At 77.9% G+C, this 49,767-nt stretch carries 45 protein-coding genes, 2 tRNA genes and 1 pseudogene; 34 read left to right on the top strand and 14 right to left on the bottom strand.

Going from position 1 to position 49,767, the window contains the following annotated elements; translation table 11 throughout:
- Nucleotides 1–62: 62 nt before the first annotated feature.
- Nucleotides 63–992, bottom strand: coding sequence for a 3-methyladenine DNA glycosylase (locus tag WDZ17_RS08890; protein ID WP_339574791.1), 930 nt, complete (start codon nucleotides 990–992; stop codon nucleotides 63–65).
- Nucleotides 993–1,110: 118 nt separating this feature from the next.
- On the opposite strand from WDZ17_RS08890, the gene WDZ17_RS08885 reads away from it, so the two are divergent.
- From WDZ17_RS08885 to WDZ17_RS08865, 5 genes are all read left to right on the top strand, one after another.
- Nucleotides 1,111–1,887, top strand: a complete 777-nt coding sequence (locus tag WDZ17_RS08885; RefSeq protein ID WP_339574790.1) for a fumarylacetoacetate hydrolase family protein — start codon at nucleotides 1,111–1,113, stop codon at nucleotides 1,885–1,887.
- 65 nt (nucleotides 1,888–1,952) lie between these two features.
- Nucleotides 1,953–3,440: a glutamate--tRNA ligase gene (gltX, locus tag WDZ17_RS08880; RefSeq protein ID WP_422631915.1), complete on the top strand. Its 1,488-nt coding sequence runs from the start codon at nucleotides 1,953–1,955 to the stop codon at nucleotides 3,438–3,440.
- 110 nt (nucleotides 3,441–3,550) lie between these two features.
- Nucleotides 3,551–4,429, top strand: a complete 879-nt coding sequence (locus WDZ17_RS08875; RefSeq protein WP_339574788.1) for a VOC family protein — start codon at nucleotides 3,551–3,553, stop codon at nucleotides 4,427–4,429.
- A 106-nt stretch (nucleotides 4,430–4,535) separates the two neighbouring features.
- Nucleotides 4,536–4,607 (top strand) — tRNA-Gln (locus WDZ17_RS08870).
- 44 nt (nucleotides 4,608–4,651) lie between these two features.
- Nucleotides 4,652–4,724, top strand: a tRNA-Glu gene (locus WDZ17_RS08865).
- A 264-nt stretch (nucleotides 4,725–4,988) separates the two neighbouring features.
- On the opposite strand, the gene WDZ17_RS08860 is transcribed toward WDZ17_RS08865, so the two are convergent.
- Nucleotides 4,989–5,711: an IclR family transcriptional regulator gene (locus WDZ17_RS08860; protein WP_339574787.1), complete on the bottom strand. Its 723-nt coding sequence runs from the start codon at nucleotides 5,709–5,711 to the stop codon at nucleotides 4,989–4,991.
- 151 nt (nucleotides 5,712–5,862) lie between these two features.
- On the opposite strand from WDZ17_RS08860, the gene leuC reads away from it, so the two are divergent.
- The 5 genes from leuC (at nucleotide 5,863) to murA (ending at nucleotide 12,017) form a co-directional block, all read left to right on the top strand.
- Entirely contained in the window at nucleotides 5,863–7,302 is a 1,440-nt protein-coding gene (gene leuC, locus WDZ17_RS08855) for a 3-isopropylmalate dehydratase large subunit (RefSeq protein WP_339574786.1), read from the top strand.
- Between the two features lie 84 nt (nucleotides 7,303–7,386).
- Complete coding sequence (leuD, locus tag WDZ17_RS08850; protein WP_339574785.1) at nucleotides 7,387–7,977, top strand: 3-isopropylmalate dehydratase small subunit; 591 nt, start codon at nucleotides 7,387–7,389, stop codon at nucleotides 7,975–7,977.
- Nucleotides 7,978–8,131: 154 nt separating this feature from the next.
- Complete coding sequence (locus WDZ17_RS08845) at nucleotides 8,132–9,715, top strand: glucoamylase family protein (RefSeq protein WP_339574784.1); 1,584 nt, start codon at nucleotides 8,132–8,134, stop codon at nucleotides 9,713–9,715.
- Nucleotides 9,716–9,905: 190 nt separating this feature from the next.
- Entirely contained in the window at nucleotides 9,906–10,457 is a 552-nt protein-coding gene (locus tag WDZ17_RS08840; RefSeq protein WP_339574783.1) for an HU family DNA-binding protein, read from the top strand.
- Nucleotides 10,458–10,655: 198 nt separating this feature from the next.
- Nucleotides 10,656–12,017: a UDP-N-acetylglucosamine 1-carboxyvinyltransferase gene (gene murA, locus WDZ17_RS08835; RefSeq protein ID WP_422631914.1), complete on the top strand. Its 1,362-nt coding sequence runs from the start codon at nucleotides 10,656–10,658 to the stop codon at nucleotides 12,015–12,017.
- Between the two features lie 52 nt (nucleotides 12,018–12,069).
- On the opposite strand, the gene cofC is transcribed toward murA, so the two are convergent.
- Nucleotides 12,070–12,798, bottom strand: a complete 729-nt coding sequence (cofC, locus tag WDZ17_RS08830; RefSeq protein WP_339574781.1) for a 2-phospho-L-lactate guanylyltransferase — start codon at nucleotides 12,796–12,798, stop codon at nucleotides 12,070–12,072.
- Between the two features lie 86 nt (nucleotides 12,799–12,884).
- Here cofC and WDZ17_RS08825 point away from each other — a divergent pair, with 86 nt between their 5' ends.
- Complete coding sequence (locus tag WDZ17_RS08825; RefSeq protein WP_339574780.1) at nucleotides 12,885–13,889, top strand: NAD(P)H-dependent glycerol-3-phosphate dehydrogenase; 1,005 nt, start codon at nucleotides 12,885–12,887, stop codon at nucleotides 13,887–13,889.
- Between the two features lie 6 nt (nucleotides 13,890–13,895).
- Nucleotides 13,896–14,561 carry a pentapeptide repeat-containing protein gene (locus WDZ17_RS08820; protein ID WP_339574779.1) on the top strand — a complete coding sequence of 222 codons (666 nt, stop codon included), beginning with the start codon at nucleotides 13,896–13,898 and terminating at the stop codon, nucleotides 14,559–14,561.
- Between the two features lie 17 nt (nucleotides 14,562–14,578).
- Here WDZ17_RS08820 and WDZ17_RS08815 read toward each other — a convergent pair.
- Both WDZ17_RS08815 and WDZ17_RS08810 read right to left on the bottom strand, forming a co-directional pair.
- Nucleotides 14,579–15,844, bottom strand: a pseudogene (locus WDZ17_RS08815) (trans-sulfuration enzyme family protein); the annotation flags it as partial.
- A 133-nt stretch (nucleotides 15,845–15,977) separates the two neighbouring features.
- The gene (locus WDZ17_RS08810; RefSeq protein WP_339574777.1) at nucleotides 15,978–16,850 is read right to left on the bottom strand and encodes a DUF2071 domain-containing protein; all 873 of its coding nucleotides are present in this window, start codon (nucleotides 16,848–16,850) and stop codon (nucleotides 15,978–15,980) included.
- Between the two features lie 305 nt (nucleotides 16,851–17,155).
- Here WDZ17_RS08810 and WDZ17_RS08805 point away from each other — a divergent pair, with 305 nt between their 5' ends.
- Nucleotides 17,156–18,346, top strand: a complete 1,191-nt coding sequence (locus tag WDZ17_RS08805) for a D-alanine--D-alanine ligase family protein (RefSeq protein WP_422631913.1) — start codon at nucleotides 17,156–17,158, stop codon at nucleotides 18,344–18,346.
- 7 nt (nucleotides 18,347–18,353) lie between these two features.
- Here the strand turns inward: WDZ17_RS08805 and WDZ17_RS08800 are convergent, their stop codons facing one another.
- Both WDZ17_RS08800 and WDZ17_RS08795 read right to left on the bottom strand, forming a co-directional pair.
- The gene (locus WDZ17_RS08800; protein ID WP_339574775.1) at nucleotides 18,354–18,980 is read right to left on the bottom strand and encodes a DUF3515 family protein; all 627 of its coding nucleotides are present in this window, start codon (nucleotides 18,978–18,980) and stop codon (nucleotides 18,354–18,356) included.
- Nucleotides 18,977–19,207 carry an Lrp/AsnC family transcriptional regulator gene (locus tag WDZ17_RS08795; protein ID WP_339574774.1) on the bottom strand — a complete coding sequence of 77 codons (231 nt, stop codon included), beginning with the start codon at nucleotides 19,205–19,207 and terminating at the stop codon, nucleotides 18,977–18,979. The genes WDZ17_RS08800 and WDZ17_RS08795 overlap by 4 nt, the downstream gene beginning before the upstream one ends.
- Nucleotides 19,208–19,619: 412 nt before the next feature.
- Here WDZ17_RS08795 and WDZ17_RS08790 point away from each other — a divergent pair, with 412 nt between their 5' ends.
- Nucleotides 19,620–20,591 (top strand): thiamine-phosphate kinase, encoded by a 972-nt coding sequence (locus tag WDZ17_RS08790; protein ID WP_422631901.1) that lies wholly within the window; start codon nucleotides 19,620–19,622, stop codon nucleotides 20,589–20,591.
- 167 nt (nucleotides 20,592–20,758) lie between these two features.
- Here WDZ17_RS08790 and rpmB read toward each other — a convergent pair whose 3' ends face one another.
- Nucleotides 20,759–20,944, bottom strand: coding sequence for a 50S ribosomal protein L28 (gene rpmB / locus WDZ17_RS08785; protein ID WP_339574772.1), 186 nt, complete (start codon nucleotides 20,942–20,944; stop codon nucleotides 20,759–20,761).
- Between the two features lie 373 nt (nucleotides 20,945–21,317).
- On the opposite strand from rpmB, the gene WDZ17_RS08780 reads away from it, so the two are divergent.
- Genes WDZ17_RS08780 through rsmD form a run of 4 tightly spaced genes read left to right on the top strand, consistent with a single transcriptional unit; the run spans nucleotide 21,318 to nucleotide 26,662 of the window.
- The gene (locus WDZ17_RS08780) at nucleotides 21,318–23,540 is read left to right on the top strand and encodes an ATP-dependent DNA helicase RecG (RefSeq protein WP_422631912.1); all 2,223 of its coding nucleotides are present in this window, start codon (nucleotides 21,318–21,320) and stop codon (nucleotides 23,538–23,540) included.
- Nucleotides 23,541–23,553: 13 nt separating this feature from the next.
- Nucleotides 23,554–24,258, top strand: a complete 705-nt coding sequence (locus WDZ17_RS08775) for an ABC transporter ATP-binding protein (protein ID WP_339574770.1) — start codon at nucleotides 23,554–23,556, stop codon at nucleotides 24,256–24,258.
- Entirely contained in the window at nucleotides 24,255–26,042 is a 1,788-nt protein-coding gene (locus WDZ17_RS08770; protein WP_339574769.1) for a DUF6297 family protein, read from the top strand. Before WDZ17_RS08775 ends, WDZ17_RS08770 begins: the two co-directional genes overlap by 4 nt.
- On the top strand, nucleotides 26,039–26,662 hold the full coding sequence (gene rsmD / locus WDZ17_RS08765) for a 16S rRNA (guanine(966)-N(2))-methyltransferase RsmD (RefSeq protein ID WP_339574768.1): 624 nt from the start codon (nucleotides 26,039–26,041) through the stop codon (nucleotides 26,660–26,662). The genes WDZ17_RS08770 and rsmD overlap by 4 nt, the downstream gene beginning before the upstream one ends.
- Here the strand turns inward: rsmD and WDZ17_RS08760 are convergent.
- The 3 genes from WDZ17_RS08760 to WDZ17_RS08750 are packed head-to-tail and all read right to left on the bottom strand — an operon-like array spanning nucleotide 26,659 to nucleotide 30,403.
- A complete protein-coding gene (locus WDZ17_RS08760; protein ID WP_339574767.1) occupies nucleotides 26,659–27,315 on the bottom strand; it encodes an HAD family hydrolase in 657 nt (218 codons plus the stop codon). The genes rsmD and WDZ17_RS08760 overlap by 4 nt on opposite strands.
- 35 nt (nucleotides 27,316–27,350) lie before the next feature.
- Nucleotides 27,351–29,012, bottom strand: coding sequence for an AbgT family transporter (locus WDZ17_RS08755; RefSeq protein WP_339574766.1), 1,662 nt, complete (start codon nucleotides 29,010–29,012; stop codon nucleotides 27,351–27,353).
- Nucleotides 29,009–30,403, bottom strand: a complete 1,395-nt coding sequence (locus WDZ17_RS08750; RefSeq protein WP_339574765.1) for a M20 family metallopeptidase — start codon at nucleotides 30,401–30,403, stop codon at nucleotides 29,009–29,011. The genes WDZ17_RS08755 and WDZ17_RS08750 overlap by 4 nt, the downstream gene beginning before the upstream one ends.
- A 117-nt stretch (nucleotides 30,404–30,520) precedes the next feature.
- Between WDZ17_RS08750 and coaD the strand changes: the two genes are divergently transcribed.
- The 7 genes from coaD to WDZ17_RS08715 all read left to right on the top strand — a co-directional run bounded on the left by coaD (nucleotide 30,521) and on the right by WDZ17_RS08715 (nucleotide 34,625).
- The gene (coaD, locus tag WDZ17_RS08745; protein ID WP_339574764.1) at nucleotides 30,521–31,021 is read left to right on the top strand and encodes a pantetheine-phosphate adenylyltransferase; all 501 of its coding nucleotides are present in this window, start codon (nucleotides 30,521–30,523) and stop codon (nucleotides 31,019–31,021) included.
- Nucleotides 31,022–31,122: 101 nt separating this feature from the next.
- Nucleotides 31,123–31,710, top strand: a complete 588-nt coding sequence (locus WDZ17_RS08740) for a hypothetical protein (protein ID WP_339574763.1) — start codon at nucleotides 31,123–31,125, stop codon at nucleotides 31,708–31,710.
- A 201-nt stretch (nucleotides 31,711–31,911) separates the two neighbouring features.
- On the top strand, nucleotides 31,912–32,418 hold the full coding sequence (locus tag WDZ17_RS08735) for a YceD family protein (RefSeq protein ID WP_422631911.1): 507 nt from the start codon (nucleotides 31,912–31,914) through the stop codon (nucleotides 32,416–32,418).
- Nucleotides 32,419–32,421: 3 nt separating this feature from the next.
- On the top strand, nucleotides 32,422–32,625 hold the full coding sequence (gene rpmF / locus WDZ17_RS08730) for a 50S ribosomal protein L32 (RefSeq protein ID WP_339574761.1): 204 nt from the start codon (nucleotides 32,422–32,424) through the stop codon (nucleotides 32,623–32,625).
- Nucleotides 32,622–33,395, top strand: a complete 774-nt coding sequence (gene rnc / locus WDZ17_RS08725) for a ribonuclease III (protein ID WP_339574792.1) — start codon at nucleotides 32,622–32,624, stop codon at nucleotides 33,393–33,395. The genes rpmF and rnc overlap by 4 nt, the downstream gene beginning before the upstream one ends.
- 13 nt (nucleotides 33,396–33,408) lie before the next feature.
- A complete protein-coding gene (mutM, locus tag WDZ17_RS08720) occupies nucleotides 33,409–34,311 on the top strand; it encodes a bifunctional DNA-formamidopyrimidine glycosylase/DNA-(apurinic or apyrimidinic site) lyase (RefSeq protein ID WP_339574760.1) in 903 nt (300 codons plus the stop codon).
- Complete coding sequence (locus tag WDZ17_RS08715) at nucleotides 34,308–34,625, top strand: acylphosphatase (RefSeq protein WP_339574759.1); 318 nt, start codon at nucleotides 34,308–34,310, stop codon at nucleotides 34,623–34,625. The genes mutM and WDZ17_RS08715 overlap by 4 nt, the downstream gene beginning before the upstream one ends.
- Before the next feature lie 110 nt (nucleotides 34,626–34,735).
- On the opposite strand, the gene WDZ17_RS08710 is transcribed toward WDZ17_RS08715, so the two are convergent.
- Entirely contained in the window at nucleotides 34,736–35,497 is a 762-nt protein-coding gene (locus WDZ17_RS08710; protein ID WP_339574758.1) for a hypothetical protein, read from the bottom strand.
- Complete coding sequence (locus WDZ17_RS08705; RefSeq protein WP_339574757.1) at nucleotides 35,494–36,219, bottom strand: hypothetical protein; 726 nt, start codon at nucleotides 36,217–36,219, stop codon at nucleotides 35,494–35,496. Before WDZ17_RS08705 ends, WDZ17_RS08710 begins: the two co-directional genes overlap by 4 nt.
- 290 nt (nucleotides 36,220–36,509) lie before the next feature.
- Between WDZ17_RS08705 and smc the strand changes: the two genes are divergently transcribed.
- From smc to WDZ17_RS08670, 7 genes are all read left to right on the top strand, one after another.
- On the top strand, nucleotides 36,510–40,265 hold the full coding sequence (gene smc, locus WDZ17_RS08700) for a chromosome segregation protein SMC (RefSeq protein WP_339574756.1): 3,756 nt from the start codon (nucleotides 36,510–36,512) through the stop codon (nucleotides 40,263–40,265).
- Between the two features lie 180 nt (nucleotides 40,266–40,445).
- A complete protein-coding gene (locus WDZ17_RS08695; protein WP_339574755.1) occupies nucleotides 40,446–40,916 on the top strand; it encodes a hypothetical protein in 471 nt (156 codons plus the stop codon).
- Between the two features lie 107 nt (nucleotides 40,917–41,023).
- Complete coding sequence (gene ftsY / locus WDZ17_RS08690; protein WP_422631910.1) at nucleotides 41,024–42,247, top strand: signal recognition particle-docking protein FtsY; 1,224 nt, start codon at nucleotides 41,024–41,026, stop codon at nucleotides 42,245–42,247.
- Between the two features lie 72 nt (nucleotides 42,248–42,319).
- Nucleotides 42,320–43,816, top strand: coding sequence for a sensor histidine kinase (locus WDZ17_RS08685; protein ID WP_339574753.1), 1,497 nt, complete (start codon nucleotides 42,320–42,322; stop codon nucleotides 43,814–43,816).
- Between the two features lie 16 nt (nucleotides 43,817–43,832).
- Entirely contained in the window at nucleotides 43,833–44,537 is a 705-nt protein-coding gene (locus tag WDZ17_RS08680; RefSeq protein WP_339574752.1) for a response regulator, read from the top strand.
- A gap of 150 nt (nucleotides 44,538–44,687) precedes the next feature.
- Nucleotides 44,688–45,596 carry an ABC transporter ATP-binding protein gene (locus WDZ17_RS08675; RefSeq protein WP_422631909.1) on the top strand — a complete coding sequence of 303 codons (909 nt, stop codon included), beginning with the start codon at nucleotides 44,688–44,690 and terminating at the stop codon, nucleotides 45,594–45,596.
- The gene (locus WDZ17_RS08670) at nucleotides 45,593–46,777 is read left to right on the top strand and encodes an ABC transporter permease (protein ID WP_339574750.1); all 1,185 of its coding nucleotides are present in this window, start codon (nucleotides 45,593–45,595) and stop codon (nucleotides 46,775–46,777) included. Before WDZ17_RS08675 ends, WDZ17_RS08670 begins: the two co-directional genes overlap by 4 nt.
- An 88-nt stretch (nucleotides 46,778–46,865) precedes the next feature.
- Here the strand turns inward: WDZ17_RS08670 and WDZ17_RS08665 are convergent, their stop codons facing one another.
- On the bottom strand, nucleotides 46,866–47,849 hold the full coding sequence (locus WDZ17_RS08665; protein ID WP_339574749.1) for an acetamidase/formamidase family protein: 984 nt from the start codon (nucleotides 47,847–47,849) through the stop codon (nucleotides 46,866–46,868).
- A gap of 191 nt (nucleotides 47,850–48,040) precedes the next feature.
- Here WDZ17_RS08665 and WDZ17_RS08660 point away from each other — a divergent pair, with 191 nt between their 5' ends.
- Nucleotides 48,041–49,357, top strand: coding sequence for an ammonium transporter (locus WDZ17_RS08660; protein WP_339574748.1), 1,317 nt, complete (start codon nucleotides 48,041–48,043; stop codon nucleotides 49,355–49,357).
- Nucleotides 49,354–49,692, top strand: coding sequence for a P-II family nitrogen regulator (locus tag WDZ17_RS08655; protein ID WP_339574747.1), 339 nt, complete (start codon nucleotides 49,354–49,356; stop codon nucleotides 49,690–49,692). Before WDZ17_RS08660 ends, WDZ17_RS08655 begins: the two co-directional genes overlap by 4 nt.
- Nucleotides 49,693–49,767 lie beyond the last annotated feature (75 nt).

Genomic DNA, 49,767 nt, shown 5'->3' with positions numbered 1-49,767 from the left:
CGACCGCACTCAAGGCGGCTTGACGGACCATAGGAGCGTCGGCAGGGGTGGCCGGGCGCGCGTCACCCGGCGGGCACGACCGTCGGGTCGACGAGGGCGTCGAGCAGCGGCAGCAGGCGGTCGCGCAGCTCCTGCCCACGGACGGCGAGCGCCCGCTGCGCGGACGCGTACCGCGCGCGACCCTGCGCCGTCTCCACGCGCACCGGCGCGCGGCCGTAGGACGACAGGTCGTACGGCGAGGCCCGCATGTCGAGCTCACGGACGTCCCGCGCGAGGCGGAACGCCTCGAGGACGAGGGAGCTCGGCGCCAGCGGCACGAGGAGGAAGGCGGCGCGGTAGAGGTCCATCCCCGCGTGCAGGCAGCCCGGCTGCTCCAGCGCCGGCTGGGTCTCGCGGGTCGGCTGCAGCGGGCTCAGCGCGAGCGCGCTCGGCGGGTAGAAGCGGACGGCGTCGACGTGCGTGCACCGCAGCCACCCGCGGCGCGCCCCCTCCTCGACGACGGCGTCGGTGCCGGCGGCGCCCAGGCGCAGCGGCTGGCGCTCGTGCCGCAGCACCGACGGGTCGGTCGCCGAGCCGTGGACCATCGCCCACTCGTGCAGCCCGAAGCAGCCCAGCTCCGCCGGGCGCCCGCGGGTCGCGGCGACGACGTCGCGCACGTGCGCCAGGCGGCGGCCCTGGGTGGCCGTGAGCGCCGCGACGTCGACGACGACGCCCTCGCGCCCGCCGCCCGACCAGGGGGCGTACCCGCGCCAGGCGAGGCGCTCGCGGGCGGCGTCCCCCAGCAGCACGACGCCGTCGCCCGGGTGCCAGCGGGCGAGCTGGCCGGGCCGGTACCGGTAGTAGGTGAAGAGGAAGTCCTCGACGGGGTGCGGCCGACCGGCGAGCGCGCGCTCCCGGTGGCCCGCAGTCAGGGCCTCGACCTCCCGCCGGTGCTCCTCGGCGACGGGGAGCCACTCCTCCTGCGCGAGGACGGTCGTCGCGGCGGGAGGCACGTCTCCACGGTAGGTCGGCCCGTCGACCGCCCCTCGACGGCCCCACGACGGCCCCACGACGGCCCGGGGACGGCCCGGGGACGGGGACGTGGCCGGTCGCGCCGATAGCCTCCGGTGCGTGCGCATCGCGAGGTTCACCCGGGACGACGACATCAGCTACGGGTTCGTGGAGGGGGAGCCGGGGGACGAGCGCCTGCACGTCGTCACGGGTGACCCGCTGTACACGCCGCTCAAGCCGACGGGCGTCGTCGTCGGCATGGACGAGGTCCGCCTGCTGTCGCCGGTCATCCCGCGCAGCAAGGTCGTCGGCGTCGGGCGCAACTACCGCGACCACGCCCGCGAGATGGGCAACGACGTCCCGAGCGCCCCGCTGCTGTTCCTCGTGCCCAACACGGCCGTCGTCGGCCCGGACGACCCGATCGTGCTCCCGTCCTTCTCGGAGGAGGTCGACTACGAGGGCGAGCTCGCCGTCGTCATCGGCCGGATCTGCAAGGACGTGCCGCGCGAGCGCGTCTCCGAGGTCGTCTACGGCTACACGTGCGCCAACGACGTGACGGCGCGCGACGCCCAGCGCGGCGACGGCCAGTGGGCCCGCGCCAAGGGCTTCGACTCCTCCTGCCCGCTCGGGCCGTGGATCGCGACCGACCTGGACACCGCCGACCTCGCGCTGCGCACGCGGCTGGACGGCGGGCTCGTCCAGGACGGGCGCACGTCCGACATGGTCTTCGACGTCCCCGACCTCGTCGCTGCCGTCTCGGCGGCCTTCACGCTCCTGCCGGGCGACGTCATCCTCACCGGCACCCCCGCGGGCGTCGGCCGCGTGGAGGCCGGCCAGCGCGTCGAGGTCGACATCGAGGGCATCGGCGTCCTGGGCAACCCGGTGGTGGCGCGGTGAGCACCTCGACCGGCAGCGCGACCACCGGGACCGGTGAGCTCCCGCACGCCGCGACGGCGGAGGGCCTGCCCGAGGCCACGGGCGCCGACGTGCGGGTCCGCTTCTGCCCGTCCCCCACCGGGACGCCGCACGTGGGACTGGTGCGCACCGCCCTGTTCAACTGGGCGTGGGCCCGGCACTGCGGCGGGTCGGTCGTGTTCCGCGTCGAGGACACCGACGCCGCGCGCGACAGCCAGGAGTCGATGGACGCGATCGTCGAGGCGCTGGCCTGGGTCGGCATCGACTACGACGAGGGCCCCGGCGTCGGCGGCCCGCACGCGCCCTACCGGCAGAGCGAGCGGGGCGACCTCTACGCCGAGGTCGCCCGCCGCCTCCTCGACGAGGGCCACGCCTACGCGTCCTACTCCACGCCCGAGGAGGTCGAGGAGCGGCACCGCGCCGCCGGGCGCGACCCGAAGCTCGGCTACGACGGCTTCGACCGCGACCTCACGCCCGGCCAGGTCCGGGCCTTCCGCGACCAGGGCCGCGAGCCGGTGCTGCGGGTGCGGATGCCGGACGAGGACGTCGTCGTCGACGACCTCGTCCGGGGCGAGGTGGTCTTCCCCGCCGGGTCCGTGCCCGACTTCGTCGTCGTCCGCGCCAACGGCCAGCCGCTGTACCCGCTGGTCAACCCCGTGGACGACGCCGTCATGGGCATCACCCACGTCCTGCGCGGGGAGGACCTGCTGTCGTCGACCCCGCGGCAGGTCGTCCTGCACCGCGCCCTCGTCGAGATGGGGTACTCCCGCCGGGTGCCGCGGTTCGGCCACCTGCCGCTCGTCCTGGGGGAGGGCAACCGCAAGCTGAGCAAGCGCGACCCCGAGTCCGACCTCTTCCGGCACCGCGAGCGCGGCCTGCTGCCCGAGGGGATGGTCAACTACCTCGGTCTGCTCGGCTGGTCCATCGGCCCCGACCGGGACGTCTTCACGCCCGCCGAGATGGTCGCCGCCTTCGACGCGCGCGACATCGGGGCGAACCCGGCGCGGTGGGACCAGAAGAAGGCCGAGGCCATCAACGGCGACCACGTGCGGATGCTGGCGCCGGAGGTGCTGCTCGAGCGGCTGCTGCCGTACCTGCGTGCCGGGGGGGTGCTGGAGGGCGAGCCGACCGAGGAGCAGCGCCGTCTGCTGGCGGCGGCCGTGCCGCTCGTCCAGACGCGCATGGCCGTGCTCTCGGAGGGCCCGGGCATGCTCGGCTTCCTCCTCGTCGGCGACGACGCGCTCGTCGTCGAGGACGACGCCGTCGCCTCCCTGCGCGCCGAGGCCGCCGAGGTGCTCGACGTCTCCGCGGCGGCCCTCGTCGACCTCGCCGAGTGGGACGCCGTGGCGCTCGAGGCGACGCTGCGGGCGGCCGTCGTCGACGGGCTGGGCGTCAAGCCCAAGCTCGCCTTCGGCCCGCTGCGGGTCGCGGTGACGGGGCGGCGGGTCTCGCCGCCGCTCTTCGAGTCGATGGAGCTGCTGGGCCGGGCGAGCACGCTCCACCGTCTCGCGGCGCTGCGGCAGCGCGTGTCCTGACGCCCGTCCCCGCGGCACCCGCGAGCGGGTGGCGGGTGGCCCCGGGGCCCTGGACCGCGGCGACCGAGGCTGCTTCACTGCCGCCACCAGGTCGACGACAGGGGGCCGCGATGAGCACCCAGGGGACGGCGGACGCACCGGTGCCGAGGAGCTACCCCCAGGGCGTGCCCTGCTGGGTCGACCTCGAGGTCGACGACGTCGGTGCCGCCGCCGACTTCTACGCCGGGCTCCTGGGGTGGGAGCTGACGGACGCCGTCCCGCCCGCGGTCCCCGGGAGCTACCTCGTCGCCACCGTCGGTGGTCTCGACGTCGCGGCCCTCGGGACGCCCGACCCGCAGGCCCCGCCCCTGCCGCCCGCGTGGTCCACGTACGTCGCCGTCGACGACGCCGACGCGGCGGCGGACGCCGTCCGCGCCGCAGGAGGCCGGGTCCTGCACGGCCCGAGCGACGTGGGACCCGGCGGTGCCGCCGGCCGTGCCGTCCTGTGCCGGGACCCGCAGGGGCTGGACATCCGCCTCTGGCAGGCCGGGCGGCGGCTCGGCGCCCAGCACGTCAACGCCCCCGGCGGCTGGGGCTTCAGCCACCTCCGGGCGGAGGACCCCGACGCCGCGCTCGCCTTCTACGGGCCGCTGCTCGGGTGGCGCGTCCGCGAGCTGTGGCCGGGCAGCCCGCCCTGGATCACCCTGCCCGGTTACGGCGACCACCTCGCCGCCACGAGCAGGCCCGGCATCCACGAGGAGCAGTCCTTCGCGCCGGAGGGCTTCGCCGACGTCGTCGCCGCCGTCCAGCCGGTGCCGCCGGGGGACCGGCCGCGCTGGGAGGTCTCCTTCGGCGTCGCGGACCGGGACGCCGCCGCGGCGCGCGTCGAGGTCCTCGGCGGGGAGGTGCTGCGGACGGCCGACGACGGCTGGACCCGCAGCGTGGAGGTCCGGGACCCGGTCGGCGCCGACGTCACGCTCACCCAGCTCACCCCGCCGGACGACGCCTGAGGGCCCCGCGGCCGCCGGGTGGCCGGTGATTTGGGGTCCGCCCCGGGCGGCAGGTACTGTTCCGCGTCGGGGACAGCGCGGGCCGGCGGCCGGCGGAGTACCCCGGTGGGGTATGGTGTAATTGGCAGCACGACTGGTTCTGGTCCAGTTAGTCTAGGTTCGAGTCCTGGTACCCCAGCGTTCCACCCGGTCACGCCGACACGGCGGACCAACACACAGCACGGCCCCGTTGTGTAGCGGCCTAGCACGCCGCCCTCTCAAGGCGGTAGCGCCGGTTCGAATCCGGTCGGGGCTACAGGCACGGCCCGGTCCCCGCGGGGACCGGGCCGTTCGTGCGTCCGGGGCCGTAGGTCGGCGTGGTGACGCCCGCACCGACGTCGCCGACACGGTGCAGGCCCTTCTCCTCCGCCCCGACGTGGCCACGGGTCGAGGCCTGGGCGGGGCTGCGGGCCGATGTGGCCACAGGTCGGGGTCGGGGGCGGGACTGCGGGGCCGACGTGGCCACAGATCGGGGTGCGTCGACAGGTCGGGGTGCGCCGAGGACCGCGGCGACCCAGGGTCAGTCGGACTCCGCGCGCTTGAGGGCCTCGGACAGGCGCTGGGCGGTGGTCACGACCGCGGCGGCGTGCATCCGTCCCGGCTGGCGCGTGAGGCGCTGCAGCGGGCCGGAGATCGAGACGGCGGCGACGACGCGCCCCGCCGGCCCGCGCACGGGGGCGGAGACCGACGCGACGCCGGCCTCGCGCTCGCCGACGCTCTGCGCCCACCCGCGGCGGCGGACGCCGGACAGCACCGTGGCCGTGAAGCGCGCCCCCTGGAGCCCGCGGTGCAGGCGGTCGGGCTCCTCCCACGCCAGCAGGACCTGGGCCGCCGACCCGGCGAGCATGGACAGGCTCGCGCCGACCGGGACGGAGTCGCGCAGGCCCATGGGCAGCTCGGCCGCCGCCACGCAGACGCGGGCGTCGCCCTGGCGGCGGAAGAGCGAGGCGCTCTCGCCCGTGTGGTCGCGCAGGGTCGTCAGCGCCGGGCCCGCGGCGGCGAGGAGGCGGTCCTCCCCGGCGGCCGAGGCGAGCTCGGGCAGCCGGGGCCCGAGCACGAAGCGCCCCTGCATGTCTCGACCGACGAGCCGGTGGTGCTCCAGGGCCACGGCCAGGCGGTGCGCCGTCGGCCGGGCGAGCCCCGTCGCGGCGACGAGCTGGGCCAGGCTGGCGGGCCCGGCCTCGAGCGCGGCGAGCACGGCGGCGGCCTTGTCGAGGACGCCGACCCCGCTAGACTTGTCCATAGAGCGATATTGCAGTCTCTCACTGTGAGACCGCAAGTCCCCCGCGCGACGCTGCCGGACCGTGCCCCCCACCGGGGTCCCACGGTCCCGGGGCGACGTGGGACGACGAGCTGACGAGCGGCGCGGCACAGCGCCCGGGGCGGAGGACGAGATGGGTCGTGCACCAGGTCGGACGCTGGCCGAGAAGGTGTGGGACGAGCACGTGGTGCGCCGCGGCGGCGACGGCGAGCCGGACCTGCTCTACGTCGACCTCCACCTGCTCCACGAGGTGACCTCCCCGCAGGCCTTCGAGGGGCTGCGGCTCGAGGGGCGGGAGCTGCGCCGCCGCGACCTCACCATCGCCACCGAGGACCACAACACGCCGACGCTCGACATCGACAAGCCGATCGCCGACCCCACGAGCCGCACGCAGATCGAGACGCTGCGCCGCAACTGCGCGGAGTTCGGCGTGCGGCTGCACCCGCTGGGCGACGCCGAGCAGGGCATCGTCCACGTCGTCGGGCCGCAGCTGGGGCTCACGCAGCCGGGCATGACGGTCGTCTGCGGGGACTCCCACACCTCGACGCACGGCGCCTTCGGCGCGCTGGCCATGGGCATCGGCACCAGCGAGGTCGAGCACGTCCTCGCGACGCAGACCCTGCCGCTCACCCGCCCCCGCACGATGGCGGTCACGGTCGAGGGCGAGCTGCCCGAGGGGGCCACGGCGAAGGACGTCATCCTGGCCGTCATCGCCCGGATCGGGACCGGCGGCGGCCAGGGGTACGTGCTCGAGTACCGCGGCTCCGCGATCCGCGCCCTGTCGATGGAGGCGCGGATGACCGTCTGCAACATGTCGATCGAGGCGGGCGCCCGCGCGGGGATGGTCGCTCCGGACGAGACGACCTTCGCCTACCTGCGGGGCCGCGACCACGCCCCGACCGGGGCCGACTGGGACGCCGCCGTCGAGCACTGGCGCTCGCTGGCCACCGACGACGACGCCGTCTTCGACGCCGAGGTCGTCCTCGACGCCGCCGACCTCGAGCCCTTCGTCACCTGGGGGACCAACCCCGGGCAGGGCCTCCCGCTGTCCGGCGCGGTGCCCGACCCCGAGGCGATGGCCGACCAGGGGCAGGCGAGCGCCGCCCGCCGCGCCCTGGAGTACATGGACCTCGTCCCGGGCACGCCCCTGCGCGAGGTCGCCGTCGACGCCGTCTTCCTCGGCTCGTGCACGAACGGGCGGCTCGAGGACCTGCGGGCGGCCGCGGAGGTCGTCCGGGGACGTCGCAAGGCCGACGGCGTCCGCGTCCTCGTCGTCCCCGGCTCGGCCCGCGTGCGCCTGCAGGCGGAGGCCGAGGGCCTCGACCGGGTCTTCACCGACTTCGGCGCCGAGTGGCGCTTTGCCGGCTGCTCGATGTGCCTGGGGATGAACCCCGACCAGCTGGCGCCGGGGGAGCGGGCGGCGTCGACGTCGAACCGCAACTTCGAGGGGCGGCAGGGCAAGGGCGGGCGGACGCACCTCGTCTCGCCGCTCGTCGCGGCCGCGACGGCCGTGCGGGGCACGCTCTCCTCGCCGTCCGACCTGGACGCCCCCGTGCCGCTCGTCCCGGCCTGAGCGTCCCCCTCGCCGACGCCCCCCCGAGCCGTCCTCACCCGACCCGTCCCGACCTCGCCCGACCCCGCCCAGGAGGCGACCACCGTGGAGCCCGTGACCCGCCACACCGGCGTCGGCGTGCCGCTGCGCCGCAGCGACGTCGACACCGACCAGATCATCCCCGCCGTCTACCTCAAGCGCGTGGCCCGCACCGGCTTCGAGGACGGGCTGTTCTCGGGCTGGCGGCAGGACCCGTCCTTCGTCCTCAACCAGCCCGCGTACTCCTCCGGGAGCGTGCTCGTCGCCGGGCCGGACTTCGGCACCGGGTCCTCGCGCGAGCACGCCGTCTGGGCGCTGAAGGACTACGGGTTCCGCGCCGTCCTGTCCTCCCGCTTCGCGGACATCTTCCGCGGCAACGCCGGCAAGCAGGGGCTCGTCGCCGGCCAGCTGGCCCAGGAGGACGTCGAGCTGATCTGGAAGCAGCTGGAGGCGCGGCCCGGGACGGAGGTCACCGTGGACCTGCGCGAGCGGGTGGTCCTGTGCGACGCGCTCGTGGCGCCGATGCAGGTCGACGACTACACCCGCTGGCGCCTGCTCGAGGGCCTGGACGACGTGGGCCTCACGCTCCGGGACGTCGACGCGATCGACGCCTACGAGCGCACGCGGCACGCCTGGCTGCCGCGCACGCTCGCCTGACCCCCGCGCCGCCGGCACCTCGCTCCGGACGCCGCACCCCTTGCGCGCGCCGACGGGCAGGTGCACGGTAGGGCCGTCCGTGTATGCGCATACACGGCGGTACGGCCCGCACCGCGGCGGGAGGTCCCGCTGCGCCCAGCGCCCGGAGGACGTCATGGCCACCGACGGACAGCCCGCACCCGCACGCCGCCAGGTCCTGCTCGGGGGAGGTGCGGCCGCCGCGGCGGCCGTCCTGGCGCCGCCCGCCTCCTCGTCGGCGGCCTCGTCCGCCCGCCGCGCCGGCCTGCCCCGGCTGGACGGCGACAGGCTGCGGCGGTGGGCGCGCGACACCTGGACCTCGCTGGTGGCCATGACCGACGAGGAGACCGGGCTGCCCGCCGACGGCGTGGAGGCCTCCCTGGCGGCGCGGACGCGCAGCGGGTACACGTCCCCGACGAACATCGGCGGCTACCTGTGGAGCGCCGTGGCCGCCCGGGAGATCGGGGTGCTCGGCGCCGACGAGTGCACCGCGCGGGTGCGCCGCACGCTGACGACGGTGATGGACCTGCCCCACCACGTGCCCAGCGGCATGCTCTACAACTGGTACGACGAGGCCGACGGCACGGTGGTGACGACGTGGCCGGACTCCGGGGAGAGGGTCGTCCCCTTCCTGTCCAGCGTCGACAACGGGTGGTTCGGCGCCGCCCTGCACGTCGTGCGCACCGCCGTCCCGGACGTCCGCGACCTGGCCGACCCCCTCGTCCGGCGGCTGCGCTGGGACGCCTTCTACGACCCCGGCGCCTCGCGCCCCGGGGGTCTGCTCCACGGCGGCTTCTACGACTCGCCACCGCCGGAGGGGGCCGCCGTCAGCCGCGGCAACCACCTCGGCACCGGGGACGACGTCTGGCTGACCGACCACCACTACGACACCCACGTCTCGGAGTCACGCATCGCCGGCTACCTCGGGCTGGTCCGGGGTCAGGTGCCGAGCGACTGGTACTTCGCCCCGTGGCGCACCTTCCCCGCCGGCTGCGACTGGTCCTGGCAGCAGGCGGAGCCGCTCGGACGCACCCGGACCTACGACGGCGCCGAGGTCTTCGAGGGGGCCTACGCCTACCGGGGGATGCGCGTCGTCCCGGGGTGGGGCGGGTCGATGTTCGAGGAGCTCATGCCCGACGTCTTCGTCCCGGAGGCACGCTGGGGCCGACGCTCCTGGGGGGTCAACCACCCCGCGCACGTCCGTGCCCAGCGCGAGCACGGCCTCGAGGAGGCGGGGTACGGCTACTGGGGGTTCTCCCCGGCCAGCAACCCCTTCGGCGGCTACCGCGAGTACGGCGTCGACGCGATCGGCATGAACCCCGGTGGATACTTCTCGGACGTCGAGGGCACCGACGTCGACCCCGGCGTGGCCGGGTGCCGGGCGGCCACGGCACCGGCACCGACCTTCGGGGACGGCGTCGTGACGCCGCACGCCTCCTTCCTGGCCATGGCCTACGAGCCCCGGGAGGCCCAGGCCAACCTCGTCGGGCTCGAGGACGAGCTCGGCGCCTACGGCGACGGGGGCTTCCTCGACGCCGTCGCGGTGCGCTCCGGGACGCTCGCGCGGCGCCACCTGTCCCTGGACCAGTCCATGTGCCTCGGGGCCCTGGGGAACGTGCTCGGCGACGACGTCCTGCGACGCGCCTTCGGCACCCCGGACGTGCAGCGGGCGCTGCGCCCGGTCATGGGGCAGGAGGTCTTCGGCGCCCGCCTCTCCTGAGGGCCCCCTGGCGGGACGGTCGGTGAGGCCGTTGACGCAGCGTCACCGCAGGGCGGGCGTGGGAGGGGGAGGCGCGAGAGCACCCCCCGGACAACCCCTTTGGGACCTGGCGCGGCGGACCCCGGGGGCCTACGGTTCGGCGCCAGGTGAGCGCGCCCGACGGTCGGGCCCGCGGCCCGCGGAGGCGTGCATGAACAAGGGCGAGCTCGTGGACGTCCTGGAGGAGCGGCTCGGCAGCCGGCGAGCCGCCAGCGACGCCATGGAGGCGGTGCTGGACGCCGTCGTGCGGGCCGTCGCCCGCGGGGAGCGCGTGGCCATCAGCGGCTTCGGGACCTTCGAGCGGGCCGACCGGGCGCCCCGCACCGGTCGCAACCCCCGCACCGGCGAGACCGTGCCGATCGCGGGCACGTCCGTCCCGCGCTTCAAGCCCGGCACGGCGTTCCGGGCGCTCGTCGCGGACCCGGGGGCGATGCCGGAGGCCGTCCAGGTCGACCCGTCGTCCGGGGGTGCCCTGCGCGCGGTCACGACCCGCCGCGGCGGGGTCGAGGCGGGGACGGGGGCGCGGCGACCGAGCCGTGCGTCCACCCCCACCGCGCCGGCGATCGAGCCGCCTCCCACCTCGGCCGACGCCGAGCCTGCGTCGGCGCCGGCCGGCAAGGACGCCAAGAGCGGCAAGAAGGGCGGCGGCGGCAAGAAGGACGCGAAGAAGAAGGACGGCAAGAAGGGCAAGAAGAAGTCCTGAGTCGACGCCTCGGCCGACGTCCCGGGCCCAGGACCGGGCCGGCCTCCGCCCGAGCGGGTCACGGTCCGGGCAGGTCTCGGTCCGGGCACGACGGCGCGCCCGTCCGGGCGGGTGCGGAGGAGCACGGCCCCCGCGGGGGCATGATGGGCGGCCGTGGCGGCGCCGGCCGGGTGCTGCGGTCTGGAGGTCCACGTGCCCATGGGCGAGGTGCTGACCGTGCAGGGCGGGCGGCCGGTGGACGGCACCGTCGCCGTCCGCGGCGCCAAGAACTTCGTGTCGAAGGCGATGGTGGCGGCGCTGCTGGGGGAGACCCCGAGCGTGCTGCGCAACGTCCCGGAGATCCGGGACGTGACCGTCGTGACCGGGCTGCTGGGACTGCACGGCGTCGACGTCACCCAGCCCGACGACGGCGTCCTCGTCATGGACCCCACGGACGTCGAGTCGGCGCACGTCGCCGACATCGACGCCCACGCCGGGGCCAGCCGCATCCCGATCCTGTTCTGCGGGCCGCTCGTGCACCGCCTCGGCGAGGCCTTCATCCCCGACCTCGGCGGGTGCCGCATCGGGGACCGGCCGATCAACTACCACCTCGACGTGCTGCGGCAGTTCGGTGCGGTCGTGGACAAGCGCGAGGGCGGGATCCGCATCACCGCGCCGGACGGGCTGCGCGGCACGCGCATCGACCTGCCCTACCCGAGCGTGGGCGCCACCGAGCAGGTCCTGCTCACGGCCGTGCGGGCCGAGGGGTTCACCGAGCTGCGGGGCGCGGCCACCGAGCCGGAGATCCTCGACCTCGTCGCGGTGCTGCAGAAGATGGGAGCGATCATCGGCGTCGACACCGACCGCACCATCCGGGTCGAGGGCGTCGAGCGGCTGCGCGGCTACGACCACCGGGCGCTGACCGACCGGATCGAGACGGCGTCGTGGGCGTGCGCGGCGCTGGCGACGCGGGGGCAGGTCTTCGTCCGGGGGGCGACGCAGCCCGAGATGATGACCTTCCTCAACGTGTTCCGGAAGGTCGGCGGGGAGTTCGACGTCACGGACGAGGGCATCCGCTTCCGCAGCCCGGGGAGCCGGCTGCGCCCCCTCGCCCTCGAGACGGACGTGCACCCGGGCTTCATGACGGACTGGCAGCAGCCGCTCGTCGTCGCGCTCACGCAGGCCGACGGCCTGTCCATCGTCCACGAGACGGTGTACGAGAACCGTTTCGGCTTCACCAAGGCGCTCGGTGGCATGGGCGCGCGCATCCAGGTGTACCGGGAGTGCCTCGGGTCGACGCCGTGCCGCTTCGGCGGCGCGCAGTTCCGGCACTCCGCGGCGATCTCGGGGCCGACGGCGCTGCGGGGGGACGACATCGTCGTCCCCGACCTGCGCGGCGGGTTCAGCTACCTCGTGGCCGCCCTGGCGGCCACGGGGGTGTCGCGCGTGCAGGGCATCGAGCTCATCGACCGCGGCTACGAGCGCTTCGCCGAGAAGCTCGAGGCGCTCGGCGCGGACGTCGACTGGACGTCGACGTCGTCGGTCCCCCCGGCCCGCGGGCGCGTGCCCGCGCACGTCTGAGGTGCCGAGGGTCCGCCCCTCCTGCGGCGGGCGTCCGCCCGGCGGCGACCGCTCACCCGACCGCGGCGAGGGCGTCGGCCGGTCCGTCGAGCACCGCTCGTGTGCGTCGGCCCAGGCCGAGCGCCTGCGCCGTCACGAGGTCCGCGGGCGTGTCCACGTCCCGGCGCAGCCCGGGCAGGTCGAGCTCCAGGCGCCGGGCGCCGAGCGCCTCGTGCCGGGCGGCGGACCCCTCGCCGTAGGCCGTGCGCAGGTCGCGGGCCCGTCGCGCCGCGAGCAGCGCGGTCCCCGTGCCCCCGGCGTCCGGGACGAGCGCCGAGCGCGCTCCGTCGGCCAGCGCGGAGCCGACCGCCGACAGGGCCGACGCGAGCTCACCGGGTCGCAGCGCGGGGACGTCCGCCAGCAGGACGGCGACGCCGTCGTGGCCCCCGCACTCCTCGCACCCCCGGGCTCCGTCGGCGACGGCGGCGTCCAGCGGGGGGCGCGAGCCGGCCGGTCCCGGCAGCAGGACCCGAGCGCCCGCCGCGGCGGCGAGCCCGGTCACCTCGGGGTCCTGCGTGACGACGAGCGCGCGGCGGACGCCGGGCGCCGCGAGGACGGCCTCGAGGCAGTCGAGCGCCATGGCGAGGGCGAGGCCGCGGCGTCGCGCCGCGTCCCCCCCGAGCCGGCTCTTGGCGGCCGGGCCGCCCTTGACGGGCAGGACGACCGACCACTGCTGCGGAGCGGCGGCCCACGGCACGCGGGCGGCGGCCGGGGCTGCTCCGGGCGAAGGGGGAGGGACCACGTGGCGATGCTCGCACCCCGGGGCCCCGTCGCCGCCGTCCCCGCCGTCCCCCTCGTCTCCGCTGTCCCCGCCGGGGCGGTCGCGCGGTGAGCCGGCGCGCCGCCGTCCTCGGGACGGGGAGCTGGGGCACCGCCTTCGGGCTCGTGCTCGCGGACGCCGGGGCCGACGTCGTCCTGTGGGGCCGCCGTGCGCAGGTGTGCGCCGACGTCGCGGCCGGTCGCGGCAACCCGGCCTACCTGCCGGGCGCCCCGCTGCCCGCGTCGATGACCGCGACCACGGACGCGGCGGTCGCGCTCGCGGGCGCCGACCTCGTCGTCCTCGCGCTGCCCTCGCAGGTCCTGCGCCCCGTGCTCGAGGGCGTCGCGGACCGGCTGCCGCCCGGCGTCCCCCTCGTCAGCCTGGCGAAGGGGCTCGAGAGCGGGACGCGGCTGCGGATGAGCCAGGTGGTGGCCGAGGCGGCGGCCGTGCCGGCCGAGCGCGTGGCCGTCCTGTCCGGTCCCAACCTGGCCCGGGAGGTCGCCGAGCGGCAGCCGACGGCCGCCGTCGTGGCCGCGAGCGACGTGGCGGTGGCCGACCTCGTCGCGACCGCCTGCGCGACGTCGGCGTTCCGGCCCTACACCCACCACGACGTGCTGGGCGTCGAGCTCGGGGGCGTCGTCAAGAACGTGGTCGGGCTCGCCGTCGGCATGGCCGAGGGCCTCGGCTACGGGGACAACGCCAAGGCGTCGATCATCACGCGCGGGCTCGCCCAGACGTCACGGCTGGCGGTCGCGCTCGGCGCGGAGGCGGCCACGCTGGCCGGGCTGGCCGGCATGGGCGACCTCGTCGCCACGTGCGCCTCGCCGCTGTCGCGCAACCACCAGACCGGCGTCCAGCTCGGCCGCGGTCTCGACGTGGCCGCCGCGGCGGCGGTCGTGCGGCAGACGGCGGAGGGCGTGCGGTCGGCCCCCTCGGTGCTCGCCCTGGCCCGGGAGGTCGGCGTGGAGATGCCGATCGTGGAGCAGGTCGTCGACGTCGTCGAGGGACGCACCCCCGTGCGCGAGGCGGCGCGGCTGCTGCTGGCCCGCACGCTTAAGCACGAGGGGGCCTGAGGGGTCGTGGCGCGGGCGGCGCGTGCCCGGGTCGAGGTGGTGCTCCCGGGGCTGCAGGAGAGGCGGACGCCGCCCGCACCGGGCGAGGACCTCGACGGCGTCCGGCTCGCCGACCTGGACCTGGGAGGGCTGGTGCTGCCGGACCCGCGGCTGCTCGAGTGCGCGCTCGTCGGCTGCCGGCTCGACGGGGCGTCCCTGCCGGGCGCGCGGCTCGTGTCGTGCCTGCTGGAGGATCTCGGGGCCACGGACCTGGACCTGCGGGACTCGGCCTGGCGCGACGTCGTGGTCACGGGGAGCCGGACCGGCGTCCTGCGCCTGGAGGGGGCCTCGCTCACCCGGGTACGCCTGTCCGGCAGCCGGCTCCACCACGTCGACCTGCGTGGGGCCGGCGCGGAGGACGTCCTGCTGGAGGACTGCGTGGTCGGCGAGCTGGACCTCACCGACGCGACGGCGTCCTCGGTGCGGCTGGAGCGCTGCCGGGTGGGACGGCTGGTGCTCACCGGCTCCCGGCTGGACGGGCTCGACGTCTCCGGGGCGGACGTCGCGCGGCTGACCGGGCCGGGCGACCTGGCCGGCGTGGTCCTGGCGCAGGCGCAGGCGCAGGGCTTCGCCACGGTGCTCGCCGAGCACCTCGGGGCCCGGGTCCTCCCGGACGACCTCGCGGGGCGGTGACCCGGCGGACGCCGGGCTCAGCCGAGGACGGCGAGCGCCTGCTCGAGGTCGTCCCACAGGTCTCCGGCGTCCTCCAGCCCCACCGAGAGGCGGAGCAGCCCCGCGGGCGTCGTCGCCGGCTCGTTGGCGTGCCGGCGACGACGCTCCACGAGGGACTCGACGCCGCCGAGGCTCGTCGCCGGGGTCCACAGCCGCAGGGCCGCGACGACGGCGTCGGCGCGTCGCGCGGCCTCCTCGTCGCCGANGTTGGCCTCCCCCCCCCCCTCCACGAGGGACTCGACGCCGCCGAGGCTCGTCGCCGGGGTCCACAGCCGCAGGGCCGCGACGACGGCGTCGGCGCGTCGCGCGGCCTCCTCGTCGCCGAGCGCTCCCGCGGGCTCGAAGGAGAGCACGCTGCCGAAGCCCCGCATCTGGGCGCGCGCGCGCTCGTGACCGGGGTCCGACGGCAGGGACGGGTGCCGCACACGGCCGACGGCCGGGTGGTCCTCGAGGCGCCGGGCGAGGTGGGCGGCCGTGGCCTGGGTGCGGTCGACGCGCAGGGCGAGGGTGCGCAGGCCGCGCAGCGCCAGCCAGGCCTCCATCGGGCCGGCGATCGCCCCGTGGACCCGTCGGTGCACCGAGAGCCGCTCCAGCAGGGCGGGGTCCGTGGTGGCGACCGCCCCCAGGAGGACGTCGGAGTGGCCGGACAGCAGCTTGGTCACCGAGTGGACGACGAGGTGGGCGCCGAGCGAGAGGGGCTGCTGCACCAGCGGTGTCGCGAAGGTCCCGTCGACCGCGACGACCGCGCCGGCCGCGGAGCCCGCTGCGGCGCAGGCGCGCACGTCGGCGACCTCCAGGAGCGGGTTGGTCGGGGACTCCAGCCAGAGGAGGTCGCACCCCGGGGCCACCGCGGCCTCGACCGCCGCCGTGCGGGCGACGTCGACGAAGGTGACGCGCAGGCGGCCGTCCGCGTCGGCGCGCTCGAGGAGCTCGACGGTCGTGTTGTAGGAGGACGCGGGCGCGACGACGCGGCCGCCGACGGGCACCAGCGAGAGCGCGGCCGAGACCGCCGCCATGCCGGAGCCGAAGACGAGGGCCCCGCCGTCCGCCCCGGTGCCCTCGAGGGCGGCGAGGACCTCCTCCAGCGGCTCCCAGCTCGCGTTGGCGGAGCGTGCGTAGGTGCGCGTGCCCGCCGCCGGGGCGCCGGCGCCGACGAAGGTCGACGACATCGCCACCGGGTGGTTGACGGGCGCGTCGTGCTCGCGCGGGGGCCGGCCGGCCGCGACGACCGTCGTCGCGGGCGACCACGGGGTCCCGTCGCCCCGCCGGCCGTGCCCGCCCCCGGCGGACGCCGGGCCGTCGTCCGGGCGCTCCTCCGGGCGCTCGTCCGGGGGTCCGTCCTGGTGCGCGTCCTCGGGCTCCGGCATGGCGGTGAGGCTAGGGGCCGGCCGGCGAGGTCGGCGCGGCCGTGCGCCGCACGGGCGGGCGGGGCCCCGCGGACGAGGCGGCTCCCGCCGGCAGGGGGCGCAGCGCCGTCCACGTGACCGGCACCCGCCGCATGAGGAGGGCGTCGTCGAGCACGACGGTGCCGGGCGGGAAGAGCACCGGGTCGTCGTAGAGGCTGGAGCGCACCTCGAGGACGCGGCAGGCGTCGACGTGCCAGGCGTCGGTGTCCAGGCGCATCCCCTCGTGCGCCCGCCCGTCACCCGCCACGCCGGCCGCCGACCACCCCGTGGAGCCGGTCCGGAAGAAGTCCGAGGCCTCCGCCAGGTCGGCGAACAGAGTGCTGCCGGAGAGCTCGGGGACGACCTCGACGTCGGCGGCGAGGCGGGTGCCGTCGTCCGCGGACACCGCCACCCGGACGCGCTCGTCCGACTCGTCGACGTCGAAGCGGGCGCGCCCCTGCCGTCCGGGGAAGAGCCTCCCGCCCGCGAGCGCCACGAGCCGGCTGCCCGTGTGCCGCCGCGCGACCCAGACGCCCGTGCGCTCGCCGTCGGGGCCGTCCCACGCGACGGCGACGCGGTGGGCGGCGTTCTCGGCGCGCAGGCCGACGGCCGCGGGCAGCCCGCGGGGCCGCACCGAGCCGAGGCGGATGCAGCAGACCCCGACGACGGCCGCCCCGCCGACGAGCTGCGGCCGGAACGGCGCCGGCAGCAGGCGGGCGACGACCTCGGGGTCCGCGCGCCACGTCAGCAGCAGCCGGCGCTCCACCTCGGCGTCCAGCCGGAGACCCCGGCGCACGGGGGAGCTGGCGCCGAAGGGCGTGCGCCCCTGCGCCGCCGGGGCCCGGTCCTGCTCCGCACCGGGCACCTACTCCGCACCGGGTACCTGCTCGGTACCGGACGCCTGCTCGGTACCGGACTCCCGCTCCATGCCGGTCTCCTGCCCCTCGGACCACCGCGGCGGCGGTGGGTGCGCCGATGGTCCCCCCGGGGGCCGCCGTGCGCCCCGCCTGCGGCCGGACGTCCCCCGGACGGCGGGTCCGCGCCGCGGCCACGACCTCCCCGCCGGCTGCGGACGCCGCCGGTAGCGTCCCGGCGGTGGACGACGAGCAGGCCCGGCCCGGCGACGTGAGACCCGGTGACGTGGGGTCCGGCGGCGGGCAGCCCGGCGACGTGCCTGCCTCGGAGGACGCGGCGCCGCGCGGGGCCCTCGGACGGCGACGCGTCGCCGTCGTCTTCGGGGGACGGTCCAGCGAGCACGCCATCAGCTGCGTGACGGCCGCAGGGGTCCTGCGCGCGCTGGACCGCGAGCGCTGGGACGTCGTGCCCGTCGGCATCGCGCCCGACGGGCGCTGGGTCCTCGCCGCCGACGACCCGGGGCGGTGGGAGCTGCACGACGGCGTGCTGCCGGCGGTGGACGCGGCCGAGGGCCCGGCCGTGCTGGCACCGCGGTCCCCGGTCGAGCGCGGGCTGGTGGCCGTCGGCGCGGGGGACGTGCCCCGCGCGCTCGGGGAGGTGGACGTCGTCCTGCCGCTGCTGCACGGCCCCTACGGGGAGGACGGCACGCTGCAGGGGCTGCTGGAGATGTCGGACACCCGCTACGTGGGCTCGGGCGTGCTGGCCTCGGCCCTGGCGATGGACAAGCACTACGCCAAGACGGTCCTGCAGGCGGCGGGCGTCGACGTCGGGCCGTGGGTGCTCGTGACCGACCGGACGTGGCGGACCGCGCGCGAGGAGCGGCTCGACGCCGGGCTGGCGCTCGCCGGGGCCACCGGGGCCGACGCCGTCTTCGTCAAGCCCAGCCGGGCGGGGTCCTCGATGGGCGTCTCCCGCGTCGTCGTCCGGCAGGACGGGCAGGACCGCCCCGGTGCGCGGGAGGCGCTCGCCGCGGCCGTCGAGGCCGCGCGCGAGCACGACCCGAAGGTCCTCGTCGAGGTCGGCGTGCGCGGGCGCGAGCTCGAGTGCGGCGTCCTCGACCGGCTCGCCGGTGGGCCGCCGCAGGCGTCGGCGGTCGGGGAGGTCGCCGTCGTCGACGGCCGGGACTTCTACGACTTCGAGGCCAAGTACCTCGACGCCGCCGCCGTCCGCCTCACCTGCCCGGCCGACGTCCCCGACGGCGTGGCCGACGCCGTCCGCGCCACGGCGCTGCGGGCCTTCGAGGCCCTGGGCTGCGAGGGCCTCGCCCGGGTCGACGTCTTCGCGGGCGAGGACGGCCGGGTGGTCGTCAACGAGGTCAACACGATGCCGGGCTTCACGCCGAGCTCGATGTTCCCCCGGCTGTGGGCGGCGTCGGGCCTCGACTACCCGGCGCTCGTGGAACGGCTGCTCGCCCTCGCCCTGGAGCGGGCCACGGGGCTGCGCTGAGCCGTCCTCAGGCGCAGGCGCGCTGCTGCTCGAGCCCGGAGACCGCCCCGCCGACGGTGGGGAGGACGTCGGCCGCCAGGAGGTCGCCGCTCGCGTCGACCTCCGTGGCCGGGACGCGGCCGTAGGTGGTCCACGGGGGGGAGGCCTCCTCGTCGGAGGCGACCCAGTCGACCCCGTCGACGGCCAGGCACGCGTCCGTCGTCGGCCCGGGCAGCGCCACACCGCAGCGCAGGACGACCTCGGCCGAGCCGTCCTCGGCGGCCCAGGCCGCCGTCGACTGCCCGGTCGTCGGGACGCGGGGCAGGCCGGCGACCTCGTCGACGTCGCGCAGCAGGACGAGGACCTGCGCGCAGCCCGGGTCGGCGGCCTGGTCCGCGGGGGGCACCTCCCGGACCGAGGCCGTGCAGCCCGAGGTGAGGCCGACGGCGGTGAGCACCGCGGCGACGGCACGGAGGCGGGCCGGGCGGTGGGCCCGGCGGTGGGCCCGGCGGTGGGCGGGGCGGTGGGCCCGGCGGTGGGCGGGGCGGTGGGCCCGGCGGTGGGCGGGGCGGTGGGCCCGGCGGTGGGCGGGGCGGTGGGCCCGGCGGTGGGCGGGGCGGTGGGCCCGGCGGTGGGCGGGGTGTCGCAGGCTCACGCCACCACGGTGCACGTGACGGTGCGCGTGATGCCCTCCACCCCCTGGACCCGGCCCGACACGAGGCGCCCGAGCTCGGACGTCGTCACCGCCTCGACCCGCGCGATGACGTCGTAGGGGCCGGTGACGTCCTCGGCCAGCACGACGCCCGGGACGGCGGCGAGCGCGGCGGCGACCTCGGACGAGCGGCCGACCTGGGTCTGGACGAGCACGTACGCCTGCTCCACGCGGGCCTCCTGGTGGTCGGCCGCCCCGCCGGGGCGGCTGTCGTCGTCGTCCCCGTCCGCGGCGGCGGGACGGCGGCCTCGAGCACCGGGGGCACCCGGTGCCCGCGTCGTCGGGGCGGTCCGGGGGACCGAGGCGGGCGCCGGGGCCGGCGACCGCCGGGACGGGCGCGCGCGACGCTACCGTGGCCCCGCCCCCGCGCCGACACGGGCGGCGGGCGCCCCCGTCCCCCGGGGCGGCGTCACCCGTGGCCCCGTCCACCCGCACCCGCGGCGACCCGCCCGACCGCGCCCGACCCCGGAGGCGAGAGCCCTGCCAGGACCCCCTCCCGCCCCGGAGGACCCCCCGGCCGTCGGTGCCGGCGCGCCGCGGGGGGCCACCGGTGAGGACGCCCTCCTCGACGGGCTCCTGCCGGTGCTGCCGGTCGGGAGCTGGACCGACCTCGGCCCCGGGGACGACGCCGCCGTCGTGCGGGCCGACGACGGCCGCGTGGTGGTGAGCACCGACGCGCTGGTCGCCGACCGGCACTTCCGGCCCCGCACGGCGTCGCCGGAGGACGTCGGCTGGCGCGCGGCCGCGCAGAACCTCGCCGACGTCGCGGCGATGGGGGCCGTCCCCACCGCGCTCGTCGTCGCGCTCGTCGTGCCGTCGCGCCCGCCGGCGCCCTGGACGGACGGGTGGACCACCGGCCTGGCGCGCGGGCTCGCCGCGGCCTGCGCGGGCCTGCCCGGTGCCCGGGGGTGCGGCGTCGTCGGCGGCGACCTCACCGGCGGGGAGCAGGTCGTCGTGGCCGTCACCGCGCTCGGGGACCTGCGCGGGCTCCCGCCGGTGCGCCGGGACGGGGCGCGCCCGGGTGACGTCGTCGCGCTCGCCGGGGTGCAGGGACGGTCGGCGGCGGGTCTCGCCGTGCTGGAGCGCCGCGCCCGTCCCGGGGCCGCCGCGTGGGCCGGTGCCGGGGTCGAGTCCGCGGCGGACGAGGAGGTCGCCGGCCTCGTGCGGGCGCACCGTCGACCGCGCCCGCCGTGCGACGCGGGGCCGGCCGCCGCCGAGGCGGGCGCGACCGCGATGCTCGACGTCTCGGACGGGCTCGTCCGCGACGCCGGACGGGTCGCCCGCGCCTCCGTCGTCGTCCTCGACCTGTCCACCGAGCTGCTGCGGCCCCACCGGGACGCCGTCGCCCCGGTGGCGGACCTGCTCGGCGTCGACGCGTGGCGGCTCGTGCTCGAGGGGGGCGAGGACCACGGGCTCCTCGCCACCTTCCCCGAGGGCGCCGTCCTGCCCGAGGGCTTCGCGCCCGTCGGGGTCGTGCGCGCCGGGGCGGCGCCCGGCGTCCTCGTCGACGGCGCGCCGCACGCCGGTGGCGGGGGCTGGGACCACTTCGGCTGAGCGCCGACCCCCGGCGCCACGGGGACGCACGCACGGGACGCAGGGCGCAGAGGCTGCGGGGGCGCGCAGGGCCCCCGGGCGCAGCGAGGGCCCGGACGCAGCGAGGGCCGGCACCCGTCGTGGGTGCCGGCCTCTCGAGGACGGCGGTGCCGTCCGGGTCGGTCAGGTCAGCGCGTGACCTTGCCCGCCTTGATGCACGAGGTGCAGACGTTCTTGCGCATCGGCGTCCCGCCCTGCACGACCCGCACGCGCTGGATGTTCGGCACCCAGCGGCGCTTCGTGCGGCGGTGGGAGTGCGAGATGGAGTGGCCGAAGCCCGGCCCCTTGGCGCAGATGTCGCAGGTGGCAGCCACGGTCTTCTCCTACGGTCGGCTCGTGCTCGGGCGGCGCCCGGGCCCGGGAGGGGCGCGAGCCCGCTCCCGCTCGGGTGCGGTGGGTCCTACGGTGCGGCGCCTCGTCGTCCCGGGTGCGGGCAGCACGAGTCGCGCTCGGCCCCGAGAGTAGCCGAGGCGGGGCGCCAGGCCCAAAGCAGCGGCCCGCGACCGGCGAGGGCGGCCGGCGGGAGGGCTGGGGACACGCTCCGCCGCCGTCGGTCCTCGGCCCTACTGTGCGGGCATGGCAGGGGGACCCGCGGCCGGGCGGCCCGCGCCCGGGCGACCCGGGCCGGCGCTCCCGACCCCGCGGGGCCCCGAGGACGCGGGCGGCGCGCCGGTCGCGACGGGCCGGATGGCCGAGCCGCTGGCCCGCTCGGTCGGCGCCCCCACGGCCGAGGCGCTCGGCGGGCACCTCGGCCTCGAGACGGTCGGCGACCTGCTGCGCCACTACCCCCGCGACTACCGGCGCCGGGGGCAGCTCACCGACCTGAGCGGCCTCGAGGTGGGCGAGCACGTGACGGTGCTCGCGCGGGTCGCCTCGGTCCGGCACCGACCGATGAAGCAGCGTCACGGCTTCGTCGTCGACGTCGTGGTGACCGACGGCGCCACGAAGGTCCCGCTGACCTTCTTCCCCCGGCACAAGGGGGCCCTCGCCCACCTGCAGCGGGAGATGGTGGTCGGCCGTCCCGGCCTCTTCTCGGGGAAGGTCGGCGCGTACCGCGGCGTCCTGCAGCTCGTCCACCCCGAGCACCACATGAGCGGATCGCGCGACGGCGACCCCGGCGCCGACGGCACGGACGACCTCGCGGCCGAGGGCGCCGCGATGGACGACTTCCTGACCGGCGTCCTGCCCATCTACCCCGCCACGCAGGGCATGCAGAGCTGGACCGTGGCCAAGGCCGTGCACCTCGTGCTCGACACCCTGCGCGAGGAGGACGTGCCCGAGCCGCTGCCCGACATGGTCCTGGCCCGGCACGGCTTCCCCGGCCTCCTCGACGCCCTGCGCGCCGCCCACCGTCCGGGGCACCCGGGCCAGGAGGAGCAGGCGCTGGAGCGGCTGCGGTACGAGGAGGCCTTCGTCCTGCAGGCGGAGCTGGCGCGCCGGCGCCTGCGCACCGGCACGCAGACCGCGGTGCCGCGCCGCCCCGTCGACGGCGGGCTGCTCGCCGCCTTCGACCAGCAACTCCCCTTCGCCCTGACGGACGGCCAGCGGGAGGTGGGGCAGGAGATCGCCGCCGACCTCGCGCGCACCGCGCCGATGCACCGCCTCCTTCAGGGCGAGGTGGGCTCCGGCAAGACCGTCGTCGCGCTGCGCGCGATGCTCGCCGTCGTGGACGCCGGCGGGCAGGCGGCGCTGCTGGCGCCCACCGAGGTCCTCGCCGTCCAGCACCACCGCTCGCTGACCGCGATGCTCGGGGACCTCGCCGGCGCCGGGACGCTGGGCGGCGCCGACGTCGCCACGAGGGTGGCCCTGCTGACGGGGAGCCAAGGGGCGCGCGCACGCCGCGAGGCCCTGCTGCAGGCGGCGAGCGGGGAGGCGGGCATCGTCGTCGGCACCCACGCGCTGCTGCAGGACGCCGTCCAGCTCGCCGACCTCGGCCTCGTCGTCGTCGACGAGCAGCACCGCTTCGGCGTCGAGCAGCGCGACGCCCTGCGGGCGAAGGCGTCCGCCGTCCCGCACCTGCTCGTCATGACCGCCACGCCCATCCCCCGCACCGTCGCCATGACGTCCTTCGGCGACCTCGAGACCTCGGTGCTGCGAGGACTGCCGGCGGGGCGCTCGCCCATCGCCTCGCACGCCGTCAACGCGGGCAACGCGGCCTGGGTCGCACGGATGTGGCAGCGGGTGCGCGAGGAGGTGGAGGCAGGGCGCCAGGCCTACGTCGTCTGCCCGACCATCGGCGACGAGGCCCCGGGGGACGGGGGCGGCGACCGGGGGGCCGACGGGCCGGACGACCGGGTGCTGGTCTCCACCGTCGCGGTCGAGGCCCTGCTCGCCGAGGAGCCCTCCCTCGCCGGGGTGCGTCGGGCGGTCCTGCACGGGCGGATGCCGCCGGAGGCGAAGGACGCCGTCATGCGGGCGTTCGCGGCCGGGGAGGTGGACGTCCTCGTCGCGACGACGGTCGTGGAGGTGGGCGTCGACGTCCCCAACGCCACGTGCATGGTCGTCATGGACGCCGACCGCTTCGGCATCTCCCAGCTGCACCAGCTGCGCGGGCGCGTCGGGCGCGGGCGCCACCCCGGCACGTGCTTCCTGCTCACCCCGCTCCCGGGCGACGCGCCGGCCGTCACCCGCCTGATGTCCGTCGCGGCCACCACCGACGGGTTCGCGCTCGCCGAGCTGGACCTCGAGACGCGCGGCGAGGGGGACGTGCTCGGCGCCCGCCAGTCCGGGGCGCGCTCGTCGTTGCGCCTGCTCCGGGTGGTGCGGGACGGGCACGTCATCGCCGACGCCCGGGAGGACGCCGCCGAGGTGCTCGCCGTCGACCCCGAGCTGCGGCGCCACCCCGCGCTCGCGGGCGCCGTCACCGAGCTGCTGCGCCCGCAGCACGGGCAGTTCCTGGAGCGCGGATGAGCAGGGAGCGAGCATGACGCCGCCGGAGCCCCGCCGCCGGGCGGACGCCCTCGTGCGCGCCGACAAGCTGCTCGTCGGCTACACGGGCGAGCCCGTCTCCCCGCCGACGAGCTTCCGCCTGGACGCGGGGCGGTCGCTGGCGCTGGTGGGCCTCAACGGTGCGGGCAAGACGACCGTGCTCAAGGCGGTGCTGGGCCAGCTCGCGCCGATCGGGGGGACGCTGCAGGTGCTCGGCCGACCGGTGGACGAGCGGTCGGTCGCCTTCCGGCGTGACGTGGCGAGCGTGCTGGACGTCGACGCGCAGTTCCCGGGCCTGACGGTGCGCGAGCACCTGGACCTCGTCGCCCGCGGCCACGGCGTCCGCGACGCCGACGACGTCGTCGACCAGGTGGTCGCCGACCTCGGCCTGGAGGCCGTGGCGGAGAACCTGCCGACGGCGCTGTCCTCGGGCCAGCGGCGGCGGATGCTGCTGGCGGCGGCCCTGGTGCGGCCGCGGCGGCTGCTCGTGCTGGACGAGCCCGAGCAACGTCTGGACCTCGCCGGGCGCGAGGACGTCGTCGACCGGCTGCTGGAGGAGAAGGAGGCCGGCGTCGGCGTGCTGCTCGCCACGCACGACCCCCTCCTGCTGGAGGAGGTCGCCGACCGGGTGCTGCTGCTGGCCGAGGACGGCGCGCGGCGGGTCAGCGTCGCCGAGGCGACCCGGGAGCTCGGGCGGTGACCGGTGGCCTCACCCCCGGCGCCGGTCGGCGGGACGCCGGTCAGCAGGACGCCGGTCAGCAGGACGCCGGTCGGCACGGCGACGAGGCGCAGGCGCCCGCGCACGTCCTGCGCCCGGTCGCGCAGGGGCCGGGCCTCGCCGCCCGCGAGCTGCGGGCCACCGTGCGGCGGGCCTCGCGGCGAGCCAGCGGCGCGAGCCTCGGCGACCTGCTGTCCGACGTCTACACGGGCGTCTTCGCCGTGGCGCTGGCCCTGCTCGTGCTGTCCGGCTCGCGCGGCCGGCTCGGCGCGCTCGGCGGCGTCACGGCGCTCGGCGAGCCGATCGAGGGCGCGGCCGTCCCGGGCGCGGTGCTGACCGGTGCGGCGCTGCTCCTCGTCCTCGGCGGCGCCGTCGGGCTGCTGGGCCGGCTCGGCCCGCTGTCGCTGCCGCCCCCGCAGGCGGCGTGGTGGCTCCCGCTGCCCGTCGCACGCGCGTCGCTGCTGCGTCCGGTCGTGGTGCGGCGGGCGGTCGTGGCCGCCGCCGCGGTCGGCGCCGGCGCCCTCGTCGCCCTCCTCCTGCTCCTGCCCGCCACCACGGGCGTCGGCCGGCTGCTCGGGCTCGTCGTCGCGGTCGCGGCCCTCGGCGTCGCCCTCGTCGCCGCCGGCGGTCTCGTGCAGGCGGCGCGGGGGAGCGCGCGACCGCTCGTCGCGGTCGGCGACGCCCTCGTGCTCCTCGCGCCCGTCGTCGTCGTCGCGGCGGCCGCCGCGGACGCCCTGGCGGGGCGGGACGCACCGGCCCCGGGGGACGCGCCCGCCCCGTCCGCCGCGGCCGGGACCGGCGCCTGGTCGGCGCTCGTCCCGGCGACGGTCGCCGCGGTGGTGCTGGCCGCGCTCGCCGTCGCCGTGCTGCTGCGTCGCGCCGGTGGCACGCCCAGCGCCTCGCTGTCCTCGGCCGGCGCCCTGTCCGCCCAGGTCGCCGGCTCGGGCGTGACGCTGGACACCCGGGCCCTGGGCCGGGCGCTGGCGGACCCGCCGCGCGCCCGTCGGCGCCGCCGCGCCCGGGCGACCCGCAGCCGGCTCGTCCGCGGTCCGGGCACCGCCCTCGTCCTGGCGGACCTCCTCGCGGTGGTGCGCACCCGTCGCCGCGTCGTCACGGCCGTGGTGCTGACCCTCGTGCCCGCCGGCGCGGCCGCGGCGGCGGGGGACTCCCGGGCCGTCGTGCTGGTCGCGCTGCTCGCCTGCGGCTACGCCGCGGCGACGACGCTCGCCGAGCCCGTGCGCGAGCGCGTCCTCGTGCCGTCGCTCGACGCCGTCCTGCCGCTGGCGCCGGGCACGGCCGCGGCCGCGCACCTCGCCGCCCTCGCCGTGACGACGACCGCCGCGGCCGGCGTCGCCGCGCTCGCGCTGGGCCTGCTCGCCCCGGGGGCGGTGCCGCTGGGGCTCGTGCTGGCGAGCGGGCCCGGGCTGGCGGCAGCGGCGCTGCGCGGGGCGTCCCGCCCCGAGCTCGACCCCGCCTCCTCGGTGATCACCACGCAGGCGGGGCCCCTGCCGGTCGGCATCGTCACGAGCCTCACGCGCGGCCCGGACCTCGCGGTCGTCGCGGTCCTGCCCCTGGCCGTCGGCACCCTCGCGCTCGCCGGCGGCGGCCGGCTGCTGCCGGGCGCCGAGGTCGCGCTGGCGCTGGTCGCCCTGCTGCTCGCCGCCGGGCTCGGCGCCGCGGCGGCGGCCGGGTCGCGCCCGAGGCCCCCGGAGCCGCCGGAGGCGCCCGGTGCCGGCCCGCGCGCCACCGCGGGGGCCCGCCCGTGACGCGGCTCGTCGCCGGGACCGCGGGCGGGAGGACGCTCCTCGTGCCGCGCGGGAGCGCGACGCGCCCGACGTCGGAGCGGGTGCGCGAGGCGCTCTTCAGCCGCCTGGAGCACGCGGGGCTGCTCGAGCGGACCCGCGTCCTCGACCTCTACGCCGGCTCCGGCGCCCTCGGCCTCGAGGCCGCCAGCCGGGGCGCGGCCGCGGTGGTGCTCGTGGAGTCCGGCCGCGAGGCGGCGCGCGCGTGCCGGCGCAACGCGGTCGGCACCGGGCTGCCCGGCGTGGAGGTGCGCGAGGCACCGGTCGAGCGTGTCCTCGCCGTCCCGCCGACGCCGCCGCTGGCGGGCGGCGCGGACCTCGTGCTCCTGGACCCGCCGTACGACCTCGCCGAGCCCGAGCTCGCCGGCGTCCTCGGCGCGCTGGTCGCGCGCGGCTGGCTCGCGCCCGCCGCCGTCGTCGTCGTCGAGCGCTCGAGCCGTGCGCCGGAGCCGGGGTGGCCGGACGGGCTCGCGCGGTCGGCCTCGAAGCGGTACGGGGAGACCGTCGTCTGGTTCGCCGACGCCGACGCCGACGCCGACGGGACCGCCGACCCGGGGCGCGCCGCGGGGGACGGGGCGGGCTAGCCGCCGGTGGCCGCGACGGGCAGCCCCATCCCCGCCAGGTCCCGGCGCAGCGCGCCGGCTCCCGTGAACAGCACCGCCCGCAGGCCGAGCCCGGCGGCGGCGTCGACGTTGGCGGGGGAGTCGTCGACGAAGGCGGTCGCCGCGGGCTCGAGGCCGAAGCGCTCGAGCACCCGGGCGAAGAGCGCCGGGTCGGGCTTGGCGAGGCGCTCGCGACCGGAGACGACGACGTCCTCGAAGGTCGAGAGACCGACCACCTCCTCGAGGACGTCGCCGGCGCGGTCGAAGAGCTCGGCCGACCAGTTCGTCAGCGCCAGCAGCCGCACGCCGGCGGCCGAGAGCTCCTCGAGCACGGCCCGGGTCCCCGGGACGGGGCCGGCCAGCGTGTCGAGGAACCGCTCGACGTACGCCCGGCCGACGTGCGCGTGCGCCGGCGCCTCCCGCTCCAGCCGGGACACCGCGTCGGCCGACGACCGGCCCGCGTCCATGGCGAGGTTCCACGTCCGGAAGTCGACCTCGGTGCGGAAGGCGTCGACCTCGGCGGCGTCCAGGTGCGCCCACGCGCGCTCGGGCTCCCACCGGACGAGGACGTTCCCGAGGTCGAAGACGACCGTCGTGGGTGCCGGGCCGGGAGGAGAGGGCGGGTCGGTGCTCACGCGGGCGAGGCTAGAGACCCGCCCGTCGACCCCGCTCAGCCCGCGAGGCGGGGCCCGGGGGCGCCCGGCCCGAGCGGCAGGCCGGTGAGGTAGAAGACGGTCAGGACCACCACCCACGCCAGCCAGAAGGTCACGGTGAAGGGCAGCATCCTCGAGATGATGCTGCCGAGCCCGGCCTGCGGCTCGTACCGCCGCAGCATGGTCAGCAGCACGATCATGTAGGGGTTCAGCGGGGTGAGGACCTGGGTGGCGGAGTCGCCGACGCGGAACGCGGCCTGGGTGAACGCCGGCTCGAAGCCGAGCAGCGCGAACAGCGGCACGAAGACGGCCGCCATGAGGGTCCACAGCGACGACCCCGAGATGATGAAGAGGTTGAGCACCGAGGCGAGCAGCACGAAGCAGAGCACGGCCGGGTAGCCGGTGAGACCGATGGACTCCAGCCCCGCCGCTCCCTCGACCGCGAGCCAGGTGCCGACGCCCGACCACGTGAAGAGGGCGATGAAGTTGCCGAGCACGAACGCCAGCGCGATGAAGGGCGCGAGGTCGGTGATCGCGCCCTGCATGAACCGCGGCACGTCGGCGCCCGTCCGCAGCGAGCCGGCGACCCGTCCGTAGACGAGGCCGGGGACGGCGAACATCACGAAGACGATGAAGACGATGCTGTCCAGCAGCGGAGACTCCGGCAGGTAGCCGCCGCCCTCGCCGCGCCACGGCGAGCCGGGCACGACCACCGCGACGAGCATGACGAGCGCCGCCACCACGCCGGCGAGCACCGCGGCGCGCACCGCCCGCCGCTCGCGGTCGGTCAGCGCGGCCATCCCGTCGCCGTCGCCCGGCCCGTCCGCCGGCGCGGCGGCGCCGGCCCCGCCCGTGCGCTCCTGCGGCGCAGGGGCCGCCCCGGGGGCCGACCCCGCCCCGGCGGCCGGGGCGTCGGCGTCCTGCCCGGACACCTCGTGCCGCGGCACGTCGAGGCGCTCCAGGCGGGGCTCGAGCACCTTCGTGATGACGAGCCCGGTGACGACCGTGAGCAGCGTCGCGGAGGCGACGTTGTAGAAGTAGTTCGAGACGGGGGTGACCGTCGTCCCCGGGTCGGGGAGCACCTCGGTGACGGCGTCCGTGATGCCGGCGAACAGCGCGTCGAGGCTGGTGACGACGAAGGACGTCGAGTACCCGGCGCCCGCGGCGGCGAACCCGCCGAGCAGACCCGCGACGGGGTGCCGACCGGCGGCGCGGAAGACCAGGGCCGCCAGCGGCGGGACGATGACGAACGCCGTGTCCGACATCACCGAGGCCGTGACGCCGACCGCGCCGACGACGTAGGGCAGCGCCCACGGGGGCGCCGCGTGGAACACCTGCCGGATGACCGCCTGCAGCAGGCCCGAGCGCTCGGCGACGCCGACGGCGAGCAGGATCGTCAGCACGGTCAGCAGGGGCGGGAAGCCGATGAAGTTGGCGCCGAGGTTCGTCGTCAGCCAGGTGAGGCCCTCCGCCGTGAAGAGACCCCGAACCGGCGTGGCGTCGTCCGAGCCCGGGACGGTGACGCTGACGTCGAGCACCGCGCCCAGCGTCGAGACGAGCCCGACGAGCACGAAGAGGCCGAGGAACAGCAGGAAGGGCTCGGGCAGCCGGTTGCCGGTCCGCTCGACCCACCCGAGCACCCGGTCCGTGCGCGTGGTGACCGCCGTCGGCGCGCTCACGCCGCACCGTCCGCGGCCGGCGCGTCGAAGTACGACGGGACGTCGACGGGCCCGCCCGCGGCCGCGAAGTCGGCGTGCACGGCGGCGCGCAGGTCGGAGTCCGCGAGGTGGTCCAGCACGACGAGCGCGAGGCCCACCGCGCCGTCCACGACCGCACGGTCGCCCGCGGGGCCGGCGGCGGCGGTCGCGAAGTCGCGCGTGTGCAGCGACGTGCCCGGGTCGGAGACCGCGATCATCGGGTGCAGCGAGGGCAGGCGGTAGCTGACGTTGCCGAAGTCGGTGGACGCGGCGAGCAGGGACGGCACGACGCCGGCCGGCAGCACCTCGCGCCCGCGCTCGAGCATCCGGGCGCCCCAGCGGCCGGCGAGCGGGCCGTTGGAGCGCAGCGGCAGCGTCGCCGGGCTCTCGTCCCACGCCGTCTCCAGGCCGCAGCCGGTCATGAGCGCGGCGCCGCGGCAGATGTCGTGCAGACGCCCCGAGAGCACCCGCAGCGTCTCGGGGTGCTCGGAGCGCAGGTAGAAGAGCATCTGCGCCCGGCCGGGCAGGACGTTCGGCCGGTCCCCGCCCTCGGTGACGACGCAGTGCAGCCGGTCCGACGGCGGCATCTGCTGCCGGTGCAGCCCCACGCCCTGGTAGGCCAGGGCGACGGCGTCGAGCGCGTTGCGCCCCATGAACGGCTGGGCGGAGGCGTGCGCCGTGCGGCCGTGGAAGGTCACCCGCAGCTGGCGGCGCCCGAGGAAGACGTGCTCGGCGACGTCGTAGCCGAAGGGGTGGACCATCACGGCCGCGTCCAGGCCGTCGAGGGCCCCGTGCCGCGCCATCGTCTCCTTGCCGGCGCCCCCCTCCTCGGCCGGCGTGCCCAGCCACCGGACGCCGCCGGGCAGACGGTCGCCCAGCGAGGCGAGGCCGAGGACGGCGCCCAGCCCCGCCGCCCCGATGACGTTGTGCCCGCACGCGTGGCCGATGCCGGGAAGGGCGTCGTACTCGCTCATCACCGCGACGACGGGGGCGTCCCCGCCGACGTCCCCGGCCCCGCCGCTGACGTCGGCCCGCAGCGCGGTGGGCAGCCCGTGGGCGCCCCGCTCGACCGCCAGGCCGTGGCGCTCGGCGAGCTCGGCGAGCACGCCCGCGCTGCGGTGCTCCTCGAAGGCGGTCTCGGGGTGCTCGGCGAGGTCGTGGGACACCGCGACGAGCTCGGGGGCGAGGGCCTCGACCGCGCCGACGACCTCCCGGACGAGGTCGTCCGGCGCCCCGGCGGCGTCCGAGGACAGCGGCCGGGCGGCGCGGGCCGCCGCGTCCACCTGGGCCTGGAGCGCGGCGAGGTAGGCGCCGTCCGGCGGCTGCGCCTGCGTGCCCGGGCGGTCGGGGCGGTGCGGGTCGGTGCTCGGCACGGGGTCTCCTGACGTGGGCCGGCGGGTGCGGGGGCCACCGTCCCCCGGCCGGCCGCCGGGGGCAACGGGGCCGGGCGAGGTCGGTGGGGCCGCGCGCGGTGCGGGCAGACTCGGGGCATGACGACGGCGGCGTGCCCCGGCTCCTTCGACCCCGTGACGCACGGGCACCTGGACGTCGTCGCCCGCGCGGCGGCGCTCTTCGACGAGGTCGTCGTCCTCGTCGTGCCCAACCCGGGCAAGCAGGCGCTGCTGGCGCCGCAGCGGCGCGTCGCCCTGCTCGAGGAGACGCTGCCCGAGGCGCTCGGCGAGCTCGCGGGCCGGGTCCGCGTGGAGCTCGTGCCGGGGGGCCTCCTCGTCGACGCGTGCCGGCGCGTCGGCGCCGTCTGCGTCGTCAAGGGCGTCCGCGGGGGCGCCGACGTCGAGGCCGAGACGCCCATGGCCCTCATGAACCGCCACCTCTCCGGCCTGGAGACGCTGCTGCTGCCGGGCGACCCGCGCTGGCAGCACGTCGCCTCCTCCCTCGTGCGGGAGGTGGCCCGGCTCGGCGGCGACGTCGACGACCTCGTGCCGCCCGTCGTCGCGGGGGCACTCCGTGAGGCCGTCGCGGGGACGAGATGAGGCGGTCGCGGGGGCGACGTGAGGGCGGAGGACGCGCCGGCGCGGAACCGGCCGGGGCACGGCGGCGTCCGAGGACGACGAGCCGCCCGCCCGTCCTCGCCGTGAGCGCCGCCGTCCTCGGGGCCGTCCTGCCGGGCGTCGAGGCGACGTCAGCGGCCGCCTCCTGCGCGGGGCCGACGACGCCCGGGGAGCTGCTCGCCCAGGAGGACGGCGTGGTCCTCGCCACCGTGCGTGAGGTGGAGGACCACCGCGTCCTCCTCGACGTCGAGGAGGTGTGGTCGGGCGGGGACCGGTCGCCGCGGACGTGGATCACCACGGGAGAGACGTCCGCCGGGGTGGAGGGCAGCGGGGACGTCGACCTCGAGGAGGACCGGCGCTACCTCGTCGGGCTCCTGGGAGACCGTGCCTCGGTCTGCTCCGTGCTCGTCGTCGACGGGCCCGGCGGGGTCGTCGAGGCGGTACCGGCGGCGCAGGTCGACGCCGCCCGCCCCGACGACGTCCGGGCCCCGGTGGAGGGCGCCGACGCGGGCGACGCCCCCGGGCCACCCGTGGCCGCCGTGGCCGCGGGCCTCGGGGTCTGGGCCGCCCTGACGGCGTTCGTGCTGCTCGCCGGCCGCTCGGTGCGGCGCCACCAGCAGCGCCGCTCGCGCCGCTCCCGGGCGGGCGGCCCGCCCTCGTCCCTGCGGTAGCCTTGCCGGTCGGTCCGCCCGCTGCCGCGGGGGTCCGACGACCACCAAGCCCCCGCACCGCCCCGGCGCGCCGACCCACGGCCGCGCCCCGGGACCCGCAGCACCGCCCCGGCACCGGGGGAGGAGGACGCCGTGACCACGCTGGACCACCGCTCGCCGCTCGTGCTCGACACCCGGGAGCTCAGCCGTCGTCCCGGCTCGATGCGCGTCGTGCGGCGGGGCGTGGAGGCGCCGGCCGACCTCGGCACCGCGGTGGTGGGCGTCGCCGAGGGCAGCCCGGTCGAGCTCGACCTGCGGCTCGAGGCGGTGATGGAGGGGGTGCTCGTGTCGGGGACGGCGCGGGCGACCTCCACCGGGGAGTGCGTGCGGTGCCTGGACCCGCTCGAGCGGGAGCTCGTGGTGGACCTCCAGGAGCTGTACACCTACCCGGGCCGGGCGCCGGAGGACGACCCCGACGGCACCCAGGACGACCTGCACGAGCTCGACGGCGACCACCTCGACGTCGAGCCCGTGCTCCGGGACGCGGTGGTGCTCGCGCTGCCGTTCCAGCCGGTGTGCTCGCCGGACTGCCCGGGACTGTGCGCCGACTGCGGGGTCCGCCTCGCGGACGCGGAGCCGGGGCACCACCACGACAGCGTCGACCCGCGGTGGGCGGCGCTCCAGGGCCTGGCCTCCGACCGGGGCCGCACCTACAGCCAGGAGGACTGAACGATGGCCGTCCCGAAGCGGAAGATGTCCCGCAGCAACACCCGCCACCGCCGCTCGCAGTGGAAGGCGGAGGCCACCCCGCTCGTCGCCACCGTCGAGAACGGGCGCACGAGCTACGCGCGCGGCCACCACGCCCGCGTCGTCACCGACTCCCAGGGGACGCCCCTGTACCTCGAGTACAAGGGCCGCAAGGTCAAGGACCTCTGAGCACCGCCACCGCCGACGGCGGCGACGCCGCCCTCCTGGGCGAGCTCGTCCCCGGCGCGGCGCAGCTCCAGGCCCGGCTCGGGCGCGACGTCGAGCCGGGCCTGCTGCTGCGTTCCCTCGTGCACCGGTCGTGGGCCTACGAGCACGACGGCGCGCCGACGAACGAGCGGCTGGAGTTCCTCGGCGACGCGGTCCTCGGCCTCGTCGTGACGGACGCCCTCTACCGGCGCCACCCCGACCTGCCCGAGGGGCAGCTCGCGAAGCTGCGCGCCTCCGTCGTCAGCTCCCGGGCGCTGTCCGGCGTGGGCCGCGACCTCGGCCTCGGCGGGCACGTCCTCCTCGGTCGCGGCGAGGAGGCGACGGGCGGGCGCGAGAAGACCTCGATCCTCGCCGACACCGTCGAGGCCGTCATCGGCGCCGTCTACCTGTCCTGCGGCCTCGACGACGCCCGTGCCCTCGTGCACCGCCTGGTCGACCCGCTGCTCGCCTCCTCGGCCGCGCTCGGCGCGGGGCTGGACTGGAAGACGAGCCTGCAGGAGCTCGGCTCCAGCCGCGGCCTCGGCGCCCCCGTCTACCGGGTCACCGGCGAGGGCCCCGACCACGCCCGGACCTTCACGGCGGTCGTCCTGCTCGCCGACGCCGAGCGCGGCGAGGGCACCGGCCGGAGCAAGAAGGAGGCCGAGCAGCACGCCGCGGAGGCGGCCTGGCGGGCGCTCGGCGGGACCGGCGAGGACGCCCTCGCCCGGGCCGCCGGCGCCACCGCGGGCTGAGCGGACGGCGCAGGTGCCCGAGCTCCCCGAGGTCGAGGTGGTCCGCCGCGGCCTCGACGCCCACGTCGTCGGGCGCACCGTCACCGACGTCGCCGTCCTGCACCCTCGCCCGGTCCGACGCCACGTCGCCGGGCCGCTCGACTTCGCCGGCCGGCTCGCCGGGACCCGCGTGGACGCCGCCGTCCGCCGCGGCAAGTACCTGTGGCTCCAGCTGGACAGCGGCGACGCCCTGTCGGCGCACCTGGGCATGAGCGGCCAGATGCTCGTGGAGCCCCCGGACGCCGAGCCCGAGCGGCACCTGCGGGTGCGGCTGGACCTGTCCGACGGCCGGCAGCTGCGCTTCGTCGACCAGAGGATGTTCGGCGGTCTCGTCGTCGTGGGGCTCGTCCCCACGCCGGACGGGCTGCCCGCCGGCACCTGCGCGGCGGGGGAGTCCGACCCGCTCCTGCCGCCCGAGGTCGCCCACGTCGCCCGCGACCCCCTGGACCCGCACCTGGACGCCGGGGCCCTCGTGGAGCGCTTCCGGCGCCGCCGCACCGGGGTCAAGCGGGCGCTCCTCGACCAGACGTTGCTGTCCGGCGTCGGCAACATCTACGCCGACGAGGCGCTGTGGCGCTCCCGCCTGCACTTCGCCCGTCCGACCGACACGATGACCCGTCCGGCCGTGCGCCGGCTCGTCGACGACGTCGCGGACGTCATGCGCGCGGCGCTGGTGCAGGGCGGCACGAGCTTCGACGCCCTCTACGTCAACGTCAACGGGGCGAGCGGCTACTTCGACCGCTCGCTCGCCGTCTACGGCCAGGAGGGCGAGCCGTGCCCGCGGTGCGGCGCCGCCGTCACGAGGGAGGCCTTCATGAACCGCAGCTCCTACCGCTGCCCCCGCTGCCAGCCCGTGCCCCGGAACGCCCGGTGGTGAGCGGGGTCGGGCCGGCGGACCCGGACGTCCGGCTCGTCGCCCACGTCCGTGGCGACGTCCAGGGCGTCGGCTTCCGCTGGTGGACCCGTGCGCGGGCGCTGGAGCTGGGTCTCGCGGGTGCCGCCCGGAACCTGCCCGACGGGCGCGTCGAGGTCACCGCGCAGGGCTCGCGCGCCGCGTGCGAGCAGCTCCTCGCGGTGCTGGAGGCGCCCGACGGCGACGAGGCCGCCCGGCGGCGGCCCGGCGTGGTGACCGGGGTCGGCGCGTCCTGGCTCGACCCGCGCGCCGGGCTCGAGGGCTTCGTCGAGGCGTGACCTGAAGCCCGAGTCGAAGGCCCGGGTCGACGCCCGGGTCGACGCCCGGGTCGAGGCCCGGGTCGAGGTCCGAGTCGAAGGCCTGGGTCGAGGCTTGGGAGCGGGCCCCGTCAGGCGCGGGGACGTGGTCCCGAGACGGGGACGGCGAGCAGCAGGCGGACCTCGTCCCCCTCGACGACGGCGAGGTGGACGCGGGGCGACGTGGCGACGGTGAGCTGGTAGCCGGAGTCGGCGACCTCCACGGCGATCGTCCCGCTCCCGCGGCCGCGCACGGAGACGACGGCGACGTCGCGGCCGGCGGCGTCGACCTCGCCCGCCCTCAGCAGCACCTCCCGCGCCAGGTCGCCGCGCACCAGCTCGCTGCCGCCGCCCTGGGAACCACGGTCGGCCAGCCGCGCCGTCACGACGCCCGTGTCCTCGTCGGCCACGACGGCGACGACGACCCGCGTGCCCTCGCCGACGCCGAGCACCCCGCCCCAGCTGACGACGACCGTGGCCGCGCGCCGGTCCTCCTCGTCGGGGAAGAGCTGGGCGTAGGCGGCCGGGGACCCGTTCCCGCCTCCGGACCCCTCGGAGGCCCCGCTCGGCGCCCCCGCCGAGCCGCGGCCGACGGCGTCGTCGCCGGGGGCGTGCGCGTCCACCGCGCGCTCGCCCACACGCTCGCCGGCGGCGAACGCGGCGGCGAGCAGGGCGGCGGCGCCGACCCCCGCCAGGACGCGACGACGGCGCGGCGGGAGGCCGTCTGCCGCCCGCCGCGGCGGCGGCCCCGGGCCGGGGTCGCCGCCGTCCAGGTCGTCCCCGCCCCGGGGCCCGGGGGGCGCGTCGTCGGGCTCGCCGCCGGCCGGGGCGGCGCCCAGCGCGTCGCGGCTCACGTGGGGACCCGGCGGCTCGCCACGGGCAGGGCGACGAGGGCGAGGACCTCGCGGCCCTCGACGACGGCGAGGTGGACGCGCGGCGCCGTCACGATCCCGAGGTCCGGGCCGTCGTCGCGCAGGTCGACGACGAGGACGCCGTCGGTCCGACCGGTCACGGCGGTGACGACGGCGCCGGTCGCTGCGGCGGGGTCCTCCCCGGCCTCCCGCAGCACCGCCGCGGCCACCTCGTCCCCGGCCGGGCGCGCGTCGTCCGCGGAGCCGTCGGGGCCGCCCCCCGGGTCCCCGAGACGGACGCCCCCCACCCGGGTCAGGTCGTCGACGACGACGGCGACGACGAGGGCGCGGTCCGGCGCCAGCTCCCGGGCCCCCGTCCAGCTGACGACGACGCGGGCCGCCTGCGGGTCGTCCGCGTCCGGCAGCGAGACGGCGTAGCCGCTGGGGCGCGGCACCTGCGCCTCCGCGTCGGCGGACGGTGCCGTCGCGGAGCCCGCACGGTGGCCGACGAGGCCGCCGACCGCGAGCGCCACCACGGCGACGACGACGAGCGTCCGGGCCCGCGGGCGTCCCGTCGGGCGTGGTCCCCCGGGGCGAGGGGGACCGGGGGGAGGGGGACCGGGCGGAGGGGAGCCGGGCTCGTCGTCCAGGACGTCGACCTGCACGGGCTGCGGGGGCGGGGGCCCCGCGTGCAGGCGCGCGTCGCCCAGGGCGTCGCGGCTCACGGACCCGTCCCCACGGGGTCGATCTTGCGCGCCCGCGCCGCCGCTGCCCAGCCCGGGCCCGCGGGGTCGCCCGGTCGGGCGGACGGCACCGGCCCGCGACCGTGCCCGGACGGTCGCGCGGTCACGGGCGTGGGGGCCGTCACGAGCGGCGGCGGACCCGTCGGCGGGCGCGGCTAGGCTCGCGCACCGCCCGGCCGCCGACGCGCCGGCCGGGCACGGGGACGGTCGGCGCCAGGCCGGGCCGGGTCGGCGCGGGGCCCGGGGCGGACGCGGCAGCGGGAAGGGCGGACGTGCACCTCAAGACCCTCGTCATGAAGGGCTTCAAGTCCTTCGCGTCCACGACGACGCTGCGCCTGGAGCCCGGCATCACGTGCGTCGTGGGTCCCAACGGCTCCGGGAAGTCCAACGTCGTGGACGCCCTCGCCTGGGTCATGGGCGAGCAGGGGGCCAAGACGCTGCGCGGCGGCTCCATGCAGGACGTCATCTTCGCGGGCAGCGCCGGGCGCGACGGGGCGCCCGGCCGCCCGCCGCTGGGTCGCGCCGAGGTCTCCCTGACGATCGACAACACCGACGGCGCGCTGCCCGTGGACTACACCGAGGTCACCGTCTCGCGGACGATGTTCCGCAGCGGCGGCAGCGAGTACGCCGTCAACGGCACCCCCGCCCGGCTCCTCGACGTCCAGGAGCTGCTGTCCGACAGCGGCATCGGTCGCGAGATGCATGTCATCGTCGGCCAGGGCCAGCTCGACCAGGTGCTGCGCGCGACGCCGGAGGACCGCCGCGGCTTCGTCGAGGAGGCGGCGGGCGTCCTCAAGCACCGCCGCCGCAAGGAGCGCGCGCTGCGACGCCTCGACGCCATGGCGGCCAACCTCGCCCGCCTGCAGGACCTCACGGGCGAGGTCCGCCGCCAGCTCGGCCCGCTGGGACGCCAGGCGAAGGTCGCCCGGCGCGCCCAGGTCGTCCAGGCGGAGGTGCGTGACGCACGGTCCCGGCTGCTCGCCGACGACCTCGCGCAGCTGCGGTCGCTGCTCGAGAGCGGCGCCGCCGACGACTCGGCCGCGCGCGCCCGCCGGGCCGAGGTGGAGGAGGGCCTCGCCGCCGCCCGCGCCGAGGTCGCCGCCACGGAGGAGGCCGGGCGCGGCGCGGCCGCCGGGCTGGCGGCGGCCGAGGAGGCGCCGCACCGGCTGGCCCGGGTGCGCGAGCGCCTGCGCGGCACCGCGGAGCTGGCCGCCGAGCGCAGCCGGCTGCTCGGCGCGCCGGAGGCGCCGCCCTCGGGCCCGGACCCGGCCGAGCTCGCCGCGCAGGCCGAGCGGCTGCGGGCCGAGGCCGCGCGCCTGCAGGAGGAGGTGGGCGCGGCGCGGACCGCCCTCGCGGGTGCGGAGGAGGTGCGGGCCTGCGCCGAGCAGCGGCTGACGGAGCAGGAGCGGCGCGTCGCCGCGCTCGCCCGCGCCGCGGCCGACCGCCGCGAGGGGCTGGCACGCCTGTCCGGCTCCGTCGCCGCGCGGCGCAGCCGGCTCGAGGCCGGGCAGGCGGAGGTGGGTCGCCTCGAGGGCGCCGTCGGGGACGCGCGCTCCCGCCGCCGGGACGCCGAGCGCGAGCACGCCCTGCTGGAGTCCCAGGTGGCGGACGTCGAGGAGGGGGAGGAGGGCCTCGACGACGCCCACGAGCGGGCGGCGTCGGCGCTGGCCGCCGCGCAGGAGGACGCCGAGCGCGCGCGGGAGGACGAGCGGGCCGCCGAGCGTGACCGCGGCAGCGCCCAGGCCCGGCTGGAGGCGCTGGAGCTGGGGCTGGACCGCCGGGACGGCGCCGGGGCGCTCCTCGCGGCGGGCGGGCGGCTGCCGGGCGTGCTCGGACCGGTGACGGAGCTCCTCGACGTCGAGCCCGGTTACGAGGAGGCCGTCGCCGCCGCGCTGCGGGGCGCCGCCGACGGCGTCGCGGTGGAGAGCCTCGCCGTCGCCGTCGACGCGCTGCGGCTCCTGCGCGAGGACGACGCGGGGTCGGCCTCCCTCCTCGTCGCCGCGGGCCCCGACAGCGCCGGCGGCCCGGGTGCCGGCGCCGAGGAGGCCGTCCTCGCGGCGCTGCGGCCGGTCGCCGGCGAGGAGCCGCCGCGCCGGGTGCGCGACCTCGTGGTCGCCCCCGCGGTCGTCGCCCCGGCGCTGGCCCGCCTCCTCGCCGGCGCCGTCGTCGTCGAGGGACTGGCGCAGGCGCGCGCCCTGCTCGAGCGCGCCGTGCGCGAGGAGGGCGGGCCGGGCGGGGGCGAGCTCGTCGTCGTCACGCGGGACGGAGACCTGCTCGACGCCGGGACCGCGCGCGGCGGCTCCGCCGGCGAGGCGAGCCTGCTCCGGGTCCAGGCGGCCGCGGACGAGGCGCGGGCGGCCGTGGCGCACGCGGTGGGGCGCGGCGAGCGGGCCCGCTTCGCCGTCGCCGCCGCGGGGTCCGCGCGCGAGCAGGCGCAGCACGACGTCGAGGCGGCCCTGGAGCGGCTGCACGACTCCGACGCGCGGCTGTCCGCCGTCGCGCAGCGCCTCGGCGACCTCGGGGCCGCCGGCCGCTCGGCCTCGGCCGAGGAGGAGCGGCTCGCCCGCTCGCTGGCCGAGGCCCGCGGCGGGCTCGCCCAGGACGAGGCCGCCCTCGCGGACCTCGTGGCCCGCCTCGAGGCGGCGCAGGACGCCCCGGCGGAGACGGACGAGGAGGAGGCCGCGGACGAGCAGGCGCGCCGCGACGACCTCGCCGCGGCCGCGCGGACCGCCCGCGCCGCCGAGACCGAGGCGCGCCTCGCGCTGCGGACGGGGGAGGAGCGCGCCCGCGCGCTCGCCGGGCGGCTGGAGGGCGCCGAGCGGGCGCGCCGCCGCGAGGAGGAGGCGCGGGAGCGGGCCGACCGGCGCGCGCAGGCCCGCCGGCGGGACGCGGCCACCGCGGCCGACGTCGGTCGGGCGGCGCGGTCGGCGCTCGAGCGGTGCGCGCTCGTGCTGGCGCGCGCCGAGGACGAGCGCGCCGCGGCCCGTGCGGCGCGGGACGAGCGCGCGGAGCAGGGGGCGGCGTCCCGCCGGCGCGTCGACGCCCTGGCCGCCGAGCTCACCGGCCTGACCGACGCCGTCCACCGCGACGAGGTGGCCCGCGCCCAGCAGCGCCTGCGGCTGGAGCAGCTGGAGGGCAGGGCGGTCGACGAGCTCGGCACCGACCCGGACGTCCTGGTCGAGGAGATGGGGCCGCACCGGCCGGTGCCCGTGCTCGACGAGCCGTCCGCCGCGACGGCCGGCGACGACGGGGACCGGGAGGGCGACGAGGTCGGCGCGGCCGCCGGCGCCCCGGCGCCGGTGCCCCCCGGGGGCGCGCCGGAGGACGGCGACGGCGGCCGGGAGGAGCGCCGGACCACGCCGTACGTGCGCGCCGAGCAGGAGAAGCGGCTGCGGCGCGCCGAGCGGGCGCTCGCGCAGCTCGGCCGGGTCAACCCGCTCGCGCTCGAGGAGTTCGCGGCGCTCGAGGAGCGCCACGCGTTCCTCGTCGAGCAGCTGGAGGACCTGACGCGCTCGCGCCGCGACCTGCTCGCCATCGTCGAGGAGGTCGACGTGCGCGTGCAGCGGGTCTTCGCCGAGGCCTACACGGACGTGGCCGCCGCCTTCGAGCGCGTCTTCGCCCGCCTCTTCCCGGGCGGGGAGGGCAGGCTCGTCCTGACCGACCCGGGCGACATGCTGACGACGGGCATCGAGGTCGAGGCCCGGCCCGCCGGCAAGCGGGTCAAGCGGCTGTCCCTGCTGTCCGGCGGTGAGCGGTCGCTCGCGGCCGTCGCCTTCCTCGTCGCCATCTTCACCGCCCGACCGAGCCCGTTCTACGTGCTCGACGAGGTCGAGGCCGCCCTCGACGACACGAACCTGGGGCGGCTCCTGGAGGTGCTCGAGGAGCTGCGCGCCTCCAGCCAGCTCGTCGTCATCACGCACCAGAAGCGGACGATGGAGGTCGCCGACGCGCTCTACGGCGTGACGATGCGCGGTGACGGCGTCACGACCGTCGTCAGCCAGCGGCTGCGGGAGGTCGCGCCCGCCTGACGCGCACGCCGGCGCGCGGAGCCGTGGGCCCGTCCGGTGACGCCGGGGCGCCCGCTCGGGGGACACGGGCGGCGTGGTGCCGTGACGGGCCGGTCCACGACGGGCTCGGGCAGGTCTCGATCCGCTCTCGACCGGGCGTGGCGTGGTGACGCCGCGTCGTCCATGGGTCACTCTGCGTCCATGACTCTCGGGGGACTCGCCGTCGTCCTCGCCTTCATGGCCGCCGTCGTCCTGCTGGCGCTCGTCGTGGTCGTGGCGGCCTCCTGGTCCCAGCTCGAGGCGCGGCGCGGCGGTGCCGACCGCCTCGGCCGGCTGCTGGCGACCGGCATGACGCGGGTCGAGCACCTGCTCGCCCGTGCCCGTCGGGCGTTGGCGGACGCCGGTCGACGCCTCGCACCGCTGCTCGCCCGTGGGCTCGCCGCCGTGGCCTCCCGCACGCAGGGCCTCGCGGACCGGCTCGGCGGGCGTCCCGCCCAGCCGAACGCCGGGCCGGACGCCGTCCGGGGGCGTCGGGCGGCGGAGGGCGAGGACGGCCGTGGAGCCGTCCGGACCGGGCGGCGGGACCGGGCGGGCGGCGCCGTCCCGGCCCGCGGCGGCGTCGACGAGCGGGACCGGCTGCCGGACTCCTTCCGGGACCGTCTCGCCGGCTGACGGGTCCGCGCCGCCCCGGCGCCCGTCCCGCCCTGCCCCGCCCGGCCCCGGGCACCGCGACGACCGTCCCCCGCACCTCTGCGAGGATCGTCGCCGTGCTGGAGTCCATCGAGCTGGTCATCGGCATCGCGGTCCTCGCGGTGCTCGTCATCGGCGGCGGCGCCGCCGCCCTCGTCCGGCGTGCGCGCGGCCGCGACGTCGAGGAGCTGCCCGAGGGGCGCCCGCGACCCGGGGTGGACTACGCCCCCGGCGTCGGCGACGACGACCGGGCGCCGCGCGACAGCGCGACGCGCACCGTGGAGGAGCTGCCCGCCCTCGGCGACGTCGACGCCTCCGAGACGCCGGCGCCGCCCGCGCAGGCCGAGCCGCAGCCCGAGCGGCCGGCCCCCGTCGCCGGACGGCTCGTGCGGCTGCGGGAGCGGCTGTCCCGCTCCAACACCGCGCTCGGCCAGGGGCTGCTCGCGCTGCTGTCGCGCGAGCGCGTGGACGAGTCGACGTGGGAGGAGGTCGAGGAGACGCTCCTGCTCGCCGACCTCGGGGCGGGGCCCACCGAGGAGCTCGTCGACCGGCTGCGCGAGCGCGTGCGCGTGCTCGGGACGCGCGACGCCGACTCCGTCCGCGAGCTCCTCGCGGAGGAGCTCGTCGAGCTCGTCGGGCCGGACCTCGACCGGACGCTCGCGACGACGCCGCACGACGGCCGCCCCGCCGTCGTCCTCGTCGTCGGGGTCAACGGCACCGGCAAGACGACGACGGTCGGCAAGCTCGCCCGCGTGCTCGTCGCGGAGGACAAGGACGTCGTCCTCGGCGCGGCCGACACCTTCCGCGCCGCCGCCGCCGACCAGCTCCAGACCTGGGGCGAGCGCGTCGGCGTGCCGACCGTCCGCTCCTTCGCCGACGGGGCCGACCCGGCGTCGGTCGCCTTCGACGCCGTGAGGGCCGGTGCGGAGGGCGAGGTCGACGTCGTGCTGCTCGACACCGCGGGGCGGCTGCAGAACAAGGTCGGGCTCATGGACGAGCTCGGCAAGGTCAAGCGGGTCGCCGAGAAGGCGCTCGCGGCGGCGTCGCCGGAGGGCGGCGGGATCGACGAGGTGCTCCTCGTGCTCGACGCCACGACCGGCCAGAACGGCCTGCAGCAGGCCAAGGTGTTCGCCGAGGCGGTGGCCGTCACGGGCATCGTCCTCACCAAGCTCGACGGCACCGCCAAGGGCGGCATCGTCGTGTCGGTCCAGCGCCAGCTCGGCGTCCCGGTCAAGCTCGTCGGTCTCGGCGAGGGCGCCGACGACCTCGCGCCGTTCGAGCCGCGGGCCTTCGTCGACGCGCTCCTCGACTAGGCCCGTCGCGGGCTGACGGGCTGACGGGCTGACGGGCTGAGGGGCCCAGGGGGCGTGGGGGGAGTGGGGGGCGTGGGGGGCAGGACCCGGCCCGGCCGTCGGGAGCACGGGGCCCACGGGGACGAGCAGGGACGTGCGGGCCACGAGGGCCACCGGCACCCGGGGGACCCGCCGGACGCGGCGGGGCCGGCGTCCGAGGAGGGCGACGAGCACTGGTCGCGGCCGCGACCGGGCCGCCGGGCGCTCCTGCTCGACGTCGGGTCGGGGCTGCTCGCCGCGGCCGTGTGCCTGCTCGGCCTGGGGCTGACGCGCGCGGTGGCCGAGCAGGGCGGGGGCACCGCCGTCGGTCCTGGGGGGCCGCTGCCCCCGGAGGACGTCGCCTGGACGCTCCTCGTCGCCCTCCCGCTGTGCGCCCGCCGGGTCCTGCCGGTGACGGCGATGCTCGTCAGCACGGGCGCCTTCGTGGTGCTGGGCTCCCGGTCGCCGATGTCGGCGGCCAGCTTCACCCTCAACCTCGTCCTGTTCCTCGTCCTGCTGTCCGGCACCGCCTGGGGCCGGCACCGGGGGCGGGTGGCGCTCGCCTGGGCGCTCGTGCTCGTCGGGATGGTCGTCTGGTACGTCGCCGGGCTGCTCGGCGTCGTCTCCGACGGGCTTCCGCCGGCCGGCGCCGGCGTCGTCGCGCTGACCGCGCTCGTCAACGTCCTCTACTTCAGCGGTGCGCTGCTCGGCGGCCGGGCGCTGTGGCGGGCGGCGCGCGACCGCGACCGCCTGCGCCGGGTCGCGGACCGGCTGAGGGCCGAGCAGGAGCGCTCGGCGCGGCAGGCCGTCGTCGGGGAGCGGCTGCGGATCGCCCGGGAGCTGCACGACGTCGTCGCCCACCACGTGAGCACCACGGGCGTCCAGGCGGCCGCGGCCCGCCGCGTCCTCGAGCGCTCGGCCGATGGCCCGGGCGGGACCCCGGCCCAGGACGCCGTCGCGCGGGCCTCCGCCGCGCTGCGGGAGGCCGAGGCGGCCAGCCGCTCGGCCGTCGCGGAGATGCGGGCCCTGCTCGGCGTGCTGCGGGCGCCGGACGACGCCGAGCCGGCGCTGGGTGCCTGCCCGTCCGCCCCGGAGCTCCCGCAGCCCGGCGTCGACGACCTCGACGCGCTGCTCGAGCGGGTGCGCTCGCGGGGCCTGGCCGTGCGCCTGTCCGTCGTCGGCGTCCCGCGGCCGCTGCCGGCCACCACCGGCACGACGCTGCACCGGCTGGTGCAGGAGGCGCTCGCCAACGCCGAGCGGCACTCGGCGGCGCGGGAGGTGCGCGTCGTCGTGCGTTGGCCGGACGTCGACGGCCGGGGCCCGGGGGCGGGTGGCGGCGCGGGGGCGCCACGTCCGGACGGGTCGGTCGAGGTCGAGGTCCTCGACGACGGGCCGGCGCGCCGAGGCACGGCGGGGACCGGCCTCGGGCACACCGGCATGCAGGAGCGGGCCGCGCTCGTGGGCGGCGCCGTGGAGGTCGGGTCCCGCCCGGGCGGCGGCTACCGGGTCCGGGCCCGCTACCCGCTCGCGGGCCCCGCGGTGCGTCCGTGAGCCCGGCGGTGCGCCCGTGAGCGCGCCCGTGAGCGGCGAGCAGACCCTCTGCCGCGTCCTGCTCGTCGACGACCAGGCCCTCGTGCGCAGCGGCTTCCGGATGATCCTCGAGGTGGAGCCGGACCTGGAGGTCGTCGGGGAGGCGGCCGACGGGCGCGCCGCCGTCGAGCTCGCCGAGCGGCTGCGGCCCGACGTCGTGCTCATGGACGTCCAGATGCCCGTCCTCGACGGCGTCGCCGCCACGGAGGAGGTCGTCGCCGCCGGCACGGCCCGCGTCCTCGTCCTCACGACGTTCGACCGCGACGACCACCTCTTCGCGGCGCTGCGCGCCGGCGCCTCCGGCTTCCTGCTGAAGAACGCGGACCCGGACGAGCTCGTGGCCGCCGTGCGGGCGGTGGCGCGCGGCCACGCGCTGCTCTCGCCGGAGGTGACCCGCCGGGTCGTCGAGCGGTTCTCGACCCCGTCGGGCGCCGCCTTCCGCCCCGAGCTCCTCGCCGGGCTGACCGAGCGCGAGCGCGGGGTCCTGCGCCTCGTCGCCCGCGGCCTGTCCAACGCCGAGGTCGCGCGGGAGCTCGTGCTCGGCGAGGCCACGGTCAAGACGCACGTCTCGCGCGTGCTGCTCAAGCTCGGCGTCCGCGACCGCGTGCAGGCGGTCGTCCTCGCCTACGAGAGCGGCCTCGTGCGCCCCGGGGACGACGCGGCCGACGGACCCGGCGCCTGAGGCCCGGCAGCCGGGCCCCGCGGGCCGTCTCCGTCACGAGGCGGACGCGCGCCTCGTCCTCAGGAGGGACGCGCCGGGCCGTCCGGCCCGCCTACCGTCACGCCGAGGCGGACGGCGAGGGGCCGTGCCGCAGGAGCGGAGGTGACGACGGTGCTCTCGGCCAGCGGCCTGACCCGCCGGTTCGGCGACCGGACGGTCCTCGACGGCGTCGACCTCGACGTCCTCCCCGGCCGCATGACCGGCTTCGTCGGGGCGAACGGGGCGGGCAAGACGACGACGATGCGGATCCTGCTGGGTGTCCTGGCGCCGAGCGCGGGGGAGGTGCGGTGGGACGGCAGGCCCGTGAGCGCGGCCGACCGCCGGGCGTTCGGGTACATGCCGGAGGAGCGGGGTCTCTACCCCAAGCAGCACGTCGCCGAGCAGCTCGTCCACTTCGGCCGGCTGCACGGCATGAGCCGCCCCGCCGCCGAGCGTGCCGTCGCCGACCTGCTCGAGCGCCTGGACCTCGTCCCCCACGCGGACGACAAGCTCGAGAGCCTCTCGCTCGGCAACCAGCAGCGGGCGCAGATCGCCGCCGCGCTGGTGCACTCGCCCACGGCGCTGGTGCTCGACGAGCCCTTCAGCGGCCTCGACCCCCTCGCGGTCGACGCCATGGCGGGGCTGCTGCGCGACGAGGTGGCCCGCGGGGTGCCGGTCCTGTTCTCCTCCCACCAGCTCGACCTCGTCGAGCGTCTCTGCGACGACGTCGTCGTCCTCGCGCAGGGCCGGCGCGTGGCCGGCGGGACCGTCGAGGAGCTGCGCTCGGGCGGCACGGTGCGCCTGCGCCTGCAGGTGGCCGCGCCCTCCGGCGCGCCGTCGCACGGTGCCGACCTCGGCTGGGTGCGCGACGTGCCCGGGGTGGAGGTGGCCGACGTCGACGGCGCGGGCGCGCTCTTCGTCGCGGTCGAGCCGGGGGCCGAGCAGCGGGTCCTCGCCGAGGCGCTGCGCCGCGGACCGGTGACGTCGTTCGCGCCGGTCGTCCCGCCCCTGTCCGAGATCTTCCGGGAGGTCGTCCGATGAGCCCCGCCACCACCGGGACGCCGGCCTGGCGCGTCGTCGCCGAGCGCGAGGTCCGCACCAAGCTGCGGGACAAGCCCTTCCTCGTGTCCTTCGCCGTGCTCGTCCTCCTCGTCGTCGCGGGCCTCGTCGTCTCGGCGTTGCTCGGCGGGCGGACCAGCACCTCCGAGGTCGCGGTCGTCGGCCAGGACGCCCGCGCCGCGGCGGTCGTCGAGGGCGCCCGCGGGCTCCTGCCCCCGGGCGACCGCCTCGAGGTGCAGCAGGTCGACGACGCCGCGGAGGCCGAGCAGCTCGTCCGCGCCGGCGACGTCGACGGCGCGCTGCTGGCGGGCGACGGCGACGACCTGGAGCTCGTCGGCGCCGACGAGGTCGACGCCGGCCTCGCCGACGTGCTGGCGCGCTCGGCGCAGGCCGAGGCCCTGGAGCGCAACGCCGCGGCCGCCGGGACGACCACGCAGGACCTGCTGCGCGGCTCGACGCTGGACCAGCGGCTGCTCTCCCCGCCGGACGTCGACCCGGTGGTGGCCACCGTCCTGCCCTTCGCCTTCGGCTTCCTCTTCTTCCTGCTCGCCATCCAGTTCGGCATGGCCATCGCGCAGAGCGTGGTGGAGGAGAAGCAGAGCCGGGTCGTCGAGATCCTCGCGGCGGCGGTGCCGCTGCGCTCGCTGCTCGTCGGCAAGGTCGCGGCCAACGGTGCGCTGGCGCTCGTGCAGGTCGTCCTGCTCGTCGGGATCGCCCTCGGCGGCCTCGCCCTCACGGGCCGCGGCGACCTGCTCGGCCTGCTCGGCGCGCCGGTGCTGTGGTTCGTCCTCTTCTTCGTCCTCGGCTTCGTCGCCCTCGCGTGCGTCTGGGCGGTCGCGGGGTCGCTGGCGACGCGCAACGAGGACCTGCAGTCGACCACCTCGCCCCTGCTCGCGGTCCTGCTCGCCGTCTTCTACCTCGGGCTCTTCGGAGGCGGCTCCCTGCTCGTCGTCGCGTCCTACGTGCCCGTGGCCTCGACCGTCGCCATGCCGATCCGCCTGGTCACCGGCGACGTGGCCTGGTGGGAGCCGGTCGTGTCGGCCGCGCTGGTCCTGCTCGCCGCGGTGCTGCTCGTCCGCCTGGGTGCGCGGCTCTACGAGCGCTCCCTGCTGCGCACGGACCGGCGCACCTCGGTCCGCGAGGTCCTGCGCGAGCGCGGCTGAGCGCTGCGCGAGGCCGTGGCGCCGGGCCGCGGTCGCCGGACCGGACGACTGCTCAGGGCGGGTCCGGGGGGCAGGGCGCGTCCGGGGCTCAGGGCCGGCCGACGGGCACGCCGCCGACGGCGAGCAGCCGTCCCGGCGGCAGCAGGGCGTGGACGCCCTGGACGCCGTTCACCACCTGCGTCACGCGCAGGTCGGCGGCCACGGACGCCAGGGCCAGCGCCCGCGGGCGGGTCAGGCCGTGCCGCCCCACGAGGAGGTCGAGCAGCTCCTCCAGCGCCTGCGCCGTCGCGGCCCGCAGGTCGGGGTCGACGCCGAAGCGCACCTCGCCCGCCGGTGTGCTCGCGCGGGGCATCGCCGGGGCGGCGCCCGGGTGCAGCACGAGCTCCAGCTCGACCCGCTCCATCGGGCACTCGAGCGCGAGCCCCGAGACCTCGCCGTCGCCCTGGCAGCCGTGGCCGTCGCCGACCGACAGCAGCGCCCCGGGGACCTCGACGGGCAGCAGCAGGCTCGAGCCGGCGACGAGCTCGCGGCAGTCCAGGTTCCCGCCCGTGCGCCGCGGCGGGACCGTCGAGTGCGGCCCCGTGCCGGCGGGGCAGGTGCCGACCACCCCGAGGAAGGGGCGCAGGGCGACGACGTCGCCGTGCTGGTCGGTGGCCGTGCCGGTGCCCGCGTCGGGGGACCACTCCAGGGCCCACCGCAGCAGCTCGGGGTCGGCGTCCGCGAGCCCCAGGGCGTCGTTGCACCAGCTCGACCAGCCGCCGGCGCGGGTCCACCCCCACCGGCCCGGGACGAGGTCGCGGACCCGGACCTCGAGCGCGTCGCCCGGCTGCGCGCCCGCGACGGCGACCGGGCCGGTGAGGGCGTGCCCGGGGTCCCGCCCCCGGTCACGTCCGGGGCGCAGCACGAGCGGCGCGTCGCCGTGCACGTCGGGCTGGTCGTCGGCGTGCCAGCCGGCGTCCACGGTCCGCAGGACGACGACGTCCCCGCTCGCGACCTCCAGCCGCGGGGGGAGGGTCTCGTCGAAGCGCCCGTGGAGCAGGTCGCCCGGGTGCTCGAGCACGTGCGTGGCCACGGCCCGACCGTAGGGGCCCGTCCTCGGACCCGTCGTTCACGCAGGTCTTACCCGCACCGGCGCCACGACACGTGCCCGTAACACGGCGCGCGGTGCGGCGTAACGCGGCCTCGGGAGCCTCCTCCCCGCGGCGCCACCAGCGTGCCGCCCGGCCGCCCACCGCGCCCGGACCTCTCCCGCCAGGAGGACGAGTGAACACCGGCGACACCGCCTGGATCCTCACCAGCGCCGCGCTGGTGCTGCTGATGACCCCCGGCCTGGCGCTCTTCTACGGCGGCATGGTCCGCATGAAGAGCGTCCTCAACATGATGATGATGAGCTTCGGCGCGATGGCGCTCGTGAGCGTGCTGTGGGTGCTCTACGGGTACTCGTTCGCCTTCGGCGACGACGTCGGCGCGGGGCTGCTCGGCAGCCCGGGCGAGTTCTTCGGCCTGGCCGGGCTGATGACCGAGGACCCGGAGGCCGCCTACCCCGTGATGGCCTTCGTCGCCTTCCAGATGGTCTTCGCCATCATCACGGTGGCGCTGATCTCCGGCGCCATCGCCGACCGCGCACGGTTCTCCGCCTGGATGGTCTTCGTCGCGGTGTGGGTCACCGTCGTCTACTTCCCGGTCGCGCACTGGGTCTTCGCCTTCGACGCCGACGGCGTCACCGGCGGCTGGATCGCCAACACCCTGGGCGCCATCGACTTCGCCGGCGGGACCGCGGTCCACATCAACGCGGGTGCGGCGGGCCTCGCCCTCGCGATCGTGCTCGGCAAGCGGCGGGGCTTCGGCCGGGAGCCGATGCGGCCGCACAACCTCCCGCTCGTGATGATCGGCGCCGGCCTGCTGTGGTTCGGCTGGTTCGGCTTCAACGCCGGCTCGGCGCTGGCCGCGAACAACACCGCCGCCGTCGTCTTCGTCAACACGCTGTGCGCCACCGGCGCCGCGGCCCTCGGCTGGCTCGTCGTCGAGCGCCTGCGGGACGGGCACCCGACCTCCCTCGGCGCGGCCTCCGGGATCGTGGCCGGGCTCGTCGCGATCACGCCGTCCTGCTCGTCGGTCTCCCCGGTCGGCGGCATGCTCATCGGCGTCGTCGCCGGCGTCCTCTGCGCGCTGGCGGTGGGGCTGAAGTACAAGCTCGGCTACGACGACTCGCTGGACGTCGTCGGCGTGCACCTCGTCGGCGGCCTCGTCGGCACCATCCTCATCGGGGTCCTCGCCGACCCCGACGCGCCGGCCGAGGCGGCCGGGCTCCTCTTCGGCGGCGGCTTCTCCCTGCTCGGCGTCCAGACGGTCGGCGCGCTCTCGGTGCTCGTCTACTCGTTCGTGCTCACCTTCGTCATCGGCTCCGTCCTCAAGGCCGTGATGAGGTTCCGCGTGGACGACGCCGACGAGGAGGCGGGCATCGACCAGGCCGAGCACGCGGAGTCGGGCTACGACTTCGGCACCTTCGGCTCGGGCAGCGGCGTCCGCTCCGCCCCCAGCCACCGCCGCACCACCACCGACGAGGAGGTCTCCGCGTGAAGCTCATCACCGCGGTCATCAAGCCCCACAAGCTCGACGACGTGAAGGCCGCGCTCGAGGCGTTCGGTGTCCAGGGCATGACCGTGAGCGAGGCCAGCGGCTACGGCCGCCAGCGTGGCCACACCGAGGTCTACCGGGGCGCGGAGTACACCGTCGACCTCGTGCCCAAGGTCCGCGTCGAGGTCGTCGTCGACGACGTCGACGGGGGGGACGTGGTGGGCGCGGTCGTCAGCGCGGCCTCCACGGGACGGATCGGCGACGGCAAGGTCTGGGTCGTCCCGGTCGAGGACGTCGTGCGCGTGCGCACGGGGGAGCGTGGGCTCGACGCCCTCTGACCCACCGGCAGCACGACCGGCGGCGCGGCGCCGGCCCGCAGGAGCGGGCGCCGCGCCGCCGGCGCGTCCCGCCCC

The sequence above is a fragment of the Pseudokineococcus basanitobsidens genome (assembly GCF_037482545.1).
Classification (GTDB): domain Bacteria; phylum Actinomycetota; class Actinomycetes; order Actinomycetales; family Quadrisphaeraceae; genus Pseudokineococcus; species Pseudokineococcus basanitobsidens.
Note: the sequence above shows the minus strand (reverse complement) of the source record. Positions and strands in the feature narration are given on the sequence as shown.

What these genes read in the sequence shown, in the direction of transcription:
- WDZ17_RS08875 (WP_339574788.1), top strand. Translation starts at nt 3,551, where the DNA reads ATGAGCACCCAGGGGACGGCGGACGCACCGGTGCCGAGGAGCTACCCC.
- WDZ17_RS08860 (WP_339574787.1), bottom strand. Translation starts at nt 5,711, where the DNA reads ATGGACAAGTCTAGCGGGGTCGGCGTCCTCGACAAGGCCGCCGCCGTG.
- leuC (WP_339574786.1), top strand. Translation starts at nt 5,863, where the DNA reads ATGGGTCGTGCACCAGGTCGGACGCTGGCCGAGAAGGTGTGGGACGAG.
- WDZ17_RS08845 (WP_339574784.1), top strand. Translation starts at nt 8,132, where the DNA reads ATGGCCACCGACGGACAGCCCGCACCCGCACGCCGCCAGGTCCTGCTC.
- WDZ17_RS08840 (WP_339574783.1), top strand. Translation starts at nt 9,906, where the DNA reads ATGAACAAGGGCGAGCTCGTGGACGTCCTGGAGGAGCGGCTCGGCAGC.
- murA (WP_422631914.1), top strand. Translation starts at nt 10,656, where the DNA reads ATGGGCGAGGTGCTGACCGTGCAGGGCGGGCGGCCGGTGGACGGCACC.
- WDZ17_RS08780 (WP_422631912.1), top strand. Translation starts at nt 21,318, where the DNA reads ATGGCCGAGCCGCTGGCCCGCTCGGTCGGCGCCCCCACGGCCGAGGCG.
- WDZ17_RS08775 (WP_339574770.1), top strand. Translation starts at nt 23,554, where the DNA reads ATGACGCCGCCGGAGCCCCGCCGCCGGGCGGACGCCCTCGTGCGCGCC.
- coaD (WP_339574764.1), top strand. Translation starts at nt 30,521, where the DNA reads ATGACGACGGCGGCGTGCCCCGGCTCCTTCGACCCCGTGACGCACGGG.
- WDZ17_RS08735 (WP_422631911.1), top strand. Translation starts at nt 31,912, where the DNA reads ATGCGCGTCGTGCGGCGGGGCGTGGAGGCGCCGGCCGACCTCGGCACC.
- rpmF (WP_339574761.1), top strand. Translation starts at nt 32,422, where the DNA reads ATGGCCGTCCCGAAGCGGAAGATGTCCCGCAGCAACACCCGCCACCGC.
- WDZ17_RS08695 (WP_339574755.1), top strand. Translation starts at nt 40,446, where the DNA reads ATGACTCTCGGGGGACTCGCCGTCGTCCTCGCCTTCATGGCCGCCGTC.
- WDZ17_RS08670 (WP_339574750.1), top strand. Translation starts at nt 45,593, where the DNA reads ATGAGCCCCGCCACCACCGGGACGCCGGCCTGGCGCGTCGTCGCCGAG.